This window comes from Bradyrhizobium centrolobii (genome assembly GCF_001641635.1).
GTDB classification, from domain to species: domain Bacteria; phylum Pseudomonadota; class Alphaproteobacteria; order Rhizobiales; family Xanthobacteraceae; genus Bradyrhizobium; species Bradyrhizobium centrolobii.
The window spans coordinates 181929-226180 of the sequence record NZ_LUUB01000054.1; the positions used below are offsets into that span (position 1 = coordinate 181929).

Consider the following 44252-nt stretch of genomic DNA (forward strand, 5'->3'; position numbering starts at 1 on the left):
GGCGACATCGTCGTGACCTCGGACATTCCGCTGGCAAGCCGCTGCGTGAAGGCGGGCGCGGATGTAATCGCGCCCAACGGCAAGCCGTTCACGGAGGAGTCGATCGGCATGACGCTCGCGGTGCGCAACCTGATGACGGACCTGCGTTCGGCGGGCGAGGTCACCGGCGGACCGAGGTCGTTCGCGCCGCGCGACCGCTCTGCCTTTCTCTCGGCGCTCGACCAGACGCTGCGCCGAATCCAGCGCCGCCGTGCCGAACAAGCCACAGCGAGTCAGGTCTGAACATGGCGCCGCCGCTGATCCAGCTTAAGGACATCAGGCTGACCTTTGGCGGGACGCCGCTTTTGAGCGGCGTCGAGCTCAACGTTGCACCGTCAGAACGCGTCTGCTTGATCGGCCGCAACGGCTCGGGCAAATCGACCCTGCTGAAGATCGCCGCCGGCATCGTCGAACCCGATGCCGGCACGCGCTTCGTGCAGCCCGGTGCCACGGTTCGCTACCTGCCGCAGGAGCCGGATTTCGGCGATCACAAGACCACGCTTGCGTACGTCGAGGCCGGGCTCGCACCCGGCGACGACCATCATCAGGCGCGCTATTTACTGCAGCAGCTCGGGCTGAACGGCGACGAAAACCCGGCCAATCTCTCCGGCGGCGAAGCGCGGCGCGCAGCGCTGGCGCGGGTGCTGGCCCCCTCGCCCGATATCCTGCTGCTGGACGAGCCGACCAACCATCTCGACCTCACCACGATCGAATGGCTGGAGAAGGAGCTCGACAGCCGCCGCAGCGCGCTGGTCTTGATCAGCCACGACCGCCGCTTCCTCACCAATCTCTCGCGCTCCACGGCGTGGCTCGACCGCGGCAAGATCAGGCAGATCGATCGCGGATTCGCCTCATTCGAAAGCTGGCGTGACGAGGTACTGGCCGAGGAAGAACGCGACCAGCACAAGCTCGACCGCAAGATCGTCGACGAGGAGCACTGGCTGCGCCACGGCGTCTCCGGCCGTCGCAAGCGCAACGTCAAGCGGCTCGCCAATCTCCATGCGCTGCGCGACCAGCGCCGTAACTATCGCGGCACGGCCGGCAGCGCCAACCTCGCCGCCGCAGAAGCTGAGCAGTCGGGCAAGCTGGTGATCGAGGCCAAGGGCGTCACCAAGGCCTATGGCGAGCGCAAGATCGTCGAGAATTTCTCCACCCGCATCCAGCGCGGCGACCGGCTCGGCATCATCGGACCTAACGGCGCCGGCAAGACCACGCTGGTCAATCTTCTCACCGGCGGAACGCAGCCCGACTCAGGGACCGTGCGCCTCGGCGCCAATCTGGAGATGGCGACCCTCGATCAGCACCGCGAAAGCCTTGATCCCAAGTCGACGCTGGCGGAGGCGCTGACCGGCGGCCGCGGCGATCATGTCATGGTCGGCGGCAAGTCGAAGCATGTCGTCGGCTACATGAAGGACTTTCTGTTCGCGCAGGAGCAGCGCGGCACGCCACTTGAAGTGCTCTCGGGCGGCGAGCGCGGCCGGCTGATGCTCGCGCGCGCGCTCGCCAAGCCCTCGAACTTGCTCGTGCTGGACGAGCCGACCAACGATCTCGACCTGGAGACGCTCGACGTGCTCGAAGAGATGCTGGGCGACTATGAGGGCACGGTGATCCTGATCAGCCATGACCGCGACTTCCTCGACCGCGTCGTCACCTCGGTGATCGCGCCGGAAGGCGACGGCAAATGGATCGAATATGCCGGCGGCTACAGCGACATGCTGGCGCAGCGCGGCGCAGACCTGAAGCGCGAGACCGCGAAGGCGCAGCCCGCCGCGGAAAAGAAGGACGACAAGCATGCCGCTCCTGCGTCCGTGTCAAAACGGCGCTTAAGCTTCAACGAGAAGCACGCGCTCGAGACGCTGCCCACGAAGATCGAGACGCTTCACGCCGAGATTGCCAAGCTGCAGCACGTGCTCGACGATCCCAACCTCTACGCCAAGGATCGCAAGAAATTCGACGATACGTCAGCCGCCATCGCCAAGGCGCACGAAGAGCTTTCAGCGGCAGAAGACCGCTGGCTGGAACTGGAAATGCTCCGTGAGGAAATCGAGCAGGCCTGACTCGTAGGATGGGTAGAGCCATCGGGCCGGCCGAAGGCCGGACCCGGTGGCTCTACCCATCCGACGGGACTGAAAATAGAGAGATCATATGACCACTCCCCTCGCCGCCAAGATCGCCCGTGAATATGGCACGCCCTGTGCCGTCATCGACATGGACAAGGTCGAGCGCAACATCGCGCGCATCCAGAAGGCCTGCGACGATGCCGGCGTCGCCAACCGGCCGCACATCAAGACGCACAAGAATCCGACGCTGGCAAAAATGCAGGTCGCGGCCGGCGCCAAAGGCATCACCTGCCAGAAGCTCGGCGAGGCCGAAATCATGGCCAACGCCGGCATCGACAACATCCTGATCAGCTACAATCTGCTGGGCGAGGAAAAGATGGCGCGGCTCGGCGCGCTGCAAGCAAAGGCCCACATGACGGTGGCCGCCGACAATTCGACCGTCGTCGCCGACCTGCCCAAGGCGGCCGCCGCCTCCGGCCGTCCGCTCTCGGTCGTCGTCGAATGCGACACCGGCCGCAAGCGTGCCGGCGTCGAGACGCCGGCCGAGGCCGTGGCGCTGGCGCGCGAGATCGCCGCATCCAAGGGACTGCAATTCGCGGGCTTCATGCTCTATCCGACCGAGACCGGCTGGGCCGAAGCGCAGAAGTTCTATGACGAGGCGATGGCCGGCGTGCGCGCGCATGGGTTAGAGGCCACGATCGTGTCGACCGGCGGCACGCCCAATCTCGTCAATCTCGGCAAGCTCAAGGGCGGCACCGAGCACCGCTTCGGCACCTACATCTACAACGACCGCATGCAGGTCGCGGCCGGCTCTGCCAGCTGGGACGACTGCGCGCTGCATATCTATTCGACGGTCGTCAGCCGCGCCGCGCCCGAGCGCGGCATCCTCGATGCCGGCTCGAAGACGCTGACCACCGACACCGGCGGGCTCGACGGCCATGGCCTGATCCTGGAGCACCCCGAGGCCAGGATTACGCGCTTCGCCGAGGAGCACGGCTTCCTCGACCTCTCCCGCAGCAACACCCGTCCCAATGTCGGCGACGTCGTCCGCATCGTGCCGAACCATGTCTGCGTCGTCGTCAACATGATGGACGAGGTGGTGATGGTGCGCGGCGAGGAGATCATCGGCACGCTGCCTGTGGCGGCAAGAGGCAAGCTGCGGTAGCGCATGATGACGCGAGATTGGACCGTGCGCTGTTCACCTCTCCCCATCGGGGAGAGGTCGGATTGCGAAGCAATCCGGGTGAGGGGCCGCAGCGTTCAGTGAGACTGTAACCCCTCACCCGGATCGCATCTTTCGATGCGATCCGACCTCTCCCTACGGGAGAGGTGAACTGCGCCTCGCGGCGGCACCGATTTAGTCGAGGCTTATCGCGCTTTAGACGCGCTTTAGGCGCCGATCAGCGCCTGCAGCTCCCGGTCCAGCCCGTCGCGAAACAGCTTGATCGGGCGCTCCAGGCGGCCGGCCGGCGGGCGATGCACGATCCATGCGCGCACTGAGGGATTGAAATCCCGCGCCGCGACCGGCTTGAGCTTGTCGCGAAACGCGCTCCGCTTCAGCGCGATCGGCGTCACCAGACCGACGCCGAGGCCGCGCGCGACCAGCGACAGGCGAAGCTCGCTGTCGAGTGCCTCGACGGCAATGTTGAACGGCAGATGCTCGGCATCGAAGCGACGCTTCAACGTGTCGCGAAATCCGCAGCCGTCCTGGTTGATTACCCATGACAGCTGCGACAGCCGCTCCAGGTCGACCGAACGCGGGATCTTCATCTCGCGCGCAACGACGAACACGACCGGTTGCGCGCCGAGATCGTCGGCGACGAGATCAACGGGCGGCACCGCGCCGTCGGGCAAACAGATCGCGGCGGCATCGAGCTCGTTGCGGCAGACCCGCTCGACCTGGTTCGGCGACCAGCCCGAGACGACCCGCACGGCAAGGGCGGGAAATTCGGCGCGCACCGCATCGAGCGGTGCGGTGAGTCCGGCCTCGGAGAGAAACGGCGTGAGGCCGAGCCTGAACTCGCCGCGCACCACGCCGTCATTGGCGACACCCGACTTGAGGTCATCCAGCATCCTCAGCAGACGCCGGCCCTGCTCATAGGCCTCATAGCCCGCCGCCGTCGGCTTCAGCGGTTTGGAGAGCCGGTCCAGAAGCTGCGCGCCCAGCATCTCCTCGAGGTTCTGGATCCGTCGTGTCACGCCGGGCTGCGTAAGGTTGAGACGCGCGGACGCCGCAACGATCGATCCGGTCTCGACCACCGCGACGAAAGCGACGAGGTCATGGGTGTTCATAACGAACTCGCATATTCTTTATAGACTTATTTGAATTGTAGCATATTAGATCCACCGATTAAAGGGGACCCGCATCACAGCCCGCGAGGTCCCATGACCATCTCCGAAACCACCAAGCTTGCGCCCCCAAAGCAACTCGCCGAGCGGTCGCTGATCTGGCTCGGCGCCATCACCACCGGCGTCGTCGTCACCAACCTGTTCGCGCCGCAGATCCTGGTTGGCCTGATCGGCCGCTCGCTGGCCATGACCGCCTGGCAAGCGGGCTCGGTCAGCACGTTAACGCTGCTCGGCTACGCGCTCGGCCTCCTGCTGCTCGTGCCGCTCGTCGATCTCGTCGAGAACAGGCGCCTGATTCTGCGGACGCTCGGCTGCGCCATCCTTGCTGCACTGGCGACGGCCCTCGCGCCGACACCGTCGCTGCTGCTGCTTGCCACCTTCGTCCTCGGCGCCTCCTGCGCAGCGATCCAGATGATGGTCCCCCTGGTGGCATCGATGGTGGCGCCCGAACGTCGCGGCCAGGCCATCGGCGAGGTGATGAGCGGATTGATGATCGGCATCCTGTTGTCGCGGCCCGCGGCGAGCCTGATTGCAGATCTCTGGAGCTGGCGCGCCTACTACCTCGTTTCGGCCGTCCTGATGACGTTCCTTGCCGGCGCACTCGGCCGCTATTTGCCAACGCTCCAACCGGCCGCGCGCGCGAGCTACGGCGAATTGCTGCGCTCCTTCCCAAGACTGCTGATGGAGGAGCCCGTGCTGCGCGTGCGGGCCTGGACCGCGGCACTGGTCATGGCTTCCTTCACCGCCTTCTGGGCCGCGGTCGCGCTGCGCCTGCCGGACGCGCCGTTCGCCCTCGACGCCAGGGGAATTGCGGCTTTCGCACTGATCGGCGTGGCCGGCGCAGCCGCGACACCCATTGCCGGCCGCTGGGGCGACAAGGGCTGGGCACGCCCGATGTTCTTTGCGGCCCATCTATGCATCATCGGCTCGCTCGTGCTCTGTGCCTGGGCCGGCGTGCTGGGGTCCCGCATCGCCGCCCTGCTGGTGTTGAGCCTCGGCACGATCCTGCTCGACGTCGGCATCACCACCGACCAGACGCTGGGCCGTCGCGCAATCAACCTGCTGCGTCCCGAAGCACGCGGCCGGATCAATGGCCTGTTCGTCGCGCTGTTCTTCATCGGCGGCGGCGTCGGCGCCGCAGCGGCGTCGCTGGCCTGGACCTACGGCGGCTGGACGATGGTGTGCGCAGTAGCGGCGAGTTTTGGCGTGCTCGGTCTCCTCACCGATCTGCTGACAAGGACCGGGACGTCATGATGGCGGCTATCATGACGACGATTGTGCGAGCCATCCCAACACGCCCCGGCCCGCAGCGGCACCAGTTGCGAACGATGCCTGCAGGAGGTAGCCGCCAGTCGGCGCCTCCCAGTCCAGCATCTCGCCAGCGGCGAATACGCCGGGCAAACGGCGGATCATGAAATCGGCGTCGAGCTCGTCGAAAAACATTCCGCCGGCGCTGGAGATCGCGCGCGCGATTGGCGCGATGCCGGCGAGCTTGATCGGCACCGCGTTGATGAGCTCGGCGAGGCGTTCCGGCGTCAGGGCCGTCAACGACTGGCCGGCCCCGATCGCGGCTTCCTGCAACAGTCCGACCGCGACCGGCGAAAGTTGCACAGCCTTGCGCAGGAAATTGGAGAACGACTGTTTTCCGCGCGGCGCAGACAGGCGTTTGGCGAACTCGGCACGATCGACATCGGGCCGCAAGGCGACCTCCAGGATCGCCTCGCCTTTCGCCGCAATCGCTTCGCGCAACTCGGCCGACAGCGCGTAGATCGCGCCACCCTCGATGCCGTTGCGCGTGACGGTCGCCTCGCCGCGCACGCTGTGCGGGCCGAAGCTCAGCGCGATGCCCTTCAGCGGCTGGCCTTCGAAGCGAGTTCGGAAGACTTCGGACCAGGCGACGGTAAAGCCACAATTCGCGGGCCGCAGCGGCGCAATCGCAACACCTCTGTGAGCCAGGATGTTCGTCCAGCCACCGTCAGAGCCAAGCCGGGGCCAACTTGCGCCGCCAAGCGCGAGCACCGTGGCATTGACTGCAACAGTGCGGGCGCCATCGGGCGTCTGAAACAGCAGCCGTCCCTCGTCATCCCAGCCGGTCCAGCGATGGCGAAAGGCAAAGCGCACGCCGCCGGCGTCGAGCCGCCGCAGCCAGGCGCGCAGCAAGGGCGAGGCCTTGAACGCTCTTGGAAAGACGCGGCCACTAGAGCCGACGAAAGTCGGCTCGCCCAACCCTTCGCACCAGGCCCGCAGCGCATCCGGCGAGAACGCTTCGATCGCACCCTGCAGTTTCGGCGTCGCCTCGCGATAGCGCGTCATGAACTGCGGCAGCGGCTCGCTATGCGTGAGGTTGAGACCACCACGGCCGGCCATCAGGAGTTTGCGGCCCGCAGACGGCATCGCGTCGTACACGGTGACACGGGCGCCGCCCCGCGCCAGCACCTCGGCCGCCATCAACCCGGCGGGACCGGCGCCGATGACGGCGACATGGTTTTCGGTTGAGGTCATGGCGGGAGTTTAGGCGAAATTCGCGCGCCACAAAGAGACTCGTCATTCCGGGGCGCGCCCGCTTGGGCGCGAGCCCGGAATCCATTGGGCAACGGGTTTTGCGGCTAGATGGATTCCGGGTTCGTCGCTTCGCGACGCCCCGGAATGGCAGCGGAGAGCCTAGAGCTTGAGGCCGGCGCGCGCCGCGGCCTGCGCGACGTATTTCTGCGTCTGCTCGAACGCGCCCGTGAGCGCCTTGGCCTTCGACATGTCGCTGATCTCTGCGAAATGCGCGGCGACGGCATCCGGCGTCCATTCGGCTTCGGGCAGGTTGATCCCCTCGCTCTCCAAAATCTTGATCACCGCGAAGGAGCCTGCGCCGGCGCCCATGATGGTGCGCGTCGGCGCATCCTCGCTCAGGAGATATTCGACCGCGGGCGTGATCGCGTTCGGCTTCATCAATTGCAGCGCCTGCGGCGGCAGAAGCTCTTCGGTCATGCGGGTCGCTGCGGTCGGCGAGACGATGTTGACGCGGATGTCGTTCTTGCGGCCCTCTTCGGCGAGCACGTTCATCAGGCCGACCATGCCGGACTTCGCCGCGCCGTAATTGGCCTGGCCGAAATTGCCATAGAGACCGGAGGACGAGGTGGTCAGCACGATACGGCCGTAGTTGCGGTCGCGCATGCCGGCCCAGGCCGCCTTGCAGCAGTAGAAGGTGCCGACGAGGTGCACGTCGAGCACCTTCTGGAAGTCGGCGGTCTCCATCTTGCCGAACGACTTGTCGCGCAGGATGCCGGCATTGGCGCACAGGAGGTCGACGCTGCCCCACTCCTTGGTCGCGCGCTCGACCATCGCGGTGACCTGCTCGAAGTTCGAGACGTCGGCGCCGTCGGCCATCGCGGTGCCGCCCGCTTTACGGATCTCCTCGACCACGGCTTCCGCCGGCGAGAGCGAACCGCCGGTGCCATCGCGCGCGCCGCCGAAATCGTTGACCACAACCTTGGCGCCGCGGCTCGCCAGCCCCAGCGCATGCGCCCGCCCCAGACCATTGCCCGCGCCAGTGACGATGGCGACGCGTCCGTCAAACCTGATTGCCATTGTGCATTTCCTTTCTTCCCTTCTCCCCTTGTGGGAGAAGGTGGCGCGAAGCGCCGGATGAGGGGTATCTCGCCACAGCCGAGATCGTGGAGAGATACCCCTCACCCGGCTTCGCGTTCCGCGAAGCCACCCTCTCCCACAAGGGGAGAGGGTGATGCAGCGCAATTGGCAGCTTTTGAGCAGCGATGGATTGCCGGGTCAAGCCCGGCAATGACGAGGGCATCTAGCCGAAATAGATCAACCCAAGCCACTCGGCGACCAGCGCCGGCTTGTCTTCGCCTTCGATCTCCACCGTCACGTTGGTGCGGGACTGCAATTCGTTGGGCTTGCGCAGCTTGGCCTCGGCCAGCACGAAACGGCCGCGGACGCGTTTGCCCGAACGCACGGGCGAGATGAAGCGAAGCTTGTCGAAGCCGTAGTTCACGCCCATCGTTGTGCCCGCGATGGCCGGCATCACCTCGTAGGACATGATCGACATCAGCGACATGGTCAGGAAGCCGTGCGCGATGGTGGTGCCGAACGCCGTCTCCTTCGCGCGCTCGGGATCGACATGGATGAACTGGTGATCCTCGATCACGTCGGCATAGGTGTCGATGCGAGGCTGGTCGATCAGGTGCCACGACGACACGCCGACCTCCTTGCCGACCAGGGCTTGATAGGCCTCGAGGGAAATCGGCGGCTTCTTCCAGACTTCGTTCATTTAGCAACTCCAACCTCTGTCATTCCGGGGCGCGCGGAGCGCGAGCCCGGAATCCATTTGGCAACAGACTCTGCGGTACAATGGATTCCGGGCTCGATGCTGCGCATCGCCCCGGAATGACGAGCGCGCAGACTTCCAGACCTGATTCCCTTAGGTCTCACTACGGGTTTTCGGCAGCTCCGGAAAGTCCTCTTCCCGGAATTCGCGACCGCGCAAGGGATCGCAACGGTCGTCGTCGCGTTCGAGCCGGCGTAGCTGCACGCGGCGAATTTTTCCCGAGATCGTCTTCGGCAGCTCGGTGACGATCTCGATGCGGCGGATGCGCTTGAATGGCGCAAGGCGCGTATGCAGGTGTTGGAAGATCGACAGCGCCGTCTCCGGCGTCCGCTCCGCGCCCGAGGTCAGCAGGACGAACGCCTTGGGGATCGCAAGCCGGATCGGATCGGGGCTCGGCACCACGGCGGCCTCCGCAACCAGGTCGTGCTCAAGCAGCACGCTTTCCAGCTCGAACGGGCTGATGCGGTAGTCCGAGGACTTGAAGACGTCGTCTGAGCGCCCGACGAAGGTGAGATAGCCCTCCTCGTCCGCGAACACGACGTCGCCGCTGCGATAGAGCGCGCCGTCCGCGCCCGACAATTTGCCGTCGTCGCCCTGATAGCCCTGCATCAGGCCGGCGGGACGGTCGGCGCCGAGCAGCAGCGTCACCTCGCCTTCCTTCGCCGGATGGCCGTCAGCGTCGCTGATCTGCACGCGATAGCCCGGCAGCGGCCGGCCCATCGAGCCGACCTTGACCTTCTGGCCGGGCGAATTGCCGGCGAGCGCGGCGGTCTCGGTCTGGCCGTAGCCGTCGCGGATGGTGAGGCCCCAGGCCGCCTGCACCCGGTCGATCACTTCAGGATTGAGCGGCTCGCCCGCGCCGCAGACCTCGCGCAAGGCGACCTTGAACGACGCCAGGTCCTCCTGGATGAACAGCCGCCACACCGTCGGCGGCGCGCACAGCGTAGTGACGCCACAGCGGCCGATGGTGGCGAGCAGGCTCTTGGCATCGAAGCGCGGCTGGTTGACCACGAACACGGTTGCCCCGGCATTCCAGGGCGCGAAGAAGCAGCTCCAGGCGTGCTTGGCCCAACCGGGCGAGGAAATGTTGAGATGAACGTCGCCGGGCTTCAGCCCGATCCAGTACATGGTCGAGAGATGGCCGACGGGATAGCTGCGCTGGCTGTGCCGCACCAGCTTCGGCTTCGCCGTGGTGCCCGACGTGAAATAGAGCAGCATCGGGTCGTCGGCCTGCGTCGGGCCGTCCGGGGCGAAACTCTCAGACGCTTTCACCGCTTCATCGTACGCAAGCCAGCCCTCGGAGGCGCCGACCACGATGCGGACGAGATTTTCGGCGCCGAGCCCTGCGAACTTCATGACCTGGTCTTGCGCTGCGACCACCGCCCTCGCCTTGCCGCGATCGAGCCGGTCGCGGAGTTCATCGGCAGTGAGCAGCGTGGTGGCGGGGATCACGACGACGCCGAGCTTCATCGCTGCGAGCATGGTCTCCCAGAGCGGAACCACATTGCCGAGCAGCAGCAGGAGATGATCGCCGCGCTGCAGGCCCTGCGCGCGCAGGAAGTTCGCAATCTGGTTGGAGCGGCGCGACAGCGCCCCGAATGACAGTTTGGTCTGCCGGTCCTGTGCGGCATCGACAATCCAGAGCGCGGGGCGATCCTTGCTCTCCGCATTTGCCGCCAGCTCGGCGTCGAACCAGTCGAGCGCCCAGTTGAAGGGAACCGGATCAGGCCAGCGGAAGCCTTTGACCGCTGTCTCATAATCCGTGCGGTGTTGCAGAAGAAACGCGCGCGCTTCCTGAAATGTCGTCATCAAGTTTTCCCGGCCAGCCCCCTAACGTGCTTGATAATTCCGGAAAAATCCACCCCGCCGTGCCCGGCTGCATCGAAAGACTGATAGATCTCCTGCGCATGCTTGCCGAGCGGCGTCGCTGCGCCCGCGGCCTTCGCGGCGTCCTGCGCGAGCGTCAGGTCCTTCACCATCAACGCCGAGGCAAAACCCGGCTTGTAGTCGTTATTGGCCGGCGAGGTCGGCACCGGACCCGGCACCGGGCAATATGTCGTGAGCGACCAGCACTGGCCAGACGAGGTCGAGGCCACGTCGAACAGCGCCTGATGCGAAAGCCCGAGTTTCTCGGCGAGCGCAAAGGCCTCGCTGACCGCGATCATGGAAATGCCGAGGATCATGTTGTTGCAGATTTTTGCGGCCTGGCCTGCGCCGGCGCCGCCGCAGTGCACGATCTTCTTGCCCATCTTCTCCAGCACGGGCTTGGCTGTCGCGAACGCCTGCTCGTCGCCGCCGCACATGAAGGTGAGCGTCGCGCCCTTGGCGCCACCCGTGCCGCCGGAGACCGGCGCGTCGACCGACAGCACGCCGTGCTTGCTAGCCAGCGCATGCGCCTGCCGCGCGCTTTCGACGTCAATGGTGGAACTATCGATGATCAGCGCGCCCTTGGTCATCGCGGGAACGACGTCGTTCCAAACTCCGAGGACATGCTTGCCGGCCGGCAGCATGGTGACGACGACATCGGCACCCTTCACGGCACCCGATGCGCTATCGGCGATGCTGGCGCCATCGGCCTTGGCCTGATTGCGGGATACTTCGACCAGGTCGAACGCAACAACCTTGTGGCCGGCCTTGACCAGATTGGCCGCCATCGGGCCGCCCATATTGCCGAGACCGATGAATGCGATCGTGGCCATCTTCGTTTCCTCCGCTTGAACGTCGTTGTTAGTTGAATTTGAGCTCGTCGGCGCCGATCTCGGCGAAATACGGCGCCACCATCTCCGGCGTCACGTCCTCGATCTTCGACGGCGACCAGGTCGGGTTGCGGTCCTTGTCGATCACGGCGGCGCGCACGCCCTCGCGGAAATCATCGCTGCGGAAGACCTCCAGCGCCGCGCGATATTCACGCACCAGGCACTCCTCCAGGCTCGACGCCTTGCGTGCGAGCCGCAGCAACTTGAGCGTCACCACCATGCCGCGCGGCGATTTCTCGCCAAGCGTCTTCAGCGTCGCTATCGCAAACTCCGAGCCGTCGCGCTTGAGCGCGGCCACGATGTCCTCCATGCGGTCGAAGCCAAACAGCGCGTCGATCGTCGCCTGCTTCGCGGCCACGGGGCCGGCGGTCTCGCCGGTCGCAAAGCTCTCGATGAGCTTGCTGATCTCGGCCGCGGTCACCCCGGAGCGAACTTTCGTCAGCGCCTCGCGCAGCGCCGGCAGCTTCGCGGCGGGGACCACAGCATCGGCGAACTTCGCATTGATCGCGTCCGGCCCGTTCATGATCTGGCCGGTCAGGCCGAAATATGTGCCGATCTCGCCGGGCGAGTGCGACAACAGATAGGTGCCACCGACATCGGGGAAGAAGCCGAGACCGACCTCCGGCATCGCAAGCTTGGTGCGATCAGTCACGACGCGATGGCTGGCATGCGCGGAGAGCCCGACGCCGCCGCCCATCACGATGCCGTCCATGAAGGCGACGTACGGCTTTGGAAATTTCTTGATCCTGGCATTGAGGATGTACTCCTCGCGCCACAGGATCTTGCCGAGATCGCCATTGACCTTCGAGCTTTCCCAGAGTGCGCGGATATCGCCGCCGGCGCACAAGCCGCGCTCGCCGGCACCTTCCAGCAGGATCACGGCAACGGCAGGATCGGCCTCGAAGCGATCGAGCGCCTTGTCGATGTCACGAAACATCTCCAGCGTGACGGCGTTGATCGCCTTGGGGCGGTTGAGCCGGATCACACCGGCCGAACCTTCGACCCGCGCGACCAGATCGCCCTCTTCCACCACGACCGTCATCACGCGCCCTCGATCAGTTTGCGCGCCACGATGAGCCGCATGATTTCATTGGTGCCTTCGAGGATCTGGTGCACGCGCAGGTCGCGCACGATCTTCTCGATGCCGTATTCGCTGAGGTAGCCGTAGCCGCCGTGAAGCTGCAGCGCGTGGTTGGCCACCTCGAAGCCGATATCGGTGCCGAAGCGCTTTGCCATCGCGCAGAGCATGGTGGCATCGGGATCCTTGCGATCGAGCGCAGCGGCTGCGCGCCACAGGAAGGTGCGCGCGGCTTCCAACTCGATCGCCATGTCGGCGAGGCGGAATTGCAGCGCCTGGAATTCGTCGAGCCGCTTGCCGAAGGCCTTGCGCTCTTTCATGTAATTGCGCGCCTTGTCGAGGGCGGCTTGCGCGCCGCCGAGCGAGCACGCGGTGATGTTGAGGCGGCCGCCGTCGAGGCCGGCCATCGCGATCTTGAAGCCGACGCCCTCTTCGCTGAGACGATTGGCGACCGGCACGCGCGCGTTCTCGAACATCACCGCGCGGGTCGGCTGCGCGTTCCAGCCCATCTTGCGCTCGTTCGCGCCGAAGGAAACACCAGGCGTCTTGCCGTCGATCACCAGGGTCGAGATGCCGCCGGGGCCCTCGCCACCGGTCCGCACCATCGCGACGAGAACATCGGTGCCGCCGGCACCCGAGATGAACTGCTTCTGGCCGTTGAGAACGTAGTGATCATCGTCGCGCACGGCGCGAGTACGGAGCGCTGCCGCGTCCGAGCCTGCGCCCGGCTCGGTCAGGCAGTAGCTCGCGATCAGCTCCATCGTGCAGAGCTTTGGCAACCACTTCTGGCGCTGGGTGTCGCTGCCGTAGGCATCGATCATCCAGGACGCCATGTTGTGGATGGAGATGAAGGCCGAGGTGGTCGGGCAGCCCGTCGCAAGCGCCTCGAAGATCAGCGCCGCGTCGAACCGCGTCATCGCGGAACCGCCGACATCGTCGCGGATGTAGATGCCGCCCATGCCGAGCGTGGCGGCCTCGCGCATCACCTCAACGGGGAAATGCTTCTCCTCGTCCCAGCGCAGCGCATGCGGCGCGATCTTTTCCGCCGCAAACGCCAGCGCCATGTCGCGAACCGCGATCTGATCCTCGTTCAGAGCGAACTGCATCATGGCCTCGCTCTCACGAGAATTACTTCATCGTCGGGATCGAGAACTCCGCGCCCTCCTTGACGCCAGACGGCCAGCGCGAGGTTACCGTCTTGGTCTTGGTGTAGAAGCGGATCGAGTCCGGACCGTGCTGGTTGAGATCACCGAAGCCCGACTTCTTCCAGCCGCCGAAGGTGTAATAGGCGATCGGCACCGGGATCGGCACATTGATGCCGACCATGCCGACATTCACCTTGGCCGCGAAGTCGCGTGCGGCGTCGCCGTCGCGGGTGAAGATGGCAACGCCGTTGCCGTAGTCATGGTCCGACGGCAGCGCCAGCGCTTCCTTGTAGTCGTGCGCGCGCACGACCGAGAGCACCGGGCCAAAGATCTCTTCCTTGTAGATCCGCATGTCCTTGGTGACGTTGTCGAACAGCGAACCGCCGAGATAAAAACCCTTCTCGTAGCCCTGCATCTTGAAGCCGCGGCCGTCGACAGCGAGCGTCGCGCCTTCCTTGATGCCGATGTCGATATAGCTCTTGACCTTCTCGACGGCCTCGCGTGTCACCAGCGGACCGTAGTCGGCCGACGGATCGATCGAGGTGCCGATCTTGAGGCTTTCGACGCGCGGGATCAGCTTTTCCATCAGACGGTCGGCGGTGGTCTTGCCGACGGGAACGGCGACCGAGACGGCCATGCAGCGCTCGCCGCCCGAGCCGTAGCCCGCGCCGATCAGCGCATCGACCGTCTGGTCCATGTCGGCGTCGGGCATCACGATGGCGTGGTTCTTGGCGCCGCCAAAGCACTGGCAGCGCTTACCGGTCTGCGCGGCGCGGGAGTAGATGTATTCGGCGATCGCGGTGGAGCCGACGAAGCCGATGGCCTTGATATGGGGATCGTCGAGGATGGCGTCGACCGCCTCCTTGTCGCCGTTGACGACGTTGAGGATGCCGGCCGGCAGGCCCGCCTCGATCATCAGCTCGGCAAGCTTCATCGGCACGCCGGGATCGCGCTCGGACGGCTTGAGGATGAAGGCGTTGCCGCAGGCGATCGCGGGCGCGAACTTCCACATCGGGATCATCGCCGGGAAATTGAACGGCGTGATGCCGGCGACGACGCCGAGCGGCTGGCGCAGGGAGTAGATATCGATGCCGGGGCCGGCGCCTTCGGTGTATTCGCCCTTCATCAGGTGCGGAATGCCGCAGGCGAACTCGACCACCTCGAGGCCGCGCTGGATGTCGCCCTTGGCGTCGGGAACGGTCTTGCCGTGCTCGCGGGCGAGCAGCTCGGCGAGCTTGTCGTAGTCGCGCTGCACCAGCTCGAGAAACTTCATCATGATGCGGGCGCGGCGCTGCGGATTGGTCGCGGCCCACTCCGGCTGCGCGGCACGTGCGTTCTCGACGGCGGCGCGGACTTCGGCTTTCGACGCCAGCGCCACCTTGGCCTGGACGTCACCGGTCATCGGCTCGAAGACGTCGGCGGTGCGGCCCGACGTGCCCTTCACTTCCTTGCCACCGATGAAATGTCCGACTGCGCGCATGAATACCTCCCAGGGAACGGGTTAGATCGCTTTGACAAATCCTATTGACCTGCATTTTATAGGATTCAAGTCTGAGATATTGCACCATAGATGTGCGAAAATGCTGGATCAAGGCTCGATCGATTGGGACGACTTCCGCTTCGTGCTGGCCATCGTGCGCGGCGGCTCGGTTTCGGCTGCGGCCAAGCAGCTCGGCGTCGACCATGCCACGGTGATCCGCCGCGTCGACCGGCTGGAAAGGCACCTCTCGGCCAAGCTGTTTGACCGGCGCAAGACTGGCTACCTGCTCACCGAGGCCGGCCAGCGTGTCGCCGACAGCGCCGAGGCGATGGAATCCACCATCGTTGCCAACCAGGAGCAGGTCGGTGGCTCGGTCGCGCGGCTGACGGGCACGGTGCGGATCGGCGCTCCCGACGGCTTCGGCACCGCCTTCCTGGCGCCGCGGCTCGCGCCCTTTGCTGACCGTTATCCCGATCTGGATTTGCAACTTGTGGCCACGGCGCGGCTGTTCAGCCTCTCCAAGCGCGAGGCCGATATCGCAATCAGCCTGACCATGCCGAACGAGGGCCGGATCGTCGGCCGCAAGCTGCTGGACTACCGCCTCGGGCTTTATGCCGCACCGGCCTATCTCGACCGTCACCCTAAAATCACCTCGCGCGAGACGCTGCCGCAGCACCGCTTCGTCGGCTATATCGAGGAACTGCTGTTCACGCCGGAGCTGGACTATCTGCCGCAGGTGGCGCCGCGCCTATCGGCGCGCTTCCGCAGCGCCAACCTGATCGCACAGCTCAACGCCACGCTCGCCGGCTTCGGCATTGCCGTGCTGCCGCACTTCATGGCGAACTACTATCCGCAGCTCATCCCGGTGCTCCCGGACGAGGTCTCGATCACCCGCACCTTCTGGATGCTGATGCACGCCGACAGCAAAGATCTCGCGCGCATCCGCGCGGTGGCGGATTACATCGGCGAGATCGTGGAGCGCGAGCGCGCGCTGTTCGCGGGGCGGTGAGGCCGCGGGCGTAGGGTGGGTTAGCGAAGCGTAACCCACCTCTTTACTTTCCACGCGAAGAGAGGAGTGGTGAGTTACGCCTTCGGCTCACCCACCCTACGGCATCTCGCTCTAATTCTGCTTCTCGCGCGGCTTCTTCGCCGCGGTCGGCTTCGCCGGCTCTCGGCGGGCGTCGAGGGCGCTGTCCTTGCCCGCCTTCAACACCTCGTCCGACAGCTCGCTGGAACCGGCGATGCGCGCCAGCAGCATGGTGCCGGCCATGGTCGCCAGCGTCGCGATCGCCTGCTTGCGCGCGGCCTTGCGCGGCATGTTGGGGATGAAGTCGGTCATCATCTCGATCATCTCGTCGAGCTTGCCTGCGAAGGCCTTTCGCGTCTTCGGGCTCTCGCGGGCGATCTCGGCCCCGAGTGAGGGGATCGAACAACCATGGCCGGGATTGTCACGGTGAAGCGTCGAGAGATAGGCGTCCGCGATCAGCGCCAGCCGCTTCTCCGGAGAGGCCTCATCGGTGATCTTGCGCCAGTGCTCCATCGAGCGGTCCATGGCGTAGGCGAAGGCCTCGATCACCAGCGCCTCGCGGGAGTCGAAATGCGCATAGAAGCCGCCATGGGTCAGGCCGGCCTCCTTCATGAGGTCGGCGACGCCGACGCCATGGGCGCCCTTTTCGCGCAGCCGAACGGAGGCCTTCCTCACGATCCGGTCGTGGGTTTCCTGCTTGTGTTCCCGGGAATAGCGCATGCGGATCTCATTGGATGTCGGAAATCATCTAATAGCACGGGAATCGGCAGACGGCGCATTAATTCGCAGTAAAATTATTGCCGATCATTGAAAAGGTTGCGGTGGCGTGCACCGCCAACGCTCCCTTGCCGTCGCGCACGAAGCCTTCCGTGTAGCTGGTCTGGCGTCCCAGCTTGATAACTTTACCTTCGGCCGAGATCAATCCCGAGCGAACCGAGAGCGGACGCAGGAAGGCCAGCTTCAGATCGAGCGTGACCGACCCCTGCCCGGCCTCGAGCCGGGTCGAAACGGCACACCCCATGGCCGTATCGAGCAGCGCCGCGGCGGTCGCGCCGTGGAGGAGGCCGATGGTATTTTCGAGGTCCTCGCGCGGCTCCAGTTCCATCACGATCCGCCCCGGCTCGACCACGGCCATGGTGAAGCCGATCAACTTTGCGAAGGGCGGCGGCGGCAGGCGGCCGTCGCGAATGCCGAGCATGGCGTCCATCCCCGAAAGCGCCATGGCCGCCTTCGTAACGGGCGCCGGCGCCTGCCAGTCCACCACGCGCTCGCGCCGGCGAGCGGGTGAAAACAGGTCGAGCCGATCGGTGTCGCTCATGGGCCACCTCTTTGTATGATATATATCATACTATGTCACGGATTACGCACTGGCAACTCTGTGTCCCTGCCCCGCTTGACAAGCGGAGCATTTGAGCCCGGAAGTGAGCTCGACCCGCGCGCCCTCGCGCCGGTCCACGAAACCTTCGAGATCCCACGATGGAAATGCTCAATCATCACTGCGGCGTGACGCGCGATACGCGCGGCGTCATTCACGTCACCATCTGCAACGCCGGCTCGCTCAACATTCTTGGCTCGCCTGTCACCGACGCGGTGCGCGAAGGCCTGCAGCAGCTTGCCACTGATCGCAGCATTCGCGTGGTGGTGCTGCGCGGCCAGAGCGAGAAGAGCATGATCGGCGGTGCCGACATCAAGGAGATGGCGAAGCTCGACCAGAAATCGGCCGAAGCCTTCATCAGCCGCCTGCGCGATCTCTGCGAGGCGGTGCGCGCCTTCCCTGCCCCGGTGATCGCGCGCATGCCGGGCTGGTGCCTCGGCGGGGGGCTCGAAGTCGCCGCCGCCTGCGACTTCCGGATCGCAGCGCATGACGCGCATTTCGGCATGCCGGAGGTGCGCGTCGGCATCCCCTCGGTGATCCATGCCGCGCTCCTGCCCCGCCTGATCGGCTGGGCCCGCGCGCGCTGGCTGGTGATGACGGCAGAAAACATCGATGCGCCGACGGCGCTGGCCTGGGGACTGGTCGACAAGGTCGCCGCGCCCGGTGAACTAGATGCCGCGGTCGAGCACGTGATCAATAGTCTGCTCGAATGCGGCCCCGAAGCGCTGCGGTCGCAGAAGGCGCTGCTGCGGCAGTGGGAGGAACTGCCGCTGAGGGAGTCGATCAATCTGAGCGTCAAGGTGTTCGGCGAGTCGTTCCTGACCGACGAGCCGACGCGGCTGATGCAGGCGTTTGTGAACCGGAAGCGGTAGGCTATCTCCGCGCTAACAGTGTCATGCCCCGCGAAGGCGGGGCATTCAGTACGCCGCAGCCTCTCCGTATCCCCGCGCTGCCTCTGGAATCCTGGGCGGCCCATCAAGTCGGGCGATGACGGCGTCGTGCGGGGCAGGAGTGGCGTGAACGACCGCAATCTCCTCCTTTCGAACGAACAAATCTCATCCGAACCACGACAATTTCTCATCCTAGGCGCGGTTGCATTTTTTGCGTCGCATCATATGATGATCATAATCTTACTTACCATCCATCTTAGGGAGCCTCGCCATGGCCGAAGCCGCCGATCCCGTCGTCATCGTCTCCGCCACCCGTACTCCGCTTGGCCGATTCATGGGCGAATTGTCGCCGCTGGCCGCGCACAAGCTCGGGTCCCATGTGATCGGCGCCACGCTCGAACGCGCCAAGCTTGCACCGGAGAAGATCGACGAGGTCTTCATGGGCTGCGTGCTGCCGGCCGGCCAGGGCCAGGCACCGGCACGCCAGGCGGCGCGCGCGGCCGGCCTGCCCGACGCCACCGGCGCAACCACGGTCAACAAGGTCTGCGGCTCCGGCATGAAGGCGACCATGCTGGCCCACGACATCATTCGCGCGGGCTCGGCCGACATCGTCGTTTCCGGCGGCATGGAGAGCATGAGCAACGCGCCCTACCTGCTCGCGAAGGCGCGCAGCGGCTATCGCGCCGGCCACGACCGCATCATCGACCACATGATGATGGATGGGCTGGAGGACGCCTACGAGACCGGCCGCTCCATGGGCGATTTCGGCGAAGCAACGGCCGAAGCCTATCAGTTCACCCGCAAGGATCAGGACGCCTATGCGATGGAAACTTTGAGCCGCGCGCGCAAGGCGGTCGAGGGCGGCGCGTTCAAGGCCGAGATCGCGCCGATCACGCTCGCAGAGAAAGCCGGGCCCCGCGTCATCGCCAATGACGAGCATCCGCTGAAAGTTGATCCGGCCAAGATCCCCGGGCTGAAGCCTGCGTTCCGAGCCAACGGCACCATCACGCCGGCGGCCTCCTCCGCCAATGCCGACGGCGCCGCAGCGCTCGTGCTGACGAAGCGGTCGCTCGCCGATCGTAACGGCCTGCCCGCGCTGGCCGAGATCAAGGGCCACGCCACCCACAGCCAGGAGCCGCAATGGTTCACCACCGCGCCGATCCCGGCGATCCGCAAGCTGCTCGACAAGGTCGGCTGGAGCGCCGGTGACGTCGATCTCTTCGAGATCAACGAGGCGTTTGCCGTGGTCGCGATGGCGGCGCAGCGCGATCTCGGCATCCCCCGCGACAAGCTGAACATCAACGGCGGCGCCTGCGCGCTCGGCCATCCCATCGGCGCCACCGGCGCGCGGCTGATCGTGACGCTGCTGCATGCGCTCGAGGCACAAAACCTCAAGCGCGGCGTCGCGGCACTCTGCATCGGCGGCGGCGAAGCCACCGCGATCGCGGTGGAGCGGATCGCGCGCTGATTCCGCCGACGTCCGAAAATGAGGGAAGTCTGTCATTTTGGACTTTCGATTCCTGTGCCAGACTGCAACGATGACGCGGGTTTCCGCCAACCACGATTGAGGGGCAATGATTTCGAACTGGCTCGCGGCGGCACTTGGCTGCCGCAATATCCACTACGGCTGGGTGATGGTCGGCGTAACCTTCCTCGCCGCGCTGATCAGCGCCGGCACGGTCGGCGCGCCCGGCGTGTTCATCGTCCCGCTTCAGAAGGAGTTCGGTTGGAGCACTGCGCAGATCTCGTCCGCGCTCTCGATCCGCTTCATCCTGTTCGGGCTGATGGCCCCGTTCGCCGCCGCGCTGCTCAACCGCTACGGCCTGCGCAACGTCACGCTCGCTGCGCAGCTCATCGTCGTCTCGGCGCTGGTGGCTTCGCTCGGCATGACCGAGGTCTGGCAGCTCGTGCTGCTGTGGGGCGTCGTGATCGGCATCGGCACCGGCATGACCGCGCTGGTGCTGGGCGCCACCATCGCCACGCGCTGGTTCGCCGCGCGGCGCGGTCTCGTCGTCGGCATCATGACCGCGAGCGTCGCCACCGGTCAGCTCGTGTTCCTGCCGCTGCTCGCAAGCCTCACCGACCGCTTCGGCTGGCGCCTTGCGCTCGGTTTCGTCTGCATCATGCTCGGTGTCTCGGCACTCGCCGTAGCGCTCGCGATGCGCGACCGCCCGAGCGACCTCGGCCTGCGTCCGTTCGGCGACGAGGGCACCGAGCCCCTGCCCGCGCCGCCCGTCAGCCACGGCTCGATCACGGGCGTTGCGCTCGGCACGCTGCGCGACGCCTCGAAGTCGAGCGCGTTCTGGATCCTGTTCGCGACCTTCTTCGTCTGCGGCGCCTCGACCAACGGCCTCGTCCAGGTGCACCTGATCCCGATGTGCCTCGATTTCGGTATCCCGCAGGTGCAGGCAGCGAGCCTGCTCGCTGCCATGGGCATATTCGACTTCTTCGGCACCATCTTCTCGGGCTGGCTGTCGGACCGCTACGACAATCGCTGGCTCCTGTTCTGGTACTACGGCTTGCGCGGGCTCTCGCTGATATTCCTGCCGTTCAGCGATTTCTCGTTCTACGGGCTGTCGCTGTTTGCGATGTTCTACGGGCTTGACTGGATCGCGACGGTGCCGCCGACAGTGCGCCTCACCGCGCAAAAATTCGGTCCCGAGCGCGCCAATCTGGTGTTCGGCTGGATCTTTGCCGGCCATCAGCTCGGCGCCGGCACAGCCGCATTCGGAGCGGGCCTGTCACGGACGCTGCTTTCGAGCTACCTGCCCGCCTTCTTCGTCGCAGGCGCACTCTGCGTGTTCGCGTCGCTGATCGTGCTGGCGTTGTCGCGTCAGCCGAAGCCCAAGCCGCAAGCAGCGATGGCCTGAGCGCGCGTATTGGGCTGAAGCGGATTGCAATCATACAAGGGCATCCTGATGCCACAGGTAATCACTGCCGAACGCGACGGCCGATACCTATGCCGAGATGCACATCCAGAAGTAGTTGCTCCTGCCGGGCTATTTGTGTGAGCTCCGCTCGGTGCGCGCTTACAGCATTTCCCGAGTGTTTCGGCGCGTTGCCACTTTTAGGAAGACTTGTCGCGTTGGCTCCGTTCAGTAACACTCCTCCCATTTCATAGAAGTTTTTTTGGGAGGGCGTGATGCCCAGGATACTGGAAGTCGTGTTGTGGTCTGCCGCACTCGCGACGTGGCTGATGTTTTTCTTCGCAATCATAGGCGAGTGCTTGAAGCCGCTCTCAAGGAGCCTCCATCGACTCGTTCAGGGAACTCTCAGAGTCAAAGGGAAATGACCTAGTGGCGATTCCACGCGCGAGCCAGCAGCCGCTGACCAATGCTCTGACGTCCAGCTGAGTGACGAGCCGGGATAGTGAAATGGAGACGAGCGGAGCTAGGTCGGTCGCTCGTCCGGATGGATTGTCTCGCGAAAGGGAACGGGCCGAAAATCGCAGCACGTCCGAGCTTCCGAAATAGCTTCTTTTCGCCTTCTATCAGTTACTAGAGAGGCTGAACCCGACCAAACGCTGCTATCTTCCGAACTTCCTATCGAGGGAGAATCGGCCCGCCCCAGTGACAAAAATCAAAATCGCACCTCCCATGATCGAGATATTCTTCAGAAAATTATTGTACTGCCCAATCTGCTGTGGACCGGGCGGATAGTCCCAGTAGCGATGCGCGATCGCAGTAGCCGCCAATACAAACAGAAAAACCAAAATCGCGACGTAGCGCGTACCAAGGCCGAATATCAAACCAGCCGACATCAGTACTTCCAGTGCCACGGTCGTCGCGGTGAACAGCTCAGGTGCTGGAAGGTTCAGCGATCTGAAATAGCCCACGGAGCCACTGAAGTTGGTGATTGCTCCGTACGCGCTCCCGACGAACACCCATGCAAGCAGGATGCGGCCGATCAGAATCAGTAGGTTGGCGCTCTTACTGGCGAACGCATCGGTCCGAAACATCAGCGAGTGAGAACCGGATTGCACTGGTCATTGCCCCATAGGTTTCGTTGTCCGAGGGCGCGCGACGCTCAGCATCAATAGGAAAGCTACCATAATCAGCGGACGACATGAAGCGCACTTGCTGGCTCTTGATGCGCTGCAAACGCCGGCATCTCAGAGGTCCGGACATTCGGCATTGGTTTGCCCCGCTGACGAGCTTCCTGAGAACCTGCGGGTCGGGCCGAAGGTCCGCTTTGCGCCACAAACTGCCGAATTGATGGAGTTGTCAACGACAAACGGCGCTACTAACCGTGACTAGTCGCGCTCACTGAAGGGCTGGCATACGACCGGATCCGCTACCTGCCCGCCTTCTTCGTTGCGGGCGCGTGCTGGCGCTCTCGCGCCAGCCGAAACCGAAGCCGCAACCGGCGATGGCCTGAGCGCCCGTATGGGGCCGGCGCGCGCCGGCCTAGTACCTGATCGTCGTGGTCACCCCGAAGACCGCGGCGTCGCCGATCCGGGACGTCCCGGTCGGATCGTTCGGATTCGGGATGCCGCCGGAGGGTCGGAACACGTACTGGAAATAAGGCGCGATCAGCCAGCCCGGCTTGATGTGCGCCTCGTAGATCATCTCGATCAGGGTCTCGTTGCTTCGCACCGGACTCTGGACGCCGGTGAAGACTTGAGTGTCGATGTCGAGGTTGCGGGCGGTGTTCGAGATCCGCATGTAGGCCATCGCGACGCCGAAGCGATCGAGCGGGCGGCCGGGCGTGAAGCCGACGAAGCCGATGCCGCCGTCGAGATAAAGGTCGATCAGGTTGCGGTCCGGCGAGCTGTAGGCGATGCGGCCGAAGGCGGTGACGCCCGGCAGCGACGCCGAGACGGTGCTCTCGGTCACGCCCGGCGGCCGCCAGAGAGCCTGCTCCAGGACCGCGTAGATTCCATAGTTGCCGCGAAGCTTTGCCGGGATTCCGGTGCCACTGGGGTCGGCAATCGACAAGCCCTCCGCCGTAAAGCGCTGGCTGTTGAAATCACCATAATGCTTCCAGGCGCCGGGTGTGAAGTTGCCGGCGAGCGAGCGTCCGCCGATCTCGACATGATAATCGAAGTGAACCTGCCCGATGAGCCATGGCGGATCGTTGACGCGAAACGCTAGGCCGTGATTGTCACGCAGTTGCGGATCGCCGTAGCCGGGCCGCGCCGGATTGCCATTGAACACCGCACCGAAGACGGTGACATTGTCCGAGACCGCGGCCTTGACGCGAATGCCGGGCACCGCGATCGGCGGTGCCGGACCGCCGGCCGGAAGGTTGGAGGCCTTGATCGCGGGCCAGCCGAACGTACCGTTGATGAAGAGATCGTCGGTCTCGCTGTCGAAGAACTCGACATCCGCCGCCTGCTGGCCGGCCCTGATATTCAGCGCCCCGTTGAAGAAGTTTTGTTCGAAATAGGCATTGTAGAGACGCTGGTCGGGCAGCGCCTCGATCTCGCTGATGGTGGCGAGGTTGAAGATGTAGTTGCGCGTCAGCCCGCGCCCGTAGATCTCGAAGGCGTTGGCATAGAAGCGGCCGCCGGTCCAGCCGACGAGCTTTTCGAGATCGGCGTCGACGGAGATATCGAGGCGGCCGAAATGGATGGCACCGCGCGCAACGCCGCCCGACACGTTGCCGATATTGTCGGCGATATAGGTTGCGCCGAAATTCAGGCCCTTGTTGGCGAGCCCGTCATGCCACTCGTTGAACCACTTTGGAAACAGCCACTCGGCCGCGCTCTCGTCCTTGGCGCCGGCGAGCGCGCTCGTGCTTGCCATTGTGCACGCCGCCGCAATTGCGACAGCGCTTCGCAACCAAGATGTTTGGGCAGTCCCGCTCACGGTTGATACCGGCTGCGTGCGCTATTTGAAGATGCCGGTGCGCCGCATGAACAGATAGGCAGCAACCACCGAGCTCACCATCAGGACCGCGGCCCAGATAAATCCCTCGTCGACATCGGTGAGCGGCAGGCCCTTGGTGTTCATGCCGAAGATGCCGGTGATCAGCGTCGGCGGCAGCAGCAGCGAAGTCACGATGGAGAGCGTGTGGAGGTGGCGGTTGCTCTCCTCCTCGTTCTTGAAGCGCAGCTCCTCCTCGAGCAGGCGGCTTCGTTCGCGCAGCTCGACGATGTCGTGATCGAGGCCATCCAGCCGCTGCGCCAGCTTGCCGGCATGGATGCGCAAGCCCGGCGCCAGGTGATCGGTGTTCTTCTGGTCGAGGCGGTGAAACAGCACGCGTAATCCGGTCAACTGACGATGCAGCCTGACGCAGGTCCGGCGCAGCCGGCCGAGATTGCGGCGCATCTCCGGCTTGACCTCGTCGGCCAGGATCCGCTCCTCGATGCCGTCGATCTCCTGCCCGAGCTTGTCGGCCATCCGGTCCAGCGTGTCGGCGACCTCGTCGACGATCTTCTCCAGAAGGTGGGCGACGTTGTCGACGCGATAGCCGCCTTCGAGCACCCGGCGCGTCGCATCGGCCGAGCACAGCGCCTGATGGCGGCCGCTGACCAGGAGATGTTCGGTCATGGCGAAGCGCAGGAACGCGGTCTCCTCCGTCGCGCTTTCGATGTCACGCACGAGGTCGGAGAACACGCCGTAGACGCAATGGTCGATGACGTGAAGCTGCTGGAACGTGTCGTTCGACAGCAGCAGCTCGCGCGCGAGCGACGGCAGGAGCGAGGCCGCAATCCACGGCCGCACACGCGCATCGGTCAGATTGAAATGCAGCCAGAGCCGACCGTCATGGCTGAACTCGATCGACCGGTCGATCGGCAGAGCCTCGGCGCTGCCGTCGCTGTGCAGCCGGAACGCCCACACCAGGCCGGGAATGGCGGGCTCGGCATCCGATATCGCGCTGACAAGCTTTGCCGGCTCGGCCATGGCCAACCCCACCGTCAACAAATACCCCGCTCCGGAAGATGGCTAACGGCATCTTCCGGACCCATGCGGGTACTCAATTACGCCTTTGTTACACTTTGATGATGGCAGGCCGCCCTACTCCGCGGCCAGCCCCGCCGCGGCCGCGGCTTCCTTGACGTAGTCGTGCACGACGCGGCCGAAGGGCAGCGTCAGGTCGGCGATGTAATGATGGGCGCCGACGACGCGCCGGACCGGGAAATCGGCTACCGGCGCATTGACGTGCGGCACCAGATGCAGGCGGCCAGGCCCCATCCACGAACCTATCGGCACGATGTCGGTGAGGTTGATCGCAACGAGCTGACAGACCTCGAGACGGCCGTCGACACCCGGGATCATCTTCAGATTGATCTGCGTCTTCGACAGCGTGGCGCGCGTGAGATCGCCGTTGCCGGCCATGCTCTCATGCTTGTAGCCCATCGTGCCCATGGCCACGAGCTGGCCGGCATATTCCAGCGTGCCCGTCAACGTGTCCTTGACGATATCGAGCTTGGGATGGGCGTATTTCTTGGGGAAGCCCCAGATCTCGCGTCCCGCCGCGATCGGCGGATCGTCGTCCAGATACATCTGCGAGACGAAGTTGACCTCCTCGCCATGCAGGCGCGCGGGGATGACGAGGCCGGACTCGGTGTAGCTGCCGAAGCCCGAGGAGTCCGGCATCCTGATCCATTCATAGTGCACGATCGGCTGGTCGACCGGCTCCAGCGGCTCGGGCAGGCCGGCGCGGATCAGATCCGGGTCGGTCTCGTAGGTGATGACGAGGAATTCGCGGTTGATGAAGCGATAGGGACCAGCCGGATAGCTGGGTCCGGCGGCCGGCATGGACGGGAGTCTCAGAACGTCTTCCCTGCGCATCGCTGGTCTCCTGTGTGATGCTGGTGTGATGTTCGCCCGGCAGCGCCCAGCTTAATGCAAATTGCTAGCCGTCGTCATTGACTGCGATGTGATGGATTTCCGTCAGGCGCGTGACCTTGCTGTCATGCCAGCGGCGACTGACCTGCATGCCCATGAAGCATTGGCGCCGTTGTTGTCATCACGTCGTCACTGCCGGGCGCAATCGTTTTTGGCAAAGGCAGGAGGCATCGGCCATGGACGCTAGGACGTCGCAACGGGCACATCAGACACTTGCACGGGGCTGGCGGCCCGAGCGCTGCGACCGCGTCGCGCTGGTCCTGCAAGGCGGCGGCGCGCTTGGCGCCTACCAGGCCGGCGTCTATCAGGCGCTGCACGAGGCCGGCATCGAGCCCGATTGGGTCTGCGGCGTGTCCATCGGCGCGATCAACTCCGCCATCATCGCCGGCAACCGCCCGGAGAAGCGGCTCGATGCGCTCCGCATCTTCTGGGAACGCATCACCAACCGCAAGATCTGGCACTACACGCCGGATGGCGACGTCTTCCGCCAGTGGCGCAACCTCTACAGCGCGTGGATGACGTCGACCCTCGGCCAGCCCGGCTTCTTCACCCCGCATCAGGTCAATCCCTGGTTCAGCCCCGTCGGCGCACGGACAGCAACCAGCTATTACGACACCAAGCCCTTGCGCGAGAGCCTGCGCGAGCTCGTCGACTTCGACCTCATCAACGAGAAGAAGATCCGCTTCGCGGTCGGCGCGGTGAACGTGCTCTCAGGCAACTTCATCTATTTCGACAACGCCCATGACGAGATCGAGCCGGAGCACATCATGGCCTCCGGCGCGCTGCCGCCTGCGCTGCCGATGGTGCGGATCGGCACCGATCATTTCTGGGACGGCGGCATCGTCTCCAACACGCCGCTCCAGCACCTGCTAGACCAGGAGGACGCCCTCAATTCGCTGGTGTTCCAGGTCGACCTGTTCAGCGCGCGCGGCGTGCTGCCGCGCTCGATCCAGGACGTGATGGCCCGCCACAAGGACATCATGTATTCCTCGCGCACCCGCCACAACACCGACGTCTATCGCCGGACGCACAACCTCAAGGTCCTGCTCTACAAGGCGCTGTCGAAGATTCCCGACGAGCAACTGTCCGAGGACGATCGCAAGCTCAAGGCGAGCCTGTGCAACATGCCGGAGATCGCCATCCTGCACCTGATCTACCAGCAGAAGGCCTACGAGGGCGACGCGAAGGACCACGAATTTTCGGGCACCTCGATGCGCGAGCACTGGACCAGCGGCTACGAGGATACCAAGCGCACCCTGAAGCGGCGCGACTGGATCAAGATGCCCGAGGAAGGCATGGGTCTCGTCGTGCACGACGTGCACCGGGAAACGGAGAGCGCGTAGCCGCGCCCAACGCTGCGGGTGATAGGCGCTCAGCCCGCCACACATGGTGTCGTCCCGGCGAAGGCCGCCCCATAACCCCCGGGAGCAGTTTGGCGAAGACTCGGGGTTATCATCTCACGACACAACTTCTCCCTGGGGTTATAGGTCGCGGCCTTCGCCGGGACGACGCTGGGGAGATAGCTCGTCGCAAGTGCCAACAAAAAATATCGAAAACAACCCCATGCAAAGTAGCCGGGCGCCCGCGGCAGATGCCGCGTGCCTCTGCTAAACCATTTGACACGTCGGGCAAAACAGCGGCATCACGCTATCGTTGCGCTCCGGGTGCGCTTGACGCTCTCCATGGCCCGACACATTGCCTATCGTCGCTCTGGTTCGACCTGCATAAGACAGCCGCGCTTACTCAATTGCACCGAGATGCTCAAAGCATCTTCGATTTGTGAACACATGGAACCGATTAGCCGACAAGAGGCTTCTTCGGTCTGTGTTAAATGATGACTGCGCGCATCAAGCGCGCGCGATCAGGGGCAGCACACTTCAAGTCAGCATGGGAGTGCTCAATGTCAGACCTCGTTGCGATTGTGTACCCATCCGAAGCCAAAGCAGAAGAAGTTCGGCAGAAAATACTCAAGCTACAGAAGGAGTATCTGATCGCGATCAATGACGCCGTGATCGCCGTCAAAACAGGGGACTCCGTCAAACTCAATCAGCTCGTGAACACGACGATGGCGGGCGCAGCGGGCGGAAGCTTCTGGGGACTGCTGTTTGGGTTGGTGTTCCTGAATCCTCTTATCGGCGTAGCGCTTGGTGCCGGTGCAGGCGCATTGGGCGGCGCGCTGACCGACTTCGGGATTAGAGATCAGTTCATGAAGGATCTCGCATCGAAGGTAAACTCGGGAGATGCCGTTCTGTTCTTGCTGATCCAGAGCATGACTGCGGACAAGGTTCTCAATGAAATCAAGGATGCGGGAGGGACGGTTCTCAAGACCTCACTCGATGAAAAGAGGGAACAACACTTGCGCGATACCCTCGCAGCCGCAACTCAGCCCAAGGCTGCCTAGCCGTGTGAGGCTGTCGGGCAGCCGCCGAGCGCAGCTGCCCTCGCCTCACCCGACCGACCCCGCTGATGCCCCTCGCTCGATTTGCGCTTGACGCATCTTCGTTGGCGGCCAGTCCTGCCGGGTGCTCGGCGTGGCCCTAGAACTGACGAGTTTGGCTGCGCCTGACAATCTTGAGCACAAGAAGGAAAACGCCGCCAAGCAGGGAAAGAGCTCCGAGCATCGCAATCGGCAAAGTCTCCTCGTGCAGGTCGATCACGACCAGCACGATGCCGAGCAGGAGAAGAAGGACGGCCGCCGATTTCTTAGCGAGGAGGTATTCCCCCTGCATGGCTTGCCATGTTGAATTCTCCCGTTTGATCTCAAACCATTCACCCTCACCGAGGAACGCGTACGGTCTTGCCAAGACGGCTTTTTGCCAAGACGGTTTTCATAAATCGGGATCGAACACCCATTCGGTCTTGCCCGTGGCCGCGTCGATCGCGGCCACCTGTGACCGCGATGTCGAGGCGTAAAGCACCCCAGGACCATCAGCGGCGTCGACGCAACAAGCACTCGACAGCGCCGGACCGACGCTGATCGTTGCCGCACAAGCGAGCGTTGCTCTCCCTCGCCCACCTCTTCCGAAGTGAAGTGCGTTCTTCTCACGAAGGTACCGCAGACAACGGGATTTTCATTCATTGTTTCAGGATGCCTCCCTTCCTGAAACCATCCAGAATGTCGTCGACTCAACGACGATGCTCGGGTCATTAAGAATGCTTAGGCCACCCGACAATAAAGCTGCAATGTAAAATTAGGATGTGTCCTGTGCAGCAGGGCCATTGCCTTCGCGTGCCTTTTCCTTTCGTCTCGTCGACCCGTAAGCCGAGATCAACTTATGTAAGCTTGAAGGTTCGCGCCGATATTTAACGAGCGGCTACACTGTTCGATGGCTTCTTCATATTGACGGAGGTGCAGGTGTGCAACGCAGAGAAGCCGCGCAATGATGTTATGCTGCAAGACGGCCAGGCTTGTTCGGTCGCCGTCGAACCGATCTGACCAGATGTCGCGGGCGGTGTGAAGATCGGTTAGCGATACGTTGATCCGCACCTGGTCTCCGTTGCGTCTCACCGCGCCGTGTACGGCCCAGCGGATGCCGAGATCCGCCCCGAGCTGCTTCAGGTCAATCGATTTGTTCTTGTAGGTAAAGGCGGTCTCGCGTCCAACAACGAAAGTGGCGGACGTTCGCGCGAGATCGGTTGTCAACTCTGTCGTGATGGCGTCGGCAAAGTGGTCCTGCTCTGGATCGTTGTTGAGGTTGGCGAAGGGCAACACGACGAGAGAGAGACGAGGCGCGATCTCGGGCCTGACTGTCGGTTGTCCTTGGATCTTTTGAGCTTCCCGAACCACGTCGGTACGGATCGTCTTCCAGACATTCCAATAACCGGCAAGGCCGCCAGCAATTGCGCCGATGGCGGCAACCGACGCCAGCGCCCCGCCGAAGAGCTTCAAAGGACCTCTGAGGTGACCCAGCCAGTCATGGGATCGCCGTTTGCCAACTACTTTTTCAGAGGGATCTGGGACCGAAACCGCTGTCTTCCCGGCCGCGCGGGCGAGCTTTAGCGGTTCTGCGAGGGCGTCTGAGACCACAGCGGTTCCTGGGCACCGATCCTCGTCGTGTACTGCACCCACGAAACGAAAGCCCTTTCGTGGAAATGTTTTGATAAGACGTTGTTGCTCGCCAGAGTCGCCGATCGCGCGTCGGACGGCGTTCAGCCGGGTCGTCAGCGCCCCATCAGATACAATCCGACCATTCCAAATCGCGTTTATGAGATCATCCTTACTGACGACGCGATCCCTGCTGCGGATCAAATATTCGAGCAGATCGAGAACCTGTGGTGTCGTAGGCACAACGTCGGGCCCGCGCCGCAACTCGCGCCGATCGGTGTCCAACACACAGTCCTCGAAGAAATAGCGCACGGCACCATTCCCCAAGCTTGCCCTCTATCCCCCGAGAGCGCGGCAGCGATTGTCCGGCGAGGATAAGCCTTCGGAAAGGAAAATGTAAGCCGAATATCAAATGCCCGGTCATAGTGTGGCAGCGTCGGGCCAGCGGACCAGTCAGCGCAGCTACCGCGATGGGCACGACCTACGACATTAGCTGACATCCAAAATGAAAGAGGTCGCCAGCTGAGGCGGCCTTAAGTTTTGTTGTCCGATGGACTCGCGACCAGGGCATCACCCCAGTAACGTGAAAATTCGGTGATCGCGGCTTTTGATTTAGATTAAAGGTCCGCGCGGCCTTGTGGTCATGGGCGACGAGACCTGACGCTATTCCGTCTTCATGATCCCGTTCGCGTAATCGCTCTTCGGATTGTACCCAGAGTCGTGCAGATTTCGGAGATACAAGTCATGGTCGCTGCGGCTGACACCACCCGGCCAGACGACTGGGGTCGCGCCCACACTGGCATTTGCGTTCATCACATTGCGATGATGAGTCCGATGAGCGGCGAAAGCGACAGAAGTAGAGAGAGAGTGAGGATAGCAAGACCGACGACAATGCTTCTGGTCATAGTCACAGCTCCTCTGTGTATCCACCCCAGGAGCGCTCCTGTCCAAACTATAGCGTAACCCGGCGCTTCTCCCATCACACATTTCTGCGAGCGCTCGCGCATCGCGTGGTCCTTCAGCTCCTGGTCAAATCGCAAGTTTCTAACCGCAGCGGTTTGGATCCGCCGTTCATTCAACAGCCGACCTGCCCATTGTCACAGTCGGTCGGCCGTTTAGGGCCACAAGCGGCCCATGTGCGATACCGAAACTCCGGAAAATACATGCGCTAGACTTGCGCTTCTGCCTTCGTATCTGGGCCACTTCGACCTAGGCGTGGCTCCGTCCCCACCAATAGCCGTTGAATGTTGGCACGATGGCGAACAATCACGTAGATGCCGCCTCCGATCACCAGCAACCGATAGGGCAACGGTTGCTCGAAACCGCAGACGAGAACGATTGCTGTCAACGCCGCGAGTATCGAGCTAAGGGAAACAATCCGAGCAATAGCCAGCACGATGCCAAAGACCGTTGCAGCACCCAATCCTACTGGCCACGACATCGCCAGCAACACACCCAGCCCGGTCGCAGCGGATTTGCCGCCCGTAAAGTTCAACCAAATCGAGCGGCTATGCCCAAACAGCACGGCAATTCCGGCCAGGCAAACAGCCCATGGCACCCAGATTTGCAAATCAAACGCTGTCGGCGGCGTCGGAGATAACTCGGAATAGAGCCAAGGACAGAACGAGCGGGCAACGATGATGGCACCGACGCCTTTCAGCACATCGGCGACGAGCACCACCAACGCAGGCCATTTGCCGAGGGTCCGCAAAACATTCGTAGCGCCGGTGGCTTTGGAGCCATGCTCTCGAATATCAATGCCCTTGAGGAGTTTCCCTGCCAGATAGCCCGTGGGCGTAGAACCGAAAAGATAGGCGATCACCAATCCAACCGCACCCGCTGTCCAGAAAGCCATGGGTTTTATTTCCAGTTTCACGCAGCCAGTGTTTTATCGCCGAGTTCGTTTGTCCGCCATGGGGTCAAAAGCGGCGGTCCGGGCAGAGCGGGCTGATGTCCGGTCTAACCCAGACAGCCGACGCTGCGACGGCTTATGCATTGGTCGGCTTGGGGGCCACAACCCGACTCTCTCCCCATATAGTAGGGGCTGCTGAAACGGAGAGAACATGAGCGTGCCGGAAATCATTCGACGAGCCATCGAAATCGGTGAACGGAACGGCAAGATTACCTTCGATGAATTGAATCAACTGTGTGACAGCAGAGTACTTGACCCCAAAGACATCGAACGCGTTCTCAACGCTCTGAGCGAAGCGGGGGTTTGGATTGAAGGAGACTGAAACCTGGCTCTGCTGTAATCATATAGGTCTGCAATGGGTCCAAAAGCGGCGGTCTGGGCAGAGCGGGCTGATGTCCGGTCTAACCCAGACAGCCGACGCCGCGACGGCTTATGCATTGGTCGGCTTGGGGGCCATTAGCAGACTCTCGGCAGCGGCACCGACAGCGTGCCCAGACGGACTATGCGGGCGGCAAATCGAGGCCGTTCGGTAGTGAGATCCAGATGACAGTTTGCGCCTCTGCGGAATGGCGTGACAGATGGCCCTTGCCGTGTGTGTCCTCCACTAACACGAAGCTACCCGCCTGAACGTGGCGCACCTCTCCGTCGCTCGTCTCGTATTCAACCGAACCATCCAGCCTGACCGTAAGCACCGGCTCTGGGACCGTATGCCAAGCAACCTCGCGCATGCCCGCTGGGATGCGGGTGAGGCGGACGCGGGACGCCTGATAACTGGCCGAAACCTCGAACGGCACGGCATCGGGGTACACCGACCTCTTCGTCGTCGGCAATTCGACTTCGTCGAAATGCGACTCGCCATCCGGGGTAGCATAGATGCGCAGGCACTTCATTGCGGCTGACTCCTTCTGGTTCGGCATGCCGAAACGAAGCATGCCTACCATGAAAGAAGCGGGGTAATATCACGGGTCTGGTGCGAGAGTCCGGTGTGGGCCAGATTCGGAAGTTCGGGCTCGCGCAACGCATGTCCGGGTTACCCTCGTAAGCCGACATATCGGCCATCGCTGCGCTCTTCGGCTCAGGGCCCATAAGCCGACATCGCGAAGTTTGCAGCGGAAGTAATCGTGACGGCGGAAAAATCGGCGCAGTTTCGCCATTTTCGTTCTTCGCACTAACGCGGCAACTTCGGAGTATATGCAGACGACGTCGAGCTTTTGCGCGCGCGAACCGCTCGCCTTCAGAGGCAAGGTGTCACGCAACGAACCTCGTGCCAGCTGTTCTCCAAACGGCAGCACCAATGGCAACCGGCGCGGGTCTGATTCAGCTCCGCCATGCCTTGCCTGGACGACAGCCGCTCCGGCAATCGACAACGCCACACGCGCTTCGGCTCACGATCGCGTGATGTGGCGCATGCACGGAACGACGTTGGGGTTCATTATTCAAACAAGGGAGGACGAAAAGTGAAGACAGCGATCATCACATTTTCCGCCGCCATTCTCCTCGCCGCCGCTCCGGCCGTGCTTGCCCGGAATGTATCAAGCAAAGCACCGCACCAGCACCATCAGGTCTCCAAGATGCGCCCACCGAGTATCTCCGGCTACGCTCCGTGGCGTGTAATGCACGACAACGGCGTGAAGACGGGCTATTCCGGCCCCTTTGGCTACGCGCCCAGCGCACCCAAAGATTATACAACCGATAATTCCAGAAGTGCTGGTGGTGGCGGCGGTGCCGGTGGTGGTTCCGGCATGTGAGCCGCGCGAAAGCTGCTCGTAAGGGCTCCGGAAGGCGCGCCGAATCATCCGAGCAGCCCCCCAATGGAAACGACGCGAGGGATGGCTCGGCAAATCGTCGATAGCTGGGGGACGGAGCGCTACCCAGCCCCTGCCCCTTCTATCCTGCTCACTTGCGTCGTCTGCGCCGATGCTCGGTCTTCCTTGCTCGCACCGCGCACCTTGAGCACGCTGCTCGGCAGCGAATTCCGCCAAACGGCTTCCAGCGGGATATGCGTGAATGCCGTCAGCCTCCGCCACCAAGGCGGCCTTACTGTTGACAGCGTCCCCTCGAGGCGGGCGGCTTTCTCTCGGGCACCCACAGTTTCAATGTTGGCCTTGAGCAGTTCGGCCAAGAGCTTGTTGGTGCGGTCACACTCTCTCTCGAAGTCCGCCCGGTGACCGCCGGCTATGGCCTTCATCTCCACGAGGTCCGCCTGCAACGTCGCAATGTGTTCCTTCAGGGCGGTGACCACCTGGTGACCGCCTGGGCTCTGCGATGCGCGAGTGTTGGGGGAATGATTGATTTCTGAAAGATCGACCTGTACCAGCGTCTTCCCGTCGTTGGAGCGGGAGCGCGGCAATCGATGTCGCTTGACGAGCGCTCTTGCAGCTTCTGGAGAAATTTTGAGCCTTTCGCCGAGTTCGGCGTAAGTGAGCATCTCGACGGGCATGATGGGTTGCTCCCGCTTGACCGGACGGTCACCAACCGGTCGCTGCTAACATAGCGATTACAGGTTAAGAGTTGGTTTACTATGACTGCCAGGCTCGGCACGCCTAGGCCGAGGGGAGCGCGGGACCGCACGCGGCGACTCACAGGTGTCAGGGTCGACGTCTCAACGGCGCTCGCCGACGCCGGTCACACGACACCAAACGGCGTCCCCTACTCGCCATCCGCCATCGTGCGAATGCTCAGCTAGGCCTCAGTGCGCTGGCGCCGGCGCACCCGGCGCAGCGCCCGCGACCTCTACATGGGGATCGACCTTGAACGTGAGGGCTACAATGCTGCCGACAAGAGCGCAGCCACCTAGGACCAGCAGCCCGGTCGTGAAGTTGCCGGTCGCGTCTTTGAGGTAGCCCATGACGTAGGGACCGGCGAACCCGGACAGGTTACCGAGCGCATTGATCCCGGCGATCCCTGCCGCTGCCGAAGCGCCCGTCAGGAAGGCACTCGGTATCGGCCACAGCAGAGGGGGCGTCGCGGAAACACCGATCTGACTGAGGCAGAGGAAGCCAAGCACCAGAGCCGGGGCCGAGACGAGGCCGGTGCCCGCGAGACCGACCGCGGCAAGGAACATGGCGAAGCAAACGTGCTCCCGACGCTTCAAAGTGCGATCGGAGTTGCGGCTCAGGAGGACCATCCCGACGGCACCAAACAAGAAGGGCACAGCGGAGAGCAGGCCTGTCTCGAAGTTGCTCACGCCGAAGTTCTTGATGATCGTCGGCAAGAAGAACGCCACACCATAACTCGCCGCGTTCAGACAGAAGTAGACGAACGCGCAGGCGAGGACGCGGAGGTCAGTGAGCGCCTTGAGGATGCCGACGTGCTCGACCGCCACCTTGTGCTGCCTCTCGGCCTCCAGCCGTCCTTCGAGCCAGCGCCTCTCGTCGTCGGCGAGCCACGTCGCGATCGTCGGCCGGTCCGTTAGGTAAAAAACGACCCCGAAGGCCATTAGGATCGAGGGCAAGGCTTCGAGGATGAAGAGCCATTGCCAGCCATCGAGTCCGGCGCCGGAGATGTTCAGCAGAGCCCCGGAAATCGGGCCGCCCACAATCGACGAGAACGGAATAGCCAGCATGAACAGCGAGACAACCCGAGCGCGGTAGACCGAGGGGAACCACAGAGTCAGGTAGAAAATGATCCCGGGAAAGAAACCCGCCTCGGCGAGTCCGAGCAGGAAACGGAGGGTGTAGAAAACCCACTCGGTTGAGATCCCGGTGGCTGCAGAGATCGGGGGGATGAAGGCGAACAGAGCAGAGATGATGCCCCAGCTTAACATGATGCGGGCGATCCAGAGCCGAGCGCCGAACCTTTCCAGCGCGAGGTTGGATGGTACCTCGAACAGGAAGTAGGAGATGAAGAACAGGCCCGCACCCAAGCCGTATGCCGCCTCCGATAGCCCGAGCGCCGAGTTCATCTGTAGTTTGGCGAAACCGACGTTCACCCGGTCGAGGTAGGCGACGAAGTAGCAGACGAAGAGAAAGGGCAGCAACCGCCACATCACCTTGCGGATGGCTCTTGCTTCGATCTCGTCCATGACACCGTTACCTCCCTGTTCCTGGGGTGGCGCTTAGGCGGCCTGCCGGATCAGTTTGGGGACGCCGGTCCTGCTCGCAGCCAACTGAACCTGATCGGACTGCAGCTTGCACGGCTATGTGAACGCATTTGCTGGCCGGCAAGGTCAATCCTCCAAAGCCAGTTCGTGCGGACGGCACACGCTGCGCTGTAATACCGGCTCGGCGTCACGGATGGCCATGGGCGCCGGATCGCACTTAGGGCACAGGCTTTCGGATGGTACATGACGATGAATGCTGAACACGACCTCATGCAAAAACCCCAAGTCAAGATTTGGTTCCCTCCCCAACCTCGCATCAGGCCTACGGCTTCCTGACGACCCCCTAACGCCATTGTCGAGCCGATCCACTCGAAGGCGATGCCGGTGATACTGACGACGGACGAGGAGCGTGACGTCTGGCTGCGCGCTACGTGGGATGAGGCGAAGGCGCCGCAACGGCCGTTGCCAGCGGCGCCTGCGATGAAGCAACCAAACGAAGGCGCTTCAGACTGCGAACAAAAGCGTCATATCCCGATTTAGAAAACCTTAAGGTCTCTCCTTCATATCGCGGGTTCGATGGTGCCATCGGCACGGCGGATGCCCGGTACCGTCTGGATGCCTATCCAACGCTCTCGAATAGAGCCCTTAAATAAAGCCAGCGCGACTAACTGAAGACCTTCGGGGGGCCTGCCTCATGGGGCGAAGACGCGCGTCGACTTACCAAATCCAACGCAAACTGCTGATTACTCGCGAATGGCGGCGTTGGCTTCAGACTCACTCGATCGATCGCGGGACAGCCACCGCCCGCGATACGTTGAGGTTCTTTTGCGAACTAGAGGACAAGCGCTCCCCGCTCCTGAAATTCCAGGCGAGGGGGCGAGACAAGTGGAAAATTATCAGCGGCTGGTTGCTGGCTTGCGGCCAGCATGGGGACGGCCAATGCCCGCAGTCTTAGATCCGGAAGAGATTGTTGTCTTGGCCAACCACGGAGCGATGAGACTGCGCTCTGCGGTCGCTAGAGCGATGGCGTTGCTGCCCGAAGATCGCGATGTGGCGATAATAGTCCGAAATGGCCAACTGTCGCAGTCCATTCTCGATTTCGGGCAGATCAAGCAGCTTGCGGCGCAGTGGGAGGCGGCCGAGCAGCCCGTACCTCCGGAGACTGCCTTACCGGGTCCGTAGCCATCTGGCGGCCCCGCTGCTGAAGGGGAAGCTTCCGGGGCAACTGGGGATGCGTTCTCATAAGCCGAGATTGCGGTGCGTCCTACTTAATGTCCGCTATGCCCCAAATAGCGACCAGATTCCGCATCGCCGGGAAATGACGCGATGGGCCATTGCGTCGATTCGATAAGGCCACGCTAAGTCTGATCCACGCCAAGCAGCGTACGCTCGAAGGAGCATCGAGGTTCTCGACGCTGACGGGCATTCGAGTCATCTTGGGCCAGACGGTGTCTGAATTGCGTGTCACTGCTGGCTCACGATTCAGATGCGCGAACGCGACGCCCTTCACTACTCGTACAAAATTGCTGACGGCGGCAAAGGGGTCGCCCTGACGCCACACCAAGCTGAGTGTGGATTTTTGACCTCGCACACCGCAGCGTCCGTTGTCGCCTCGCCTGATCCTGGCCTCAATCGGGCATCCCTCGATCGCTAAGGCATCTCGTTTATGAACCGCACTTCCGGATTGTCCTTTGCAGACCTCTCACCTGCGCGCTTGTAAGCCTGGATCGCTTTCGCTGCCGCTTTCTTCCCACGATCTCTGCCGGCATCCAGATTGCTGTGGTTCCATCTGAAATCGATGTGGTGCGGCACGTGAATCTCGACGACCGTGCCTGTCCACTTCCTTCCATTGGCGGGCGGGTCATACTTGACATGGTATCTGAACAGCTTCACGTCGTCTTCGCCGACGGTTGCAGCGAATAGCTGGCAGAGATTTGCGAGGGAATCGTGAAGGTTGGCAGGCCTTTGGATTTGCTTCCTGTCGACAATCCTGCACACCCATATCTCATCCAGCTCATTTGGATCATCGTGTTCGTCGAGCAGTGTCTCGAAGTTGACCGTGTCAATCAGCGCCCCTTCGCAATATGTGACCCGGTCTATCTCTACGGTTTCTTCAATGTATGGGAGGGCTGAACACGCGCATAGACTCGATGCGCTGATGCGTCCTCTGGGACGCTTGCGTTTCATTCGATCGTTGTCGAAAAACGCCAGTTCCTGCCTGCCAAGATCAAATGCGTTGTGAAAGATAAGGGGCATATCGGCTTTGAACAGTCTTTCGAAATTTATGCTCCTCATAAATTTGCTGTCCGGATAGTTGATCCTGGACAGGCCATTGACGGGGGACAAATACATGAGCGACGTCAAATAGCGAACGAACGGATTGGGCGCCAACGCCTGGTTCAAAACCCAGCCATTGATATCTCCCCTGTCCCATTTCTGCCCAGGATCAGAGAGCATTGACATAGTCTCTCCTACGGCCTTCGCCATTCTGTGCGGCAACCACACCTTGTCGTAATTCCGGATGTCAAATACGAAGTTGGTCAAGGCTTGTGTGTTGCCGAACCAGTCCGTCCCGAACACACAGTTGATGGGAAAGCGCTCATAGCTTTCGTCATCGCGAAACACGTGATCCCTGAAGAATTGATATGTGAGCCAGGCTTTATTGGGTCCCTCGAACTGATTATAGACGATGCCTACCCACGCACCGATGCAGGACAATGACCACACATCGAACGTGATCTCTGGATGGCACTGAAGAGCTTCCAGAATGCCGATATGCAACCCGGCTGCCGGCCCGCCGCCACCAAGCGTAATCGCTCTCTTCATTGGACTCTCCCCCTCGTAAGCAAGGCTGGATGTCTGAATCTGCTCCAAATCCATTATCTTGGGAAAAGGCACGTATGCCTTTCGTGCTGGTTGCATAGCACACAGCCCTGCAACCCAATGTGAAGCATTTCATACTCGGTGGCGATAATCTCCGTCCGAGGCGGCGGATGAAAACGTTGGCCGGTTGATCCTGCACATTCGATATGATTGTGCGGTCTGTCGTAAGGATTGGTTGGAAACGGTGTCGATGCCGAGTCACCGTTGCTGGTCGAGCAAAGCCTTTGCCTCCTTCAGGTCCTGGGTGTCGAAGCCCTCGGTGAACCAGGCATAGATGGGCGCCAGGAGGTTCAGCGCGTCCTCGCGCCTTCCCTGATCATTCCAAAGCGTAGCAAGGTCCTTTGCAGCACGAAGTTCGAGTGCCCTGACGTCCTGGCTTCTTGCTGTGTTCAATGCCGTTTCGAGCAGAGACTGCGCGTCCGCCATGGCGGCTGCGCCGCCGCGGACGATCAGTACCTGCGCCTTCAGCCGATACAATTCGGCCTCAAAAATTTGCTCGCTATTGCGGTTTACGGTGGCAAGCCCCAGCTCGATCAGATCCAGCGCAGCGTCATACTTGTGACTGAACAACAACGCCGGGCACAAGAGTACGTAGAGCGCCGTGATGCCGAGTTGATAACCCGCTCCACGATATTCATCGAACGCGCTCCGCACTTCCTCGAGTACGCTGGGCGACGGGCTAAGCAGGGTGACGCATATGCCACGAATGGCGCGTGCCAGGCCGCGCCACTGCCGGAATCCGTGTTCTTCCGACAGGGCGAGACAGCGTTCGGCAAAGCAATGCGCGTTCGAGAACTCGCCTCGGAGAGCGTGAAGAACGGACGCATAATAGTAGGCATAAGCTTGAGAATGCGGATGGTCGATGGCATTGGCTCGCTGAATGGCGGCACTCATTCGCGCGATAGCCGTATCAGCATGGCCAAGCAGCCAGAGGGTCCACGACATCAAGGCGAGGTCAGCCACTCCAGCATCCTGGCCGGCCGCGCGAGCCGCCCATTGTTGTTCTTCGCTGCTTGCATTGAATGCCTCGAAGGCGCGTTGCAGCAATTCTCGGGCAGTGCTGGCATGACCCATGAAAAGACGAATCATAGCTTGTCCGCGCATCGCATTGAGCAATGCCGGTCGATCACCGCGCGCTTCGGTGAGCTGAAGCAAAGCCGCGATCATTTCCTGGGCCAGCGGCAATTCGCCACGGATGACCCTCGCGGTGGTCAACCAGAACAAGACCTGGAGGTGCTCAGGGGGATCTCCGAGGCGCTCGCACAGCTCGCGAGCGCGAGCGAAAGTCGCCATCGACTTGTTCGATGCTGGCCCTTGGGTAGCGATCAGGCACGGCCCCAAAACGAGGTGAAAATCAAGCTCCAGCCTGTCCTTCCCTGCGCCGTCGGGCAAATGACGCAAGGCGTCGACGCCTCGCTGCGCGTGTGCGATGGCCTCGAGATTGGCGGAGCGCATGGCAGCCTTTTTGCCAGCTTGCAGCCAATAGCCCGTGGCCTTCTCGATCAGTCCGGCCTCGGTGAGATGGTGCGCGAGAGTTTCGGGTTGAGCCTCTACGATTTCTGGGAACCGTTGCTCGAATGCGTCCGCGATCGTAGCATGCAGGCCGGTACGTCGACTCTTTAGAAGTCCCGAATAGGCAGCGTCTCGCACAAGGGCGTGCTTGAAGGTGTAGACCGCTTCGGGCACCTCGCCCCGGCAAAATATCAGCTCCGACCGAACCAACTGCGCAAGCGCCTCCTCAAGTCTCTCCTTTGGCAGCCCGACGACCGTGCTCAGCAGTTCGAAAGAGAACTCGCGGCCCACGACTGCGCCGATCTGAGCCACCTCCCTCACCGGTGCTAATCGGTCGAGCCTCGCCATCAGCGATGCGTGCAATGTCGTCGGAATCGCCATCGCGGGTAACGGGCGGCTGAGGACATAGTGATCCTCCCGTTCTTGCAAAAGCCCGGTTTCGAGGACTGTCTTGGTCAATTCCTCGACGAACAGTGGCACGCCGTCCGTGCGGGCGAGGATTTGGTCCCGCACCTCCTCCGGCAGCGTCTTGCCGGCCGTGACCCGCTCGATCAACGCCACCCCGTCGCGCCGGCTCAGCCGCGTGAGCGAGATCGTCGTAACATGCGCATGACCGGGCCATGGCGGCTTGAACTCCCGCCTCGCGGTGATGAGCAGCAGGACTCGAAGCCGCGATATCCGTTCCAATGTGATCGTGAGCAGCTCCAGTGAGGTCGGGTCCGCCCAATGCACATCCTCAAAGATGATGAATACGGGCTGCCGCGCTGCCAAGCCATCGAGCTGAGCCAAGAACGCCGCCAATATCATCTCCTTGCGCTTCTGCGGGCTCAGCTCTGGCACGCAATAGCGGTCGCTGGTTGGCAGCGACAGAAGGTTGGCCAGAGGTGGCACCACACGATCAGCGTCAGCGCCGGACCGCAGAAGCAGGGTCTCAAGCTTGGCGAACTTCTCCGCGGCGGAGTCACTTCGCTCGAACCGGGCAGCCCGTTCGAGTTGGGCGATCAATGGATAGAGCGCACTATTGGTGTGGTGCGCCGAGCAGAATTGCCGCACCGTAATGTGTGGTTCGGCCTCGAGCCGCTGTTGAAGCGCCAGGGCAATGTGCGACTTACCGATACCCGGCTCTCCGGTTAGAACCACCGCGCAGCCTTCGCCCCGCGCGGCATGCTGCCAGCGGCGCAACAGCAGCTCCATCTCCTCGTCCCGCCCGATGAGTGGGGTCAATCGGGCCTGGTGCTGCGCCTCGAAGCGGCTTTCCGCTCCGGTTGCCCCCAGTACCCGCCAGGCTGGTATGGGGTCCACCCATCCTTTGAGCGCGACAGGGCCGAGATTGCGGAATTCGAAATGCCCTTCGCTGAGCTGGTGCGTACTCTCGGAAATCAGCACCGCACCGGGCTCGGCGAACGCCTGCAGGCGAGCAGCCAGATTCGGTGTCTCGCCAATGACCGCCTGCTCCTTGGCGGCGCCTTCGCCCATCAAATCGCCCACGACCACCATGCCGGTGGCGATGCCAACGCGAACCTGCAGCCCGATACCGCCATCCGTTTCAAGGTTAGCCACGGCATCGACTAACGCCAACCCCGCGCGTATCGCCTGCTCGGCATCGTCCTCGTGCGCCTGGGGATAGCCAAAATAAGCGAGCACGCCATCCCCCATATACCGTGCGATGACCCCCTCCTTCTGGGCGACAACTTCTGCGATGCGAGCGTGATAAGCGCCGATTACCGCTCGCAAGTCCTCCGGATCCAGGCTGGCTGAAAGTGCCGACGAGCCCACCAGGTCACAAAACATGACGGTAAGCTGACGCCGCTCGGCGCCGTCGCGCGATGCCGGTTGGAGGCCGGTTGGAAGGGTTCGAGGAACGTCCGCCGTAAGTTCTGCGATCGCGCGCAACATCTTGCGGCGATGTCCAAGCAAGACGCCGAGATCCTTGAGATCCTGCTCCGTGAGATCGCGCAGGACCGAGACGTCAATGGCGTTCTCGCTGAAGCGCGGAGCGTACTCTCCCAAGCCGATCGATGCTAGCCACTCTGCGATACCAGTCATGGCAAACCTATGGCTCACGCAGTAACTGTACCACGTTGGAAACGCATGCGAAGCAGATCCGTCGACTCCGACCGATCGCACAGGACCCGACAGCCCGAAGCCGACATTCCGTTTGACGCGGGCGCTTGCGCGCTCGTGGTGTACTACCCTAGCGTGAGCGACATGCCATACATGCTCAGCTAGAGCAGCAGCAGTATCGACTGGGCATCTGCCTGAAGCGAGACGGCCTCGTGCGCGAAGCGCACGCCCGCTTCCGATCGAGTAATGAAGGCCAGAACTCTGACGGGTGAAGCAGGCCCGTCTCGGACAGTTTCCGCATGGCTAAACGAATGCCAATCCTGCAGCGATCAGCACCGTCAATCCGAGCGTGACATTGAGCGCGCGCTCGCGATTTGGCGACAGGATCAATCGTCGCAGGGAGACCCCGACGTAGAGCCAAACGACGTCCACCACGATCATCACGGCTACCAGCAAGAACCATTTGGTGAAGGTATCCTGCTGCGCACTTCCCTTGATCAAGGTGTACGACGCAAGCAAAGATGCGAATGCCAGATAGGCTTTCGGATTTGTCACGCCCAGGAGAAATCCCGCTGCAGGCGACGCGTGCGCGCCGTTGCCTGCCTTGGCGGTTTCGCCGACCGGGGACGACGCGATCCTGTAGGCGAGGTAGATGAGATAAACCGTGGCGGCTATCGTCATCTCGCGCAGCGCCGAGGGGAATGCCGCCAGCAACGAAAGCTGTCCTGCGGCCGTCATGCCGGCAGCCGTTGCCAAACCCAACTGAAGGCCGAAGAAATACGGCAGCCCGCCAACAAGGCCACGGGCGCGACCGACCGCGATAAGGGCCGCGATCGCGGGACCTGGCGATCCAAGCAATCCGACCGCCGCGCTCAAGAAGACGCCTAGTGCAGCCTCGTCCATTGCGAAGCTCCCCCGCCGATCCCGTCGTCGGGTGAGGACTAGCCGGCTTGTCTCCAACACAAAAACTAATTATTCCGATAAGCGGTATTCATTTTTCTAATTGCGGAGATGGCGATGGACGACATCGATGTGAGCTTGCTGCGCTCATTCGTGGCCGTAGCCGAGACCGGTCGCATGACAACGGCCGCAAAGATTGTGAACCGGAGCCAAGGCGCTGTCAGTCAGCAGATCAAGCGGCTGGAAGATCTGTTCCGCACGCCTCTTTTCGAGCGGCACGCCGCTGCGGTGCGGCTGACGCGTAGCGGGGAGCGGCTGATGGTCGCCGCCCATCGGATCATCGCGCTGAACGACGAAGTGATGAGCCAGATGCTGGCCGTCGAGTTCGCAGGGGAAGTGCGGCTCGGCGTGCCCCATGACGTGGTCGGCATGCTGATGCCGCCCATCCTGCGGCACTTTCGGCAAGATCATCCGAACGTCCTGGTCACACTCGTCAGCGATACAAGCCGTTCCCTAAAGCGGAGCCTCGCTGAGGGCGCAGTCGATCTGACGCTGCTCACCGA

At 62.8% G+C, this 44252-nt stretch carries 39 protein-coding genes and 1 pseudogene; 14 read left to right on the plus strand and 26 right to left on the minus strand.

The window, feature by feature from the left end:
• The 3 genes from AYJ54_RS52385 to AYJ54_RS16650 form a co-directional block, all read left to right on the plus strand.
• On the plus strand, positions 1-282 hold a 282-nt coding region (locus tag AYJ54_RS52385), incomplete at its 5' end, for a DUF188 domain-containing protein (protein ID WP_245329036.1).
• 2 nt (positions 283-284) lie between these two features.
• The gene (locus tag AYJ54_RS16645; protein ID WP_063700159.1) at positions 285-2096 is read left to right on the plus strand and encodes an ABC-F family ATP-binding cassette domain-containing protein; all 1812 of its coding nucleotides are present in this window, start codon (positions 285-287) and stop codon (positions 2094-2096) included.
• 88 nt (positions 2097-2184) lie between these two features.
• Positions 2185-3264 carry a D-TA family PLP-dependent enzyme gene (locus tag AYJ54_RS16650; RefSeq protein WP_063700161.1) on the plus strand — a complete coding sequence of 360 codons (1080 nt, stop codon included), beginning with the start codon at positions 2185-2187 and terminating at the stop codon, positions 3262-3264.
• A 224-nt stretch (positions 3265-3488) separates the two neighbouring features.
• Here AYJ54_RS16650 and AYJ54_RS16655 read toward each other — a convergent pair whose 3' ends face one another.
• Positions 3489-4391, minus strand: coding sequence for a LysR family transcriptional regulator (locus AYJ54_RS16655; protein ID WP_063700163.1), 903 nt, complete (start codon positions 4389-4391; stop codon positions 3489-3491).
• 93 nt (positions 4392-4484) lie between these two features.
• Between AYJ54_RS16655 and AYJ54_RS16660 the strand changes: the two genes are divergently transcribed.
• Positions 4485-5702, plus strand: a complete 1218-nt coding sequence (locus AYJ54_RS16660) for an MFS transporter (RefSeq protein WP_063700165.1) — start codon at positions 4485-4487, stop codon at positions 5700-5702.
• Between the two features lie 9 nt (positions 5703-5711).
• Here the strand turns inward: AYJ54_RS16660 and AYJ54_RS16665 are convergent, their stop codons facing one another.
• The 8 genes from AYJ54_RS16665 to AYJ54_RS16700 form a co-directional block, all read right to left on the minus strand.
• Positions 5712-6950 carry a BaiN/RdsA family NAD(P)/FAD-dependent oxidoreductase gene (locus AYJ54_RS16665; protein WP_063700166.1) on the minus strand — a complete coding sequence of 413 codons (1239 nt, stop codon included), beginning with the start codon at positions 6948-6950 and terminating at the stop codon, positions 5712-5714.
• 159 nt (positions 6951-7109) lie between these two features.
• Positions 7110-8027, minus strand: coding sequence for an SDR family NAD(P)-dependent oxidoreductase (locus AYJ54_RS16670; RefSeq protein WP_063700168.1), 918 nt, complete (start codon positions 8025-8027; stop codon positions 7110-7112).
• A 223-nt stretch (positions 8028-8250) separates the two neighbouring features.
• Positions 8251-8727 (minus strand): MaoC family dehydratase, encoded by a 477-nt coding sequence (locus AYJ54_RS16675; RefSeq protein ID WP_063700170.1) that lies wholly within the window; start codon positions 8725-8727, stop codon positions 8251-8253.
• 150 nt (positions 8728-8877) lie between these two features.
• The gene (locus AYJ54_RS16680) at positions 8878-10593 is read right to left on the minus strand and encodes an AMP-binding protein (protein ID WP_063700171.1); all 1716 of its coding nucleotides are present in this window, start codon (positions 10591-10593) and stop codon (positions 8878-8880) included.
• Positions 10593-11483, minus strand: a complete 891-nt coding sequence (gene mmsB / locus AYJ54_RS16685) for a 3-hydroxyisobutyrate dehydrogenase (protein ID WP_063700173.1) — start codon at positions 11481-11483, stop codon at positions 10593-10595. Before mmsB ends, AYJ54_RS16680 begins: the two co-directional genes overlap by 1 nt.
• 28 nt (positions 11484-11511) lie before the next feature.
• Positions 11512-12582, minus strand: a complete 1071-nt coding sequence (locus AYJ54_RS16690; protein WP_063700175.1) for an enoyl-CoA hydratase/isomerase family protein — start codon at positions 12580-12582, stop codon at positions 11512-11514.
• On the minus strand, positions 12582-13724 hold the full coding sequence (locus AYJ54_RS16695; protein ID WP_063700543.1) for an isobutyryl-CoA dehydrogenase: 1143 nt from the start codon (positions 13722-13724) through the stop codon (positions 12582-12584). Before AYJ54_RS16695 ends, AYJ54_RS16690 begins: the two co-directional genes overlap by 1 nt.
• 22 nt (positions 13725-13746) lie before the next feature.
• Entirely contained in the window at positions 13747-15243 is a 1497-nt protein-coding gene (locus AYJ54_RS16700; protein WP_063700176.1) for a CoA-acylating methylmalonate-semialdehyde dehydrogenase, read from the minus strand.
• Positions 15244-15343: 100 nt separating this feature from the next.
• Here AYJ54_RS16700 and AYJ54_RS16705 point away from each other — a divergent pair, with 100 nt between their 5' ends.
• On the plus strand, positions 15344-16252 hold the full coding sequence (locus AYJ54_RS16705; RefSeq protein ID WP_063700178.1) for a LysR family transcriptional regulator: 909 nt from the start codon (positions 15344-15346) through the stop codon (positions 16250-16252).
• Between the two features lie 111 nt (positions 16253-16363).
• On the opposite strand, the gene AYJ54_RS16710 is transcribed toward AYJ54_RS16705, so the two are convergent.
• Both AYJ54_RS16710 and AYJ54_RS16715 read right to left on the minus strand, forming a co-directional pair.
• On the minus strand, positions 16364-16990 hold the full coding sequence (locus tag AYJ54_RS16710; protein ID WP_063700179.1) for a TetR/AcrR family transcriptional regulator: 627 nt from the start codon (positions 16988-16990) through the stop codon (positions 16364-16366).
• Between the two features lie 58 nt (positions 16991-17048).
• Positions 17049-17588: a PaaI family thioesterase gene (locus AYJ54_RS16715; protein WP_063700181.1), complete on the minus strand. Its 540-nt coding sequence runs from the start codon at positions 17586-17588 to the stop codon at positions 17049-17051.
• A 158-nt stretch (positions 17589-17746) separates the two neighbouring features.
• On the opposite strand from AYJ54_RS16715, the gene AYJ54_RS16720 reads away from it, so the two are divergent.
• From AYJ54_RS16720 to AYJ54_RS16730, 3 genes are all read left to right on the plus strand, one after another.
• Positions 17747-18517: an enoyl-CoA hydratase gene (locus AYJ54_RS16720; RefSeq protein WP_063700183.1), complete on the plus strand. Its 771-nt coding sequence runs from the start codon at positions 17747-17749 to the stop codon at positions 18515-18517.
• Between the two features lie 289 nt (positions 18518-18806).
• Positions 18807-20003 (plus strand): acetyl-CoA C-acyltransferase, encoded by a 1197-nt coding sequence (locus AYJ54_RS16725; RefSeq protein ID WP_063700185.1) that lies wholly within the window; start codon positions 18807-18809, stop codon positions 20001-20003.
• Between the two features lie 106 nt (positions 20004-20109).
• Positions 20110-21405 carry an MFS transporter gene (locus tag AYJ54_RS16730; RefSeq protein ID WP_063700187.1) on the plus strand — a complete coding sequence of 432 codons (1296 nt, stop codon included), beginning with the start codon at positions 20110-20112 and terminating at the stop codon, positions 21403-21405.
• Between the two features lie 61 nt (positions 21406-21466).
• On the opposite strand, the gene AYJ54_RS50705 is transcribed toward AYJ54_RS16730, so the two are convergent.
• The 5 genes from AYJ54_RS50705 to AYJ54_RS16750 all read right to left on the minus strand — a co-directional run bounded on the left by AYJ54_RS50705 (position 21467) and on the right by AYJ54_RS16750 (position 26274).
• Positions 21467-21751 (minus strand): hypothetical protein, encoded by a 285-nt coding sequence (locus AYJ54_RS50705; protein WP_161491868.1) that lies wholly within the window; start codon positions 21749-21751, stop codon positions 21467-21469.
• Between the two features lie 310 nt (positions 21752-22061).
• On the minus strand, positions 22062-22517 hold the full coding sequence (locus AYJ54_RS16735; protein ID WP_245329037.1) for a DoxX family protein: 456 nt from the start codon (positions 22515-22517) through the stop codon (positions 22062-22064).
• Between the two features lie 424 nt (positions 22518-22941).
• Positions 22942-24345, minus strand: a complete 1404-nt coding sequence (locus tag AYJ54_RS16740; RefSeq protein ID WP_063700191.1) for a carbohydrate porin — start codon at positions 24343-24345, stop codon at positions 22942-22944.
• Between the two features lie 21 nt (positions 24346-24366).
• On the minus strand, positions 24367-25383 hold the full coding sequence (locus AYJ54_RS16745; RefSeq protein WP_063700193.1) for a transporter: 1017 nt from the start codon (positions 25381-25383) through the stop codon (positions 24367-24369).
• Positions 25384-25497: 114 nt separating this feature from the next.
• Positions 25498-26274, minus strand: coding sequence for an acetoacetate decarboxylase (locus tag AYJ54_RS16750; protein ID WP_063700194.1), 777 nt, complete (start codon positions 26272-26274; stop codon positions 25498-25500).
• 233 nt (positions 26275-26507) lie between these two features.
• Between AYJ54_RS16750 and AYJ54_RS16755 the strand changes: the two genes are divergently transcribed.
• Both AYJ54_RS16755 and AYJ54_RS16760 read left to right on the plus strand, forming a co-directional pair.
• Positions 26508-27674: a patatin-like phospholipase family protein gene (locus AYJ54_RS16755; protein ID WP_063700196.1), complete on the plus strand. Its 1167-nt coding sequence runs from the start codon at positions 26508-26510 to the stop codon at positions 27672-27674.
• Positions 27675-28231: 557 nt separating this feature from the next.
• Entirely contained in the window at positions 28232-28732 is a 501-nt protein-coding gene (locus tag AYJ54_RS16760; RefSeq protein WP_063700197.1) for a DUF1269 domain-containing protein, read from the plus strand.
• A gap of 136 nt (positions 28733-28868) precedes the next feature.
• On the opposite strand, the gene AYJ54_RS16765 is transcribed toward AYJ54_RS16760, so the two are convergent.
• From AYJ54_RS16765 to plsY, 4 genes are all read right to left on the minus strand, one after another.
• Complete coding sequence (locus tag AYJ54_RS16765) at positions 28869-29135, minus strand: hypothetical protein (protein WP_063700199.1); 267 nt, start codon at positions 29133-29135, stop codon at positions 28869-28871.
• Positions 29136-29159: 24 nt separating this feature from the next.
• Positions 29160-29249 carry a PQQ-binding-like beta-propeller repeat protein gene (locus tag AYJ54_RS53990; RefSeq protein ID WP_161491869.1) on the minus strand — a complete coding sequence of 30 codons (90 nt, stop codon included), beginning with the start codon at positions 29247-29249 and terminating at the stop codon, positions 29160-29162.
• 350 nt (positions 29250-29599) lie between these two features.
• The gene (locus tag AYJ54_RS47225; protein ID WP_245329039.1) at positions 29600-30688 is read right to left on the minus strand and encodes a winged helix-turn-helix domain-containing protein; all 1089 of its coding nucleotides are present in this window, start codon (positions 30686-30688) and stop codon (positions 29600-29602) included.
• An 856-nt stretch (positions 30689-31544) separates the two neighbouring features.
• Positions 31545-32231, minus strand: a complete 687-nt coding sequence (gene plsY, locus AYJ54_RS16780) for a glycerol-3-phosphate 1-O-acyltransferase PlsY (RefSeq protein WP_063700203.1) — start codon at positions 32229-32231, stop codon at positions 31545-31547.
• Positions 32232-32439: 208 nt separating this feature from the next.
• Between plsY and AYJ54_RS47230 the strand changes: the two genes are divergently transcribed.
• Positions 32440-32610 carry an RNA polymerase sigma factor region1.1 domain-containing protein gene (locus AYJ54_RS47230; RefSeq protein WP_082905683.1) on the plus strand — a complete coding sequence of 57 codons (171 nt, stop codon included), beginning with the start codon at positions 32440-32442 and terminating at the stop codon, positions 32608-32610.
• A 178-nt stretch (positions 32611-32788) separates the two neighbouring features.
• On the opposite strand, the gene AYJ54_RS16785 is transcribed toward AYJ54_RS47230, so the two are convergent.
• Positions 32789-33178 carry a cupin domain-containing protein gene (locus AYJ54_RS16785; protein ID WP_063700545.1) on the minus strand — a complete coding sequence of 130 codons (390 nt, stop codon included), beginning with the start codon at positions 33176-33178 and terminating at the stop codon, positions 32789-32791.
• Positions 33179-33745: 567 nt separating this feature from the next.
• Here AYJ54_RS16785 and AYJ54_RS49365 point away from each other — a divergent pair.
• Complete coding sequence (locus tag AYJ54_RS49365; RefSeq protein ID WP_136623737.1) at positions 33746-34036, plus strand: hypothetical protein; 291 nt, start codon at positions 33746-33748, stop codon at positions 34034-34036.
• 119 nt (positions 34037-34155) lie between these two features.
• Here the strand turns inward: AYJ54_RS49365 and AYJ54_RS16790 are convergent, their stop codons facing one another.
• Together AYJ54_RS16790 and AYJ54_RS16795 are read right to left on the minus strand one after the other, a co-directional pair.
• Entirely contained in the window at positions 34156-34728 is a 573-nt protein-coding gene (locus AYJ54_RS16790) for a hypothetical protein (protein WP_063700205.1), read from the minus strand.
• A gap of 249 nt (positions 34729-34977) precedes the next feature.
• Positions 34978-36312, minus strand: a complete 1335-nt coding sequence (locus AYJ54_RS16795; protein ID WP_063700206.1) for an MFS transporter — start codon at positions 36310-36312, stop codon at positions 34978-34980.
• A 317-nt stretch (positions 36313-36629) separates the two neighbouring features.
• On the opposite strand from AYJ54_RS16795, the pseudogene AYJ54_RS52390 reads away from it, so the two are divergent.
• A pseudogene (locus AYJ54_RS52390) lies at positions 36630-36870 on the plus strand (SOS response-associated peptidase); the annotation flags it as partial.
• A 1110-nt stretch (positions 36871-37980) separates the two neighbouring features.
• On the opposite strand, the gene AYJ54_RS16805 reads toward AYJ54_RS52390, so the two are convergent.
• The 3 genes from AYJ54_RS16805 to AYJ54_RS16815 form a co-directional block, all read right to left on the minus strand.
• Positions 37981-39156 (minus strand): patatin-like phospholipase family protein, encoded by a 1176-nt coding sequence (locus AYJ54_RS16805; RefSeq protein WP_245329040.1) that lies wholly within the window; start codon positions 39154-39156, stop codon positions 37981-37983.
• A 255-nt stretch (positions 39157-39411) separates the two neighbouring features.
• A complete protein-coding gene (locus tag AYJ54_RS16810) occupies positions 39412-42771 on the minus strand; it encodes an AAA family ATPase (RefSeq protein ID WP_063700210.1) in 3360 nt (1119 codons plus the stop codon).
• Between the two features lie 321 nt (positions 42772-43092).
• On the minus strand, positions 43093-43692 hold the full coding sequence (locus tag AYJ54_RS16815; RefSeq protein WP_063700211.1) for a LysE family translocator: 600 nt from the start codon (positions 43690-43692) through the stop codon (positions 43093-43095).
• A gap of 114 nt (positions 43693-43806) precedes the next feature.
• Between AYJ54_RS16815 and AYJ54_RS50715 the strand changes: the two genes are divergently transcribed.
• A partial coding sequence (locus tag AYJ54_RS50715; RefSeq protein ID WP_161491870.1) for a LysR family transcriptional regulator occupies positions 43807-44252 on the plus strand: 446 nt, incomplete at its 3' end.

What these genes read in the sequence shown, in the direction of transcription:
- AYJ54_RS50705 (WP_161491868.1), bottom strand. Translation starts at nt 21,751, where the DNA reads ATGATTGCGAAGAAAAACATCAGCCACGTCGCGAGTGCGGCAGACCAC.
- AYJ54_RS16695 (WP_063700543.1), bottom strand. Translation starts at nt 13,724, where the DNA reads ATGCAGTTCGCTCTGAACGAGGATCAGATCGCGGTTCGCGACATGGCG.
- AYJ54_RS16700 (WP_063700176.1), bottom strand. Translation starts at nt 15,243, where the DNA reads ATGCGCGCAGTCGGACATTTCATCGGTGGCAAGGAAGTGAAGGGCACG.
- AYJ54_RS16810 (WP_063700210.1), bottom strand. Translation starts at nt 42,771, where the DNA reads ATGACTGGTATCGCAGAGTGGCTAGCATCGATCGGCTTGGGAGAGTAC.
- AYJ54_RS16730 (WP_063700187.1), top strand. Translation starts at nt 20,110, where the DNA reads ATGATTTCGAACTGGCTCGCGGCGGCACTTGGCTGCCGCAATATCCAC.
- AYJ54_RS16760 (WP_063700197.1), top strand. Translation starts at nt 28,232, where the DNA reads ATGTCAGACCTCGTTGCGATTGTGTACCCATCCGAAGCCAAAGCAGAA.
- AYJ54_RS16750 (WP_063700194.1), bottom strand. Translation starts at nt 26,274, where the DNA reads ATGCGCAGGGAAGACGTTCTGAGACTCCCGTCCATGCCGGCCGCCGGA.
- AYJ54_RS16785 (WP_063700545.1), bottom strand. Translation starts at nt 33,178, where the DNA reads ATGAAGTGCCTGCGCATCTATGCTACCCCGGATGGCGAGTCGCATTTC.
- AYJ54_RS16725 (WP_063700185.1), top strand. Translation starts at nt 18,807, where the DNA reads ATGGCCGAAGCCGCCGATCCCGTCGTCATCGTCTCCGCCACCCGTACT.
- AYJ54_RS16655 (WP_063700163.1), bottom strand. Translation starts at nt 4,391, where the DNA reads ATGAACACCCATGACCTCGTCGCTTTCGTCGCGGTGGTCGAGACCGGA.
- AYJ54_RS16705 (WP_063700178.1), top strand. Translation starts at nt 15,344, where the DNA reads ATGCTGGATCAAGGCTCGATCGATTGGGACGACTTCCGCTTCGTGCTG.
- AYJ54_RS16680 (WP_063700171.1), bottom strand. Translation starts at nt 10,593, where the DNA reads ATGACGACATTTCAGGAAGCGCGCGCGTTTCTTCTGCAACACCGCACG.
- AYJ54_RS16755 (WP_063700196.1), top strand. Translation starts at nt 26,508, where the DNA reads ATGGACGCTAGGACGTCGCAACGGGCACATCAGACACTTGCACGGGGC.
- AYJ54_RS16645 (WP_063700159.1), top strand. Translation starts at nt 285, where the DNA reads ATGGCGCCGCCGCTGATCCAGCTTAAGGACATCAGGCTGACCTTTGGC.
- AYJ54_RS16670 (WP_063700168.1), bottom strand. Translation starts at nt 8,027, where the DNA reads ATGGCAATCAGGTTTGACGGACGCGTCGCCATCGTCACTGGCGCGGGC.
- AYJ54_RS16815 (WP_063700211.1), bottom strand. Translation starts at nt 43,692, where the DNA reads ATGGACGAGGCTGCACTAGGCGTCTTCTTGAGCGCGGCGGTCGGATTG.
- AYJ54_RS47230 (WP_082905683.1), top strand. Translation starts at nt 32,440, where the DNA reads ATGAGCGTGCCGGAAATCATTCGACGAGCCATCGAAATCGGTGAACGG.
- mmsB (WP_063700173.1), bottom strand. Translation starts at nt 11,483, where the DNA reads ATGGCCACGATCGCATTCATCGGTCTCGGCAATATGGGCGGCCCGATG.
- AYJ54_RS16710 (WP_063700179.1), bottom strand. Translation starts at nt 16,990, where the DNA reads ATGCGCTATTCCCGGGAACACAAGCAGGAAACCCACGACCGGATCGTG.
- AYJ54_RS16715 (WP_063700181.1), bottom strand. Translation starts at nt 17,588, where the DNA reads ATGAGCGACACCGATCGGCTCGACCTGTTTTCACCCGCTCGCCGGCGC.
- AYJ54_RS16720 (WP_063700183.1), top strand. Translation starts at nt 17,747, where the DNA reads ATGGAAATGCTCAATCATCACTGCGGCGTGACGCGCGATACGCGCGGC.
- plsY (WP_063700203.1), bottom strand. Translation starts at nt 32,231, where the DNA reads ATGGCTTTCTGGACAGCGGGTGCGGTTGGATTGGTGATCGCCTATCTT.
- AYJ54_RS16790 (WP_063700205.1), bottom strand. Translation starts at nt 34,728, where the DNA reads ATGCCCGTCGAGATGCTCACTTACGCCGAACTCGGCGAAAGGCTCAAA.
- AYJ54_RS16650 (WP_063700161.1), top strand. Translation starts at nt 2,185, where the DNA reads ATGACCACTCCCCTCGCCGCCAAGATCGCCCGTGAATATGGCACGCCC.
- AYJ54_RS16745 (WP_063700193.1), bottom strand. Translation starts at nt 25,383, where the DNA reads ATGGCCGAGCCGGCAAAGCTTGTCAGCGCGATATCGGATGCCGAGCCC.
- AYJ54_RS16660 (WP_063700165.1), top strand. Translation starts at nt 4,485, where the DNA reads ATGACCATCTCCGAAACCACCAAGCTTGCGCCCCCAAAGCAACTCGCC.
- AYJ54_RS16675 (WP_063700170.1), bottom strand. Translation starts at nt 8,727, where the DNA reads ATGAACGAAGTCTGGAAGAAGCCGCCGATTTCCCTCGAGGCCTATCAA.
- AYJ54_RS16795 (WP_063700206.1), bottom strand. Translation starts at nt 36,312, where the DNA reads ATGGACGAGATCGAAGCAAGAGCCATCCGCAAGGTGATGTGGCGGTTG.
- AYJ54_RS16690 (WP_063700175.1), bottom strand. Translation starts at nt 12,582, where the DNA reads ATGACGGTCGTGGTGGAAGAGGGCGATCTGGTCGCGCGGGTCGAAGGT.
- AYJ54_RS16665 (WP_063700166.1), bottom strand. Translation starts at nt 6,950, where the DNA reads ATGACCTCAACCGAAAACCATGTCGCCGTCATCGGCGCCGGTCCCGCC.
- AYJ54_RS16805 (WP_245329040.1), bottom strand. Translation starts at nt 39,156, where the DNA reads ATGAAGAGAGCGATTACGCTTGGTGGCGGCGGGCCGGCAGCCGGGTTG.